At 66.2% G+C, this 55,884-nt stretch carries 57 protein-coding genes and 1 pseudogene (1 of these 58 only partly in view); 36 read left to right on the forward strand and 22 right to left on the reverse strand.

Annotated features, from left to right (window positions below):
* Positions 1-326 precede the first annotated feature (326 nt).
* Genes ABZS43_RS30085 through ABZS43_RS30100 form a run of 4 tightly spaced genes read left to right on the forward strand, consistent with a single transcriptional unit; the run spans position 327 to position 3,438 of the window.
* Positions 327-896, forward strand: a complete 570-nt coding sequence (locus tag ABZS43_RS30085) for a DUF3558 domain-containing protein (protein WP_355039362.1) — start codon at positions 327-329, stop codon at positions 894-896.
* A 42-nt stretch (positions 897-938) separates the two neighbouring features.
* Positions 939-1,436, forward strand: a complete 498-nt coding sequence (locus tag ABZS43_RS30090; RefSeq protein WP_355039363.1) for a hypothetical protein — start codon at positions 939-941, stop codon at positions 1,434-1,436.
* Positions 1,433-2,617, forward strand: coding sequence for a hypothetical protein (locus tag ABZS43_RS30095; protein WP_355039364.1), 1,185 nt, complete (start codon positions 1,433-1,435; stop codon positions 2,615-2,617). The genes ABZS43_RS30090 and ABZS43_RS30095 overlap by 4 nt, the downstream gene beginning before the upstream one ends.
* A gap of 50 nt (positions 2,618-2,667) precedes the next feature.
* Positions 2,668-3,438, forward strand: a complete 771-nt coding sequence (locus ABZS43_RS30100; protein ID WP_355039365.1) for an ESX secretion-associated protein EspG — start codon at positions 2,668-2,670, stop codon at positions 3,436-3,438.
* 256 nt (positions 3,439-3,694) lie between these two features.
* Here the strand turns inward: ABZS43_RS30100 and ABZS43_RS30105 are convergent, their stop codons facing one another.
* The 3 genes from ABZS43_RS30105 to ABZS43_RS30115 all read right to left on the reverse strand — a co-directional run bounded on the left by ABZS43_RS30105 (position 3,695) and on the right by ABZS43_RS30115 (position 8,354).
* Positions 3,695-5,554, reverse strand: coding sequence for an ATP-binding cassette domain-containing protein (locus ABZS43_RS30105; RefSeq protein ID WP_355039366.1), 1,860 nt, complete (start codon positions 5,552-5,554; stop codon positions 3,695-3,697).
* Positions 5,555-5,593: 39 nt separating this feature from the next.
* Positions 5,594-6,706, reverse strand: a complete 1,113-nt coding sequence (locus ABZS43_RS30110) for a 3-oxoacyl-[acyl-carrier-protein] synthase III C-terminal domain-containing protein (RefSeq protein ID WP_355039441.1) — start codon at positions 6,704-6,706, stop codon at positions 5,594-5,596.
* Between the two features lie 184 nt (positions 6,707-6,890).
* Positions 6,891-8,354: a fatty acid desaturase gene (locus ABZS43_RS30115; RefSeq protein WP_355039367.1), complete on the reverse strand. Its 1,464-nt coding sequence runs from the start codon at positions 8,352-8,354 to the stop codon at positions 6,891-6,893.
* Between the two features lie 452 nt (positions 8,355-8,806).
* Here ABZS43_RS30115 and ABZS43_RS30120 point away from each other — a divergent pair, with 452 nt between their 5' ends.
* A complete protein-coding gene (locus ABZS43_RS30120) occupies positions 8,807-9,628 on the forward strand; it encodes an LppX_LprAFG lipoprotein (RefSeq protein WP_355039442.1) in 822 nt (273 codons plus the stop codon).
* Positions 9,629-9,811: 183 nt separating this feature from the next.
* On the opposite strand, the gene ABZS43_RS30125 is transcribed toward ABZS43_RS30120, so the two are convergent.
* The 4 genes from ABZS43_RS30125 to ABZS43_RS30140 form a co-directional block, all read right to left on the reverse strand.
* A complete protein-coding gene (locus ABZS43_RS30125; RefSeq protein ID WP_355039368.1) occupies positions 9,812-11,179 on the reverse strand; it encodes a HAMP domain-containing sensor histidine kinase in 1,368 nt (455 codons plus the stop codon).
* On the reverse strand, positions 11,176-11,883 hold the full coding sequence (locus ABZS43_RS30130) for a response regulator transcription factor (RefSeq protein ID WP_355039369.1): 708 nt from the start codon (positions 11,881-11,883) through the stop codon (positions 11,176-11,178). Before ABZS43_RS30130 ends, ABZS43_RS30125 begins: the two co-directional genes overlap by 4 nt.
* 95 nt (positions 11,884-11,978) lie before the next feature.
* The gene (locus ABZS43_RS30135) at positions 11,979-12,365 is read right to left on the reverse strand and encodes a hemophore-related protein (RefSeq protein WP_355039370.1); all 387 of its coding nucleotides are present in this window, start codon (positions 12,363-12,365) and stop codon (positions 11,979-11,981) included.
* 115 nt (positions 12,366-12,480) lie between these two features.
* Complete coding sequence (locus ABZS43_RS30140) at positions 12,481-14,517, reverse strand: AMP-binding protein (protein ID WP_355039371.1); 2,037 nt, start codon at positions 14,515-14,517, stop codon at positions 12,481-12,483.
* 317 nt (positions 14,518-14,834) lie between these two features.
* On the opposite strand from ABZS43_RS30140, the gene ABZS43_RS30145 reads away from it, so the two are divergent.
* The 11 genes from ABZS43_RS30145 (at position 14,835) to ABZS43_RS30195 (ending at position 27,587) form a co-directional block, all read left to right on the forward strand.
* Positions 14,835-18,446: an ATP-binding protein gene (locus ABZS43_RS30145; protein WP_355039372.1), complete on the forward strand. Its 3,612-nt coding sequence runs from the start codon at positions 14,835-14,837 to the stop codon at positions 18,444-18,446.
* Positions 18,443-18,856, forward strand: coding sequence for a roadblock/LC7 domain-containing protein (locus ABZS43_RS30150; protein ID WP_011207200.1), 414 nt, complete (start codon positions 18,443-18,445; stop codon positions 18,854-18,856). Before ABZS43_RS30145 ends, ABZS43_RS30150 begins: the two co-directional genes overlap by 4 nt.
* Before the next feature lie 7 nt (positions 18,857-18,863).
* Entirely contained in the window at positions 18,864-19,238 is a 375-nt protein-coding gene (locus ABZS43_RS30155) for a DUF742 domain-containing protein (protein ID WP_054816467.1), read from the forward strand.
* Entirely contained in the window at positions 19,219-19,821 is a 603-nt protein-coding gene (locus tag ABZS43_RS30160; RefSeq protein WP_355039373.1) for an ATP/GTP-binding protein, read from the forward strand. The genes ABZS43_RS30155 and ABZS43_RS30160 overlap by 20 nt, the downstream gene beginning before the upstream one ends.
* Positions 19,822-19,924: 103 nt before the next feature.
* Positions 19,925-21,526, forward strand: coding sequence for a carboxyl transferase domain-containing protein (locus tag ABZS43_RS30165; RefSeq protein WP_355039374.1), 1,602 nt, complete (start codon positions 19,925-19,927; stop codon positions 21,524-21,526).
* A 146-nt stretch (positions 21,527-21,672) separates the two neighbouring features.
* Entirely contained in the window at positions 21,673-22,524 is an 852-nt protein-coding gene (locus tag ABZS43_RS30170) for an aldo/keto reductase (RefSeq protein ID WP_355039375.1), read from the forward strand.
* A gap of 213 nt (positions 22,525-22,737) precedes the next feature.
* Complete coding sequence (locus ABZS43_RS30175; RefSeq protein ID WP_355039376.1) at positions 22,738-23,466, forward strand: enoyl-CoA hydratase; 729 nt, start codon at positions 22,738-22,740, stop codon at positions 23,464-23,466.
* Positions 23,467-23,503: 37 nt separating this feature from the next.
* Positions 23,504-24,640: an MBL fold metallo-hydrolase gene (locus ABZS43_RS30180; protein WP_355039443.1), complete on the forward strand. Its 1,137-nt coding sequence runs from the start codon at positions 23,504-23,506 to the stop codon at positions 24,638-24,640.
* A 51-nt stretch (positions 24,641-24,691) separates the two neighbouring features.
* Positions 24,692-24,907, forward strand: a complete 216-nt coding sequence (locus ABZS43_RS30185; protein ID WP_355039377.1) for an antitoxin — start codon at positions 24,692-24,694, stop codon at positions 24,905-24,907.
* Positions 24,908-24,959: 52 nt separating this feature from the next.
* Positions 24,960-27,293, forward strand: a complete 2,334-nt coding sequence (locus tag ABZS43_RS30190; protein WP_355039378.1) for an ATP-dependent DNA ligase — start codon at positions 24,960-24,962, stop codon at positions 27,291-27,293.
* Positions 27,294-27,407: 114 nt separating this feature from the next.
* Positions 27,408-27,587 (forward strand): antitoxin, encoded by a 180-nt coding sequence (locus ABZS43_RS30195; protein ID WP_355039379.1) that lies wholly within the window; start codon positions 27,408-27,410, stop codon positions 27,585-27,587.
* Positions 27,588-27,723: 136 nt separating this feature from the next.
* Here ABZS43_RS30195 and ABZS43_RS30200 read toward each other — a convergent pair whose 3' ends face one another.
* The 4 genes from ABZS43_RS30200 to ABZS43_RS30215 all read right to left on the reverse strand — a co-directional run bounded on the left by ABZS43_RS30200 (position 27,724) and on the right by ABZS43_RS30215 (position 33,041).
* Positions 27,724-28,377: an ammonium transporter gene (locus ABZS43_RS30200; RefSeq protein WP_355039380.1), complete on the reverse strand. Its 654-nt coding sequence runs from the start codon at positions 28,375-28,377 to the stop codon at positions 27,724-27,726.
* Positions 28,378-28,626: 249 nt separating this feature from the next.
* Positions 28,627-29,364, reverse strand: coding sequence for an energy-coupling factor transporter transmembrane protein EcfT (locus ABZS43_RS30205; RefSeq protein ID WP_355039381.1), 738 nt, complete (start codon positions 29,362-29,364; stop codon positions 28,627-28,629).
* Entirely contained in the window at positions 29,361-31,496 is a 2,136-nt protein-coding gene (locus tag ABZS43_RS30210) for an ATP-binding cassette domain-containing protein (protein WP_355039382.1), read from the reverse strand. Before ABZS43_RS30210 ends, ABZS43_RS30205 begins: the two co-directional genes overlap by 4 nt.
* Positions 31,497-31,553: 57 nt before the next feature.
* Positions 31,554-33,041: an NAD(P)/FAD-dependent oxidoreductase gene (locus ABZS43_RS30215; protein WP_355039383.1), complete on the reverse strand. Its 1,488-nt coding sequence runs from the start codon at positions 33,039-33,041 to the stop codon at positions 31,554-31,556.
* 83 nt (positions 33,042-33,124) lie between these two features.
* Between ABZS43_RS30215 and ABZS43_RS30220 the strand changes: the two genes are divergently transcribed.
* A complete protein-coding gene (locus ABZS43_RS30220) occupies positions 33,125-34,186 on the forward strand; it encodes an AraC family transcriptional regulator (RefSeq protein WP_355039384.1) in 1,062 nt (353 codons plus the stop codon).
* 7 nt (positions 34,187-34,193) lie between these two features.
* Here ABZS43_RS30220 and ABZS43_RS30225 read toward each other — a convergent pair whose 3' ends face one another.
* Positions 34,194-34,973, reverse strand: coding sequence for a metallophosphoesterase (locus ABZS43_RS30225; protein WP_355039385.1), 780 nt, complete (start codon positions 34,971-34,973; stop codon positions 34,194-34,196).
* 163 nt (positions 34,974-35,136) lie between these two features.
* Positions 35,137-35,577, reverse strand: a complete 441-nt coding sequence (locus ABZS43_RS30230) for a MarR family transcriptional regulator (protein ID WP_355039386.1) — start codon at positions 35,575-35,577, stop codon at positions 35,137-35,139.
* Positions 35,578-35,676: 99 nt separating this feature from the next.
* Between ABZS43_RS30230 and ABZS43_RS30235 the strand changes: the two genes are divergently transcribed.
* Positions 35,677-36,297 (forward strand): TIGR03086 family metal-binding protein, encoded by a 621-nt coding sequence (locus tag ABZS43_RS30235; RefSeq protein WP_355039387.1) that lies wholly within the window; start codon positions 35,677-35,679, stop codon positions 36,295-36,297.
* Between the two features lie 6 nt (positions 36,298-36,303).
* Here the strand turns inward: ABZS43_RS30235 and ABZS43_RS30240 are convergent, their stop codons facing one another.
* The 3 genes from ABZS43_RS30240 to ABZS43_RS30250 all read right to left on the reverse strand — a co-directional run bounded on the left by ABZS43_RS30240 (position 36,304) and on the right by ABZS43_RS30250 (position 38,660).
* Positions 36,304-37,071: an RNA pseudouridine synthase gene (locus tag ABZS43_RS30240; RefSeq protein ID WP_355039444.1), complete on the reverse strand. Its 768-nt coding sequence runs from the start codon at positions 37,069-37,071 to the stop codon at positions 36,304-36,306.
* 268 nt (positions 37,072-37,339) lie between these two features.
* The gene (locus ABZS43_RS30245; protein WP_355039388.1) at positions 37,340-38,353 is read right to left on the reverse strand and encodes an adenylate/guanylate cyclase domain-containing protein; all 1,014 of its coding nucleotides are present in this window, start codon (positions 38,351-38,353) and stop codon (positions 37,340-37,342) included.
* 109 nt (positions 38,354-38,462) lie between these two features.
* On the reverse strand, positions 38,463-38,660 hold the full coding sequence (locus ABZS43_RS30250) for a hypothetical protein (RefSeq protein WP_355039389.1): 198 nt from the start codon (positions 38,658-38,660) through the stop codon (positions 38,463-38,465).
* 319 nt (positions 38,661-38,979) lie between these two features.
* Here ABZS43_RS30250 and ABZS43_RS30255 point away from each other — a divergent pair, with 319 nt between their 5' ends.
* From ABZS43_RS30255 to ABZS43_RS30315, 13 genes are all read left to right on the forward strand, one after another.
* On the forward strand, positions 38,980-39,546 hold the full coding sequence (locus ABZS43_RS30255) for a sigma-70 family RNA polymerase sigma factor (RefSeq protein WP_355039390.1): 567 nt from the start codon (positions 38,980-38,982) through the stop codon (positions 39,544-39,546).
* Positions 39,543-40,133 carry an Asp23/Gls24 family envelope stress response protein gene (locus ABZS43_RS30260; protein WP_355039391.1) on the forward strand — a complete coding sequence of 197 codons (591 nt, stop codon included), beginning with the start codon at positions 39,543-39,545 and terminating at the stop codon, positions 40,131-40,133. The genes ABZS43_RS30255 and ABZS43_RS30260 overlap by 4 nt, the downstream gene beginning before the upstream one ends.
* Complete coding sequence (locus ABZS43_RS30265; RefSeq protein WP_355039392.1) at positions 40,133-40,510, forward strand: Asp23/Gls24 family envelope stress response protein; 378 nt, start codon at positions 40,133-40,135, stop codon at positions 40,508-40,510. Before ABZS43_RS30260 ends, ABZS43_RS30265 begins: the two co-directional genes overlap by 1 nt.
* Positions 40,507-40,857: a hypothetical protein gene (locus tag ABZS43_RS30270; RefSeq protein WP_355039393.1), complete on the forward strand. Its 351-nt coding sequence runs from the start codon at positions 40,507-40,509 to the stop codon at positions 40,855-40,857. Before ABZS43_RS30265 ends, ABZS43_RS30270 begins: the two co-directional genes overlap by 4 nt.
* 96 nt (positions 40,858-40,953) lie before the next feature.
* Positions 40,954-41,445: an Asp23/Gls24 family envelope stress response protein gene (locus tag ABZS43_RS30275; protein WP_355039394.1), complete on the forward strand. Its 492-nt coding sequence runs from the start codon at positions 40,954-40,956 to the stop codon at positions 41,443-41,445.
* Entirely contained in the window at positions 41,446-41,634 is a 189-nt protein-coding gene (locus tag ABZS43_RS30280; protein WP_355039395.1) for a hypothetical protein, read from the forward strand.
* Positions 41,631-41,951, forward strand: a complete 321-nt coding sequence (locus ABZS43_RS30285; RefSeq protein ID WP_355039396.1) for an Asp23/Gls24 family envelope stress response protein — start codon at positions 41,631-41,633, stop codon at positions 41,949-41,951. The genes ABZS43_RS30280 and ABZS43_RS30285 overlap by 4 nt, the downstream gene beginning before the upstream one ends.
* Before the next feature lie 20 nt (positions 41,952-41,971).
* A complete protein-coding gene (locus ABZS43_RS30290) occupies positions 41,972-42,484 on the forward strand; it encodes a DUF6286 domain-containing protein (RefSeq protein ID WP_355039397.1) in 513 nt (170 codons plus the stop codon).
* Positions 42,481-43,056: an alkaline shock response membrane anchor protein AmaP gene (locus ABZS43_RS30295; RefSeq protein WP_355039398.1), complete on the forward strand. Its 576-nt coding sequence runs from the start codon at positions 42,481-42,483 to the stop codon at positions 43,054-43,056. Before ABZS43_RS30290 ends, ABZS43_RS30295 begins: the two co-directional genes overlap by 4 nt.
* 232 nt (positions 43,057-43,288) lie before the next feature.
* A complete protein-coding gene (locus tag ABZS43_RS30300) occupies positions 43,289-44,137 on the forward strand; it encodes an alpha/beta hydrolase (RefSeq protein ID WP_355039399.1) in 849 nt (282 codons plus the stop codon).
* A 509-nt stretch (positions 44,138-44,646) separates the two neighbouring features.
* Positions 44,647-45,372 (forward strand): ParA family protein, encoded by a 726-nt coding sequence (locus ABZS43_RS30305; protein ID WP_355039400.1) that lies wholly within the window; start codon positions 44,647-44,649, stop codon positions 45,370-45,372.
* Positions 45,372-46,181, forward strand: a complete 810-nt coding sequence (locus ABZS43_RS30310) for a hypothetical protein (protein WP_355039401.1) — start codon at positions 45,372-45,374, stop codon at positions 46,179-46,181. The genes ABZS43_RS30305 and ABZS43_RS30310 overlap by 1 nt, the downstream gene beginning before the upstream one ends.
* A 278-nt stretch (positions 46,182-46,459) precedes the next feature.
* Positions 46,460-48,205, forward strand: a complete 1,746-nt coding sequence (locus ABZS43_RS30315) for an NlpC/P60 family protein (RefSeq protein ID WP_355039402.1) — start codon at positions 46,460-46,462, stop codon at positions 48,203-48,205.
* A 284-nt stretch (positions 48,206-48,489) separates the two neighbouring features.
* Here ABZS43_RS30315 and ABZS43_RS30320 read toward each other — a convergent pair whose 3' ends face one another.
* Positions 48,490-48,873 carry a hypothetical protein gene (locus tag ABZS43_RS30320; RefSeq protein ID WP_355039403.1) on the reverse strand — a complete coding sequence of 128 codons (384 nt, stop codon included), beginning with the start codon at positions 48,871-48,873 and terminating at the stop codon, positions 48,490-48,492.
* Between the two features lie 363 nt (positions 48,874-49,236).
* Between ABZS43_RS30320 and ABZS43_RS30325 the strand changes: the two genes are divergently transcribed.
* Positions 49,237-49,482: a hypothetical protein gene (locus tag ABZS43_RS30325; RefSeq protein ID WP_355039404.1), complete on the forward strand. Its 246-nt coding sequence runs from the start codon at positions 49,237-49,239 to the stop codon at positions 49,480-49,482.
* 294 nt (positions 49,483-49,776) lie between these two features.
* Here ABZS43_RS30325 and ABZS43_RS30330 read toward each other — a convergent pair whose 3' ends face one another.
* The 4 genes from ABZS43_RS30330 to ABZS43_RS30345 form a co-directional block, all read right to left on the reverse strand.
* On the reverse strand, positions 49,777-50,145 hold the full coding sequence (locus tag ABZS43_RS30330) for a hypothetical protein (RefSeq protein WP_355039405.1): 369 nt from the start codon (positions 50,143-50,145) through the stop codon (positions 49,777-49,779).
* Between the two features lie 476 nt (positions 50,146-50,621).
* The gene (locus ABZS43_RS30335; protein WP_355039406.1) at positions 50,622-51,221 is read right to left on the reverse strand and encodes an LppA family lipoprotein; all 600 of its coding nucleotides are present in this window, start codon (positions 51,219-51,221) and stop codon (positions 50,622-50,624) included.
* A 2-nt stretch (positions 51,222-51,223) separates the two neighbouring features.
* A complete protein-coding gene (locus tag ABZS43_RS30340; protein WP_355039407.1) occupies positions 51,224-53,008 on the reverse strand; it encodes an alpha/beta hydrolase in 1,785 nt (594 codons plus the stop codon).
* Between the two features lie 8 nt (positions 53,009-53,016).
* Entirely contained in the window at positions 53,017-53,241 is a 225-nt protein-coding gene (locus ABZS43_RS30345) for a hypothetical protein (protein ID WP_355039408.1), read from the reverse strand.
* A gap of 165 nt (positions 53,242-53,406) precedes the next feature.
* Here ABZS43_RS30345 and ABZS43_RS30350 point away from each other — a divergent pair, with 165 nt between their 5' ends.
* From ABZS43_RS30350 to ABZS43_RS30360, 3 genes are all read left to right on the forward strand, one after another.
* The gene (locus ABZS43_RS30350) at positions 53,407-53,910 is read left to right on the forward strand and encodes a hypothetical protein (RefSeq protein WP_355039409.1); all 504 of its coding nucleotides are present in this window, start codon (positions 53,407-53,409) and stop codon (positions 53,908-53,910) included.
* Between the two features lie 347 nt (positions 53,911-54,257).
* A complete protein-coding gene (locus ABZS43_RS30355; RefSeq protein ID WP_355039410.1) occupies positions 54,258-54,692 on the forward strand; it encodes an ester cyclase in 435 nt (144 codons plus the stop codon).
* Between the two features lie 226 nt (positions 54,693-54,918).
* On the forward strand, positions 54,919-55,188 hold the full coding sequence (locus tag ABZS43_RS30360; protein ID WP_355039446.1) for a hypothetical protein: 270 nt from the start codon (positions 54,919-54,921) through the stop codon (positions 55,186-55,188).
* A 268-nt stretch (positions 55,189-55,456) separates the two neighbouring features.
* Here the strand turns inward: ABZS43_RS30360 and ABZS43_RS30365 are convergent.
* A pseudogene (locus ABZS43_RS30365) lies at positions 55,457-55,654 on the reverse strand (TetR/AcrR family transcriptional regulator); the annotation flags it as partial.
* Positions 55,655-55,850: 196 nt separating this feature from the next.
* Between ABZS43_RS30365 and ABZS43_RS30370 the strand changes: the two are divergent.
* Positions 55,851-55,884, forward strand: partial view of a DoxX family protein gene (locus tag ABZS43_RS30370; protein ID WP_355039411.1) — the 5' end (the start) only. The gene runs 317 nt beyond the window's last position; the window shows 34 of its 351 coding nt (coding positions 1-34); the start codon lies at positions 55,851-55,853; the stop codon falls past the right edge of the window.

A 55,884-nucleotide genomic window follows, 5' to 3' on the forward strand; every position in this document is an offset into this window, starting at 1 on the left:
CAACAGGTCGCCGAACTGTTCCACGTCCTCTGCAAACGACACGGTCGTCGCAACCTCTCAATCGAGAGTGTTGCGACGACCGCATGAACCCGCCGAGTGGAGCACGGGCCGTTTTCGTTTCCGGCTGTGGGGATGTGGGAATCCGGGGAACCAGGATGGGGGTTGGTGCGTCCAAATCTGTATGAGTCGCTATCGGCTCGGACAGGCTGCGCGGTGTCCGCGTCCGCGGGCCGCATCCGGGAGGGGTCGTGCGGTGGTGCGTTTCGATATAGTCGTCGGGGTATGCAGGCCGGGCACGGGAATCGGGGGCGAATATGCGGATGATCGTGGGTGCCGGGCTGGTGGCCGGACTGCTGACAACGGTGCTGTCGGGATGTGGTCCGTCGGGCGGGGATTCGGGGCCGTCGTCGGGGGTGGCCCCGAGTTCGTTGAATAAGCTCGGGCTCGAGGTGGATGTTCCGCAGTCGTATGACCCGTGTACGGATGTGCCGCAGAGTGTGTTGGATTCGGAGAAATTGCATGCTGCGGCCGTGCCGAATACCGAGAATGCTTCAGGGTTGGGTGGGATCATCTGGGAGGGGTGTGGATGGGTTCAGTCCAAGGGGTACGCGGTATCGATCCGCGTGACGAATATGACCCTGGCCTTCGTGCGGAAGAACGCGACCTTCTACAACGAGGGGCAGGAAGTGACCATCGGGGGGCGGCCGGCGATCACCGCTCGTCGTACCACGGAGGCTCCCAGCGAGGTGTGCTCGATCAATGTGGAGATCAAGGGGGGAAGCCTCGAGTTCCATCTTGATAACCCGCCGTCTCGTACTACCGGGAATATCGATACCTGTCAGCTCGGGTTGGCGTTGGCGGAGAAGGTTGTGCCGACGCTGCCCGCCGGTGCCTGATGGGTTTGCGAGAACTGTTCGACAGGGAGGGATTACGGGGATATGGCAGAGGACAACTCGGTCCCGAGTAAGTTGCCGAATCTGATTACCGAGGCTCGGGAGGGCCGGTTGGGGTTGCGGATCGAGCCTGAGGAGTTCGTGTACATCGATCGTGACTGCCAGCGATTCATGGACTTGATCCAGAGAATGCAGCGAGCGGCCCGCGATATCTCCGATATCGACAACGCCCAGTGGGGAATCGGAGCCGACCAGGGGATCCTGACCTCCGCCCGAACCCTGGTAGGCCGGTTCCGGCAGAAAGCCAAGGGGGATGGCAATAGTGTTCACGCTGTTCTCGAGGAGCACTACAAGGTCGTCCAGGACATCCAGACCCTGCACCGCGAGATCCGCCAACGCTACGAGCAGGAAGACAGTGACTTCGCCGCCCGAGTGAACGAACTCCTCGCGCAACTCCCCGAAAACCCCACCCCGATCGACCCGAAACTCAGCACTCCCGATAAAGGCCAACCGGAGCCTCTCACCTCGGGAGCCACGTCATGACCGAATACGAGCCGACCCGCATCACCGGCGGCGGGGAAAACCCCAAGCATCACAAACACGTCGAGATCAGCGGAGCATTCGATCCCCTGACACCCTCCGAGGCAACGGGCATTGCCGCACGCTACAAGGCGATCGCCGAACAGTGGGAGGCGGGCGTCGAGGTCTTCTCCATCAGTATCAAGAAATCGATCGATGGTGCTTGGTCGGGAAATGCCGCCAATAGCGCCAAGGACGCGGTCTCGCGCTACACCACCGCCGCCCACGAATTGACGACCCCGATGAACGAGCTGAGCAACCGGGTGTCGGAGGCCGCCGCGTCCATCGAGGCCACCAAAACCCGCCTACCCGATCCGGTCGAAGAAAAAGCGTGGTGGCACAAGGATTCCTGGCCGTGGGTCGGCAACAATCGAGACGGTCTCATCGAGGACCGGCAAGAAGAAGCCCAGGCCGCGATGAAGGACTACTACGTCGATCGGTTCGTAGGTCTCGACAGTCGGATCCCGGTGTTCCCTGAGCCGGTCGATGTGACCAAACCCCTGGATATCTCGGGTCCGACGAGCAACCAGGACGGAAGCGCCAACGGTTCGGGTAGTGGCAGCGGCGGCTCGGGCAGCGGCTCCGGGAGCAACCCGGCGAACACCCCGTCCTCCAATGCGGATGATCCCAAGAGCGCCGACCCCGAGGAACAGCCCGCCGTCGATCCGGGCGACGGGAACACACACGATTCGGAAAATCCGAGTTCGTCGCCGACCACGCCGAGTGCGGCAAGTCCGTCCGATCCGAGTACGCCCTTCTCGAATGCCCCGACCACACCCTCCGGAACCAACCCCGCCGGCACCGGGACACCGAGTTCGGGAACCCCGGGGAGCGGCACACCTGGTTCTGGCACACCGGGTTCCGGCTCTCCCGGCGCAGGCCGCAGCGTGACCGGCACGCCGGGAACGGCCACGTCGACCCCGACCACGGCCGCGACCGCCGCGTCGTCATCCGGGACCGGCCGCTCCGGAATGGCGGGTATGGGCGGTATGGGCGCGGGTCGAGGTGGCGGCCAATCGGAGCAGGATTCCAGCCACGGCATTCCGGACTACCTGATCACTATGGAGAACACCGAGGAATTGCTCGGCGAGCAGCCGAAAACGGTGCCGGGAGGCGTCATCGGTGGCGATCCGCCTCAGGAGTAGCGGCCTTCGCGGTACCGGTGTCGACCACGCACGATCGAATGGATCCAATAATGCCCGAATGGACCTGGGACAGCGAAGATTTCGCCGCACTCTGGTATGGCGAAGCCAATGACCGGTTCCCTCGCCCGTTGAAGTATCTCAGCCGATTCGCCGTGGAGAACGATTTCCAGCGACACCGCGAGCTGGTGCGTGCCCGCTACGACACCGACGAACTCGAACAGATCATGCTCGCGATGCACACCCTGTCCGAGTCGGATATGCGCATCGAAATCCTCGGCGGCACTCGCAAGCACCGGGACAGCACGGGTGACGTGAAGCAATACCGGATCGTCGGCGCGCGCAATCCCTTCCACGCGGTCGTGGCATTCCAGGCGGTGCGCGGCGAGGACAACGGTCCCATCCGACTACGGACCTGCCGTCCCGAATCGCTCGCCTCCCAGATCACCAAGTCGATTCCGCCCTGTTCGCCGGGGAGTCGGCCACCGGCTACCTTCCACCCCGGCGACCTGCGCTCGTCCCAGGGAACGTATCTGCGGGACAACGCACGTAACACGCCTCGCGAGCAGTATCGTCGCCTGCTTGGCCGCCCCGCGGACGGCGGCGGTTCGGCGGGTCTGCTGGTCGGCCCCCTGCACAGTCGACCCGACGCGTCGAACACCGTGCAGTGGTACGACATCACCGACGACGGCCGCTACACCGAAATCCACGCTCAACACATCACCGTCCGTCCCACCACCCCGGCGGAGCTGACCGCCACCTTCACCACGTGGCTGGCCGACGCCGTCCAACGCGCTCGAGAACTGGAAGACCAGCACTGGTAACCGAATATCGTTCCGGCAGTGGATTACTCGGTCGCCTGCTGTAAACGACGACCGGTTCGAGATCGTCGTTGCTCACCGCGATCATCTGGAATCCGGCCGGATAAGGGCCAGCCGGAAGCGCTCACGCCGTCGTAGGAGGCCCGGCCCCGGCCTCCTCGGACAATCGCGCCCCCGGTTCACCGGAAGCTGGCACGGTCGACACGCGCAGCCACATCGACACCATCACAAGAAACGCCGCGATCCTCGCGGGATCGCATCAGGCAGCGACAACCCGTCCGAAATCCAATTTCACGAGCTGATCCGCGCGGTCGAAATACCGGTCGTCGTGCGTGATGACGATGACGGTCTTTCCGCGCCGCTTCAGATCGGTGAGGATCTCGTCGTAGAACACCTCGCGGAACCGGGGTTCCTGGTCGGCGGCCCACTCGTCGAAGAGGTAGATCTGGCGATCCTCGAGCAATGCGGTCAGCAGTGCCAGCCGTTTCCGTTGGCCCTGCGACAACGCGATCGTGGACAGCCGCCCGTTCTGCACGGTCACCTTGTGCGCGATCTGCAACTCCTCGAGATACCGATGCACCTCGTCATCGATACCGGGCCGGTCGAATCCCAGGTAGTCCTCGAACAGGTGGAAATCGCTGAAGATGGCCGAGCAATTCTGCCGGAACCACTCGATATTCTCGTGATCGATCTTCTCGCCGTTCAGTGCTACCGACCCCGACCTCGGCACATACAGTCCCGTGATCAGTTTCGCCAGCGTGGATTTGCCGCTGCCGTTGCCGCCGACGATGAAGGTGATCTGCCCCGGTTCGAAGACCAGGTCGATCGGGCCGAGCCGGAAGCCGGAATCGTCCACGGTCGCGAGGGCGGCGGGAGCGAGAGCAGGGGGCGCGCCGTGCGGGATCGGGTGGCCGATGTGTGCGCCGTGATCGAGTCGCTTGCGGCCGTTGACATCCGGCCGTCCTCCCGGACCGCCGCCGGGCGGCGGCCCACCGTGATGACCTTTGGGCGGGGGTCCGCCCGGTCGCGCGCCCGGATGTGCGCCCGGTGGGGGTCCGCCGGGCGGCGGGCCACCCGGACCTTCCGGAAACGGCGGGGCCTGTTCGGCCGCGTAGCTGTAACTGACATTGGTCAGCTCCAGTCGCGCCTCGCTCGCGGCGGGGCGGTCGGTGAAGGGCAGCTGTTCCTCGTCGTGCGAGGTCTCCATGGACAGGTTCATGGTGCGGATCTTCGCCAGCGCGACGTCACCGCGCACCAGATCCGGGAGTCGGTGCATGAAGTTCTGCATCGGCATCGCCAGGAAGGTGGTCACCAGGACGTAGCCGACCATCACATTGCGCGGCAGGTCGAGTGAGGCGGCGATCCCGAACAGGATCAGCGCCATCGTGCCGAGTTGCAGCGCCTGTCCCAGACCCTGGGCCACCGAGAATTTGGTGCTGGCCTCGACGTTCTGCTCGCGCAGGGTCTGCGCCGATCCGAGCAGGTGGCGGTCCATGAAATCCCTGCGCCTGCCGCGGTGCAGTTTGAGTTCCTTGATACCGAGCGTCACGGCCTGGAAGGACCGCAGCAGCAGGTCCTCGTTCTCCCGTGCGTGGTGGTAGATGGCGCGCACCCGCTTGAGGAACAGTTCGACGCAGGCGATGCCGACGAGCGTGCCCGCCACCGTGATCGCGAAGATCGGACCGGACAGGATCGCCAGGAAGATGAAGCAGCCGACGATCGTCGCCACGTCGATGCAGATGGCGGGGATCGCGGTCACGGCCTGCGACAGCGCGCGGACATCTTCGGTGAGCGTCGCGATGAGGCGATGCGTCCCGAGGCGTTCCAGGTGTTCGAGCGGGGCCGAGACGACCCCGGTGCTCAGATCCGCCCGCAGCCGGAAGATCGCGTCCTGGGCGAGGCGGATCAGCAGGATCTGGGAAATCAAGCCACTCACCAGAAGGACCAGGCCGGTTAGCGCGAAGCGTTGCAGCAGGTCACCGGGGCGCGGCTCGGGGGAGACGACACTGTTGATGAGTGTCACCAGGTAGGTGTTGGCCGCACCTGCCACGAGACCCGTGGCGATGACGCCCACGATCCGCACCCAGGATATGGAGATCAGGAATCTGATGAGTTGCATTGTTTCTGTGCTTTCTCGCCTATGCCGGTGGGGTGGGATTCACCGGCGGATGATGTCGAAGATCATGCCTTCGAGCGTGACGCCCGGCGCGAAGGAGAAGGCCACACCCGTCGAGATCGGGCCGGTCGACTCGGTCTGCCGAATCATGCGTTCCAGCACGAAGATCAGCGAAACGCTGAGCATGTTGCCGTGCTCGGCGAGGATTTCCCAGCTCAGCGCCGCGGTTTCGGCCGGAAGGCCGAGCGAACGCTCCGACTCCTCGATGATCTTGGGACCGCCAGGGTGGATCGCCCACAGGTCGACATCGGATTTGCGCAATCCATTGGCCCGCAGGATTTCGGTGACCACGGGATCGACCCCGTTGTAGATGTAGTGGGGCAGGTTCTCCGACAGCTCGCAGGTGATGCCGCTGTTGTTGACCCCGAGCACGATGCCGTCCTCGGCGTCGTCGAGCAGGTGGCTGAAACTCTCGCGGATCACGACGCTGCCCGGAGCCAGCGGCTGGTGCACCTGGCTGGCGCCGATGACGACCGCGCCGCATCCGTCGCCGAACAGGCTGTGGGTGATGACATCGTTGACGTCGTCGTCGAAAACGGCGTTGACCGAACTCAACTCGATGCAGATGAGCATCGCCTTCTTGTCCGGATGCGCCCGCACGTAATCCACGGCGGTGCGCATGCCGTTCATCGCGGCGGCGCAGCCCATGAAGTTCACGACGACGCGGCTGACCGACGGTGAGAGGCCGAGCTGTTTCACCACGGCGACGTCGACACCGGGGGCGATGAATCCGGTGCTGGTCACGAAGACCAGCAGGCCGATATCGGTCGGGTCCTCGATGCCGGCGATGGCGCGTCCCGCCACGTCGACGGCCAGCGGAACCGCGTGCTGGTAGAACAGGTTCATGCGCTCCCGGATGGTGCCGGGTTTGCGGCTGTATGCCAGGAATTCGGGATCGAGCGGATCGACCGCGAGATGACGGGTGCCGATTCTGGTCTTCTGATATATCCGGGCGATCCTGGTCCGCTGCTGCTCGTCGCCGAACAGTTCGGCCACCTGCCCGGCGGCTGCGGCCTGGTCGAATACCTGAGCCGGCGAACCGGTCGCGATACTCTCGATCACACCCACCGTGATCGGCGGCGCCGGCGGCATCATCCGCTCGGCGAGGTCGTGCCCTTGTTCCCCATCCGCCAGGTGGCGGGTTGTCCCCAGGCTGCGAACGCTGCCTTCATCGATCGTTATGGACACGACTCTCTACCTTTCGAAAAAATGTGTTGATCTCACCGCCTGCGAGTGGAAATCTTGCGGACGGACTGTGGACGCGAAATCGGGAATGGGGTTATACCGTGCCGATTCCGGTGAACCCCTGAACCGTGTAGACGGCGCAGGTCTTCAAGGCCGAGGGTGAGCAATGCTCGCGGACGAAGCCCCAATTTCGTTCCTTCGCCTCATCGGAGCGCGACAGCAGATAGGTCTGGATCTGCTTCGGGAATCGGTCGGTGAAGAAGCTCTTCGCGGGAATCCACTCCACCCCGAAATTCGCGGCCTCCTCGCGGAGCACGTCTTCGGTGGCGATATTGGCGAATCCGCTGCGCTGGTAGGGCAGGACGTGGTGGACGCGATGGGAGCTCAGACCCGCCGAGAGGAAGCAGTCGACGTAGCGGTTGCCGACGACCTTCAGGTCGTACGCCTGCTCGAGCTGGTTGACGCCCCAGTCCTCGGTATCGGTTTCGAGTTCCTCGGTATCCAACTCGAAGTCGTGGCTCGCGACGACGAGGAAGGTGCTGATCCACAGCGTGAACACGAACTGCAGTGCCCAGGCCAAGAAGTCGCCCGCCAGAATGAACAGCGCCAACTCGGCCACGAGCAGGAAACGCACCCCGAACGATCCGATGAAGTGCGGCAACGCGCCGCCCCACGTCCCGTACATATCCTTGATGCCGACTTTGCGGGTGAGCCTGCAGACGTCGAGCAGTCGGATGGTCATGCCGGTGAGCGCGTGCCCGAACTTGTGGATGGTGTGGATCGGTATCCGATACAGCCGGGGGATCCGCATCATCATCGTGAAGACGTTCTTCTTGATGTCGACTTCGCTCTGGGTGTGCGGGTGGTGCAGCAGCGCGTGGCCGTCCGCGGTGACGAATGCCAGCGCCACGTAGTTGAAGTCGAAGGCATTCGTGTAGATCTTGTTCATGCCCTTCTGGGCGCGGTGGATCGCGTAGTGACCGAAGCCGGCGAGCGAGCTGCGCAGCAGCACCATCGCGATCACGAAGATCGGCAGCGGCATCCAGCCCGGCTGGACCAAGCGCAGTCCCTGTACCGCGAAGTAGGCGACGGCAAGCAGCGCGACCACGACGTTGAAGATCGTGTCCATGCGTTTGATCCGCGCGGCCAGCTCCGGGTCTTTCAGTCGCGCTTTGACTTTGTGGAGCAGGTCTTCCTTGTTGTCGAAGCTGTACTTCGGGGTGTCGCGCCAGCTGTCGAAACCCTCGTTGAACAGGAAGTCGGGAGCGTTGTTCTTGGGATGGATATCCTCGGGAAGCGCGTCGCGGTCCAGCGCGTAACGCTGCAGCATTCGCTCGATCCGCTCGGGATCCTTGTGGTAGGAACCGATGATCGAGGTGATGTCGCGGTTCTTCGTCCGGCCGATGAAGAACTCGCCGCCGGGATGCTTGGAGATCCAGTCGCTGAGGTCGTAGGCTTTCCCGTTGTACACCCACACATTCGAGATCGGGGGTCTGCCCGGAGGGACGGGAGGCCGACGGAAGTCCTGCTCCTCCGTGTCGGGTTGGGTGTTCGTCATCGTGTTCCTTCGTATCTGATCCGCGGTGAGAGGCCGTATCTCATTCGGCCGTGGGCTTGTTCAGGGCGTGCGTCGCGGATACGCGCGGTGCGCGGTACCCGGTCGAGCCGGGGCATTCTCCCAGGTCACGCACACCGTCCGAGTGTTCATGGTCAGTATCGTGCTTGCAACGCCTAACGTCTCACTAAACAATCCCTTAACCCGTATCGCGGTCGCGATGGGTTCGCCCCCGATCTATGCGAGAAGACCGATCACAGGGTAACGTCGGCGCCCGCAGCAGTTCCAGATCGTGGTTCGGCCAAGGGTCGGCCGCATGGACCCGGTCAAATGGGACAGCTTCACCGCTAGGAGAAGTGCTGCATACTACGACTCAGCCGGCAGCAGCAGCTGTCGACTTCAACCCGGTCGATGGACCATGCACTCTCTGGGGGCAGAACATGAGTGACTTGTCAATGCGCACTTCAACATCTCTCCGACCTCGAATCGGTCGACTCTCGCCGGTCCGTTTCGGCACCGTCGCGGTGGCGGCATCGCTGTTCGCGGCGATCGTGACCGGCTGCGGTTCAGACGATTCGAGCACAACCTCCACCGCGGCGACGGCGACCGGCCCACTGCCCGACGCCGCGCAGATTGTGCAGGAATCAGCCAAGACCACCCAGACCCTGCAGGCGGTGCACCTGAACCTCACCGTCACGAGCATCCCGAATCTCCCGGTAGAGAGCGTTTCCGCCGATGTGACCAACCAGCCGCAGGGCGCCGGTGCGGCGCAGGGCGAGGCGAAGGTCCGCACCAAGCCGGACGCCCCGTTCATCAAGGCCAAGTTCGTTGTCGTCGACAAGTCCATGTGGGCGCAGCTCGAGGACGGCAAATATGCCGATCTCGGTCCCTCGGAGAAGATCTACGATCCGGGCGTCATCCTCGACAAGGACAAGGGCCTGGCCAACGTCATCGCCCAGGTGAAGAACCCGAAGGTCGAAGGGCGCGAATCCGTTGAGGGCGTTGCCGTCGTCAAGGTGAGCGGAACCATCGACTCCTCGGTGATCGATCCGATCGTGCCCAAGTCCGGCGACGGCGGCGGCTCGTTCCCGATCACGCTGTACATCGCCGATGTCGCCCCGCCCAGCGGTTCGGCCTCGGCCCTTCCCTCGGCCGCCCCCTCGACCGGAACGGGCCCGAACCTGGTCCGCGCCGTCATCAAGAAGGGCGACGGCTCCATCAACGTGACGCTGTCGGATTGGGCCAAGCCGGTCACCGTCACCAAGCCCCAGGGATAGTTGCGCACGAGTAACTCTCGGCTTCGGAACCGGTCGGGGAGTGCGGATCGGCGGCAATCGCCGTCCCCGCGCATCCCCGGCCGGTTCCGTCGTTTCCGGGTACCGGCGAATCGGATTCGCCGGGGCCCGCGAGAGCGGTGCGGGACAGCTCGCCGACTCGGTGGCCGTGGCCCGCGAGCCGCGCTAGAAGTTCGTACCGCGCTGTGGCAGTTCGAGAACGAGTCGCGCTCCGCCCAGTGGGCTGTCGGCGAAATAGGCGTGGCCGCCGTGTAGTTGGGCCTGCTGGGCCACCAAGGCGAGGCCGAGTCCCGATCCGCCCTTGCTGGCCTGGCTGCCGCGGTAGAACCGTGCGAAGACGGCCTCGCGTTCGTCGGCGGGGATCCCGCGACCGTTGTCGTCGACGGTGATGAGGATCTGGCCGGGCCCGGTGCGATGCGCCGAGACGAGGGCATGGGTGGCGCGGCCGTGTTTGACGGAATTGGCCAGCGCGTTGTCGACGGCCAGGCGCAGCCCGGCGGGCAGGCCGTAGATCACCAATTCGGCGTCGGTGTCGATATCGACGGTGAGACCGGGGAAGTGGCGCATGGCGTCGTGGGCGGCCTGATCGCAGATATCGCCGACATCGGTGGCGACGTGGTCGCGGGCATTGGTGAGATCGCCGGTCGCCAGTCGCTCCAGCGCGGCCAGCGTCGTCTCGACGCGCTCCTGGCCGCGTTGCAGATCGCCGAGGATTTCGGTGCGCTGTGCCTCGTCCAGGTCGAGGGTGCGCAGTACCTCCAGATCGGTCCGCATGGCGGTGAGCGGTGTCCGTAATTCGTGCGCGGAGACGGCCGCGAAATCACGCGCGGTTTCCAGGGCGGCGGCGGTTTCGGACTGCGCCTGATCGACGCGCGCGAGCATGGTGTTGACGGCCTCGGCGAGTTTCTCGGCCTCCCGCACACCCGAGCCGTCCACCGGCGGGCGGGGATCATCGGGATCGGGAAAGGCGCTGCGGGCGCTGACCTGCCGGGTGAGGTCGACGATGGGACGCACCGCGCGACCGGCCAGCAACCAGCCGAGGACAGCCGTCGCGGCGATGGCGGCCAGCGCGCCCGCGAGGACGAAACGCTGTTGCTCCTCGGTAGCCCTTGCCGCGTCCTCGGCGGGGATCCCGAGTGCGACAGTGCGGCCCTGCGGCTGGTTCTCGGTGGTGGTGAGGATGCGATAGGAGGTGCCGTCCACTTGGGCGGTATGCGAACCGGTGGGCAGATCGGGCAACTCGGTCGGACTACTGGCGAGCACGGAACCGTTCTCGCGCACCGTCACCGCGATCTGGTTGTTCAGTCCGGTGAGACCGACCAGACCGACCGCGATGACCGGTTCGATCAGGACCAGGCGTGAGGCGAGGGCGAGCTGCTGATCGCTCTGTTGCAGATTGTTGCGTTCGATCGCGCGGATACTGATCAGGCTGAGCAGGGTCACGATGATCACCGCGCCCATCGCGGCGGCCCCGGCAACCCTGGTGCGCAGTGAGAAGGTGCGGCGCCGACGGGGTTTCGGAGCCGAGGTCATTTGGGCGCCCGGAGCACGAACCCCACTCCGCGAATGGTGTGCAGCAGCCGCGGCGTGTCCGCGATCTCGAGTTTGCGTCGCAGGTAGCCGACGAAGACGTCGACCACATTGGTGTCGGCCGCGAAGTCGTAACCCCAGACCAGCTCCAGCAGCCGCTCCCGGCTCAGGACCACGCCCGCGTTGCGCGCCAGTGTCGACAACAGCTCGAATTCGCGTTTGGTGAGTTCGATTTCGTTGCCGTGCAGCAGCGCCCGATAGCCGTCGACGTCGATCTCGAGCGGACCGACCGTGATCGCGCCGGGGGTCGGTGTCGCCGGGGTATCCGAGCGCCGCCGCAGCAGCGCCCGGATCCGTGCGACCAGTTCGGCGAGTACGAACGGTTTGACCAGGTAATCGTCGGCGCCGGACTCCAATCCCGAGATGCGGTCGTCGACCGAGGCACGGGCGCTGAGCACGCAGATCGGCACATCGTTGCCGAGGGCGCGCAACGCGGTCACCACGCCCGCGCCGTCGAGTACCGGCATGTTCATATCGAGCACGATCGCGTCGGGCGCGTGCTCGTTCACGCTGCGCAACGCCGCGGCCCCGTCTCGGGCGACGAGCACGGTGAATCCGGAAAGCCTGAGTCCACGCTCGACCGAGGCGAGCACGTCCTCGTCGTCATCGACGACGAGGACGGTCGGGGTCGTAGTCACCTCGGGCATATGCGCCTCTCCGCGTCGGCCGGGCAATGGGTGTCATCAAGAGTCTCGCGCCGGGCCTGTGGTTGGGCGGATGGCTGGATTCCTGGCGTGCCCGATCAGTAGTTGTGGCAGACCGCGGCGACGGTGGCGATCGTGTCGCGCAGTTCGGCCGAGCGGGGATCGTTCTGGGCCTGCTGGGCCGCCTGCGGATTCTCATCGATCGCGCGCTGCAATTCGGCGCGACGCTGTTCGACGGGCTGGTCGAATTTGCGTTGCAGTTCGGCCTTCTGGGTGGGATTCGCGTCGAGTACCGAGGCCAGCCGTGGCGCCTCGGCGTGCAGCGCGGCGTCGACCTGGGCGAAGGAACAGTCGCTGTTGAGCAGTGGTGCGGCCAGTTCCATCGGTCCCGCGGCGGCGATCGACGGGCTCAGCAGAACCGCCACGCTCGCGACGCCGCCCGCGGCGAGGGCGGTGACGGCGGTACGAGTGCGGAAACGCTTCATGGTGCCTCCAGATAGTGGTTCGGGTATCCGAAATATCACGGACCGCCTTCGACGCTATTGCGTTGCGCTGGCACGCGTGTGAACCAACCCTGAGAGATCTCTGAGACCGCCGGAATCAGGCAGGGGTGACCGGATCATCCGTATCGGAGAGGTCGGTGATCGGCGCGATCGGTGTCCTACCGGAAAGAATCTGATCCGCCAGTGCGACGAGCACCGCGGGGTCCTCGATAGTCGAGGGGATCTCGTATTCGTTACCGGCGGAGATCTGCCGGATGGTCTTGCGCAGGATCTTGCCGGATCGGGTCTTGGGCAAGGCCGAGACGATGATCGCGTCGTGCAGGGTCGCGATCGCGCCGATCTGCTCGCGTACCCGGGAGATCAACTCCGCGCGTAGTCGCGCGGGCTCGATCTCGACCCCCTCCTTGAGCGCCACGTAGGCGATGGGGCGCTGGCCCTTGAGTTCGTCGGCGAGGCCGACGACCGCGCATTCGGCGACGGCGGGGTGGCCCGCGATGGCGGCCTCGATACTGCCCGCCGAGAGCCGGTGCCCGGCCATATTGATCACGTCATCGCTGCGGCCGAGGACGTAGAGGTAGCCGTCGTCGTCGAAGTAGCCGGAGTCGCCGGTGAGGTAGTGGCCGGGGAAGGCCGACATGTAGGAACGGACGAAACGTGATTCGTCGTGCCATAGGCCGGTGAGTGTGCCGGGGGGCAGTGGGAGGCCGATGACGATATTGCCCTCGGTATTGGGCGGCACCGGATTCCCCTCGGCGTCGAGCACACGCAACCGGTAGCCGGGCACCGGCACCGATGACGAGCCCGGTTTGATCGGCAGTGGTTGCAGCCCCAGCGGATTCGCGCAGATCGGCCAGCCCGTTTCGGTCTGCCACCAGTGGTCGACCACCGGGCAGTCCGGCCGGTCGGCCAGCAGCGTCTCGGTCGCCCATTCGAAGGTGGCCGGATCGAGCCGTTCGCCCGCGCAGAACAGGGCACGCAACGAGGACAGATCGTGCTGGGAGGCGAGTTCGGCGTCGGGGTCGGCCTTGCGGATGGCGCGCAGCGCGGTCGGCGCGGTGAAAAGCACCCGCACCTTGTGCTCGGCGACGACACGCCAATAGGCGCCCGCGTCCGGGGTGCCGACCGGTTTGCCCTCGTAGAGCAGGGTGGTCGCCCCGACGAGCAGCGGCGCGTAGACGATGTAGGAGTGGCCGACGACCCAGCCGACATCGGAGGCGGCCCACATGACCTGGCCGGGGCCGACGTCGTAGATATTGCGCATGGACCAGGCGAGGGCCACGGCGTGACCGCCGTTGTCACGAATAACGCCCTTGGGCTTACCCGTCGTCCCCGAGGTGTAGAGGATGTAGAGCGGATCGGTGGCGGCCACGCTCACCGGATCGGCCGGTTCGGCGTCGTGTACCGCGTCCTCCCAATCCAGCCACCGCGCCGCGACGGTCGCGCTCGAACTCGGTAGAGATTCCGTCGCATCCTGCGGAGCCGAGAATTTGATGGTCTGGAACTGCTTGCGCTGTTTGACGATCACGGCGCGCGGCGCGTTCGTCTCCGCGATTTCCAATGCCTGCAACACAATCGGCGGGTATTCGATTTTGCGATTGGGTTCGAGGCCGCCGGAGGCGGTGACGATCAATACCGGTTCGGCGTCATCGATACGGGCCGCGAGTTCCGGAGCGGCGAAGCCGCCGAACACCACCGAATGCACCGCGCCGATTCGGGCGCAGGCGAGCATGGCGATGACTGCTTCGGGAATCATCGGCAGATAGATCACGACACGATCGCCGACGCCGACGCCGAGTCGGACCATGGCCCCCGCGAATATCGAGACCTCGCGGAGAAGTTCGGCGTAGGTGTAAACACCCCTGGCGCCGGTCATAGCGGAGTCGTATATCAGAGCGGGTTGTTCGGCCCGGCTGCCCGCGCCGTCGGCGTCGCCGTGCACGTGGCGGTCGAGGGCGTTGAACGAGGTGTTGAGGCGAGCATCCGGAAACCACCGGGCGACGGGACGGGCGCCGGCGTCGACGATCTGGGTGGGTGGAACGTCCCAATCGATGGCCTCAGCAGCACTTGTCCAGAACTCGGCAGGGTCGACCAAGCTGGTCTGATAGACCGGTCGGTACTCGTGCTTCACGCTCAAAACCGTGACTCCCTAGCCTCGCCTCGATGCCCGCCTCGATAGATCTGCATGATTGTGGCAGACTTCACGCGACGCCCGGGCGGGTGCTGCGACCTTTGGTTTTGTCTGGAAAATGCAGGTCAAGACCCGTAGCCTTACCGGATGTCATCCAAGCTGTTACTGATCCGTTAGAATCTGATGTCACTTATTTGGGCCGTCGTAGACGCAATTTCTCGGCCAGCCGCAGTTCTCGGCCAGCTCCAACCGTCGAGCCAGCATGCGATTGTGGAGGCTCGCTGATGGCGCGGGTTGGGGCCAGTTTGGAAAGTGAGTGGGAGATGCGTGACGCCGCAAGGCCCGGCAGAAAGCGCTGGGCGCTCGGCAATTGGGATCTGCGCTGGAAGGTTACGGCTGTTCTCGCCGTGCCGCTCGCGGTCGCGGTCGGCCTCGGCGTGTCGAGGATCACCGCCGAGTTCTCGAACGCGCAGCGGCTCGAAACCGTTGCCGAGAACATCGAGGCGATACCGGCCGTTACCGGGCTGAGTGCTGCCTCGGCGACGGTCGCGGGCTCGCAGTTGGTCTCACTGAACGGCCAGACCGTGGTGACCGACAAAGACTTGAGCGAGCTCGACGACGCCATCGCCAAGGCTCAGGTCGCCACCGGCAAGTTGAAGAGTCAACCCGCCTCGCGCGCGATGCTCGAGAACATGATCGCCGAGGCGACCGCGGTTCGGAGCAAGGGCAAGACGGCGGCCGCGGTCGCGTCGGAATCCCTCGACGCGATCGACCGGATCCGCAACTTCAGCGTCCGGATCGTGGAGACCACCGTCTCGCAGGTCAGTGATCCCGCCACGGACGCGGCCCGGCTGCGACTGGTCGACGCGCTCAATACGCGCGCCACCATCGTCGGTGAGCTGGCGGCCTTCAGCGACGTGCTCAAGCGGCTGCCCGACGCGCTGCAGGGCTTCCTCACCGCGACCAACACCGAACGCCAGATGCTGAACGTGCTCGCGCATCGGTTCCCCGACGGGGATACGGCGATCGCCGACCTGCGCGCGGGCGTCCAAACCCGGGTAGACCTCCTGACGAGTCCGGAGGCGCAGGCGGGCCGGATCCCGCTCGGTGAGTCGAAGAACTCGATGACCGGCAGCGTCGACGTCTACGAGCGGGTGGTCGCCAAGGCGACCAAGGACATCGAAACCTCGATGAACTCGCTCGCGACCAAGGCGAACACCGACGCGTGGACCTACACCGCGGTCGTCATCGTCACCATTCTCGCCGCGCTCCTGCTCGCGGTATTCGTGGCGCGGTCGATGATCGTGCCGCTGCACCGGCTCCGCCTCGCCGCGTTGCGCGTCGCCGAGAGTGATCTGCCGCACGAGGTCGCCCAGCTGCGTACCGGCGCGTCGCCGGAGGACGTTCCGCTGGAGCCGATGCCGGTGCGCAGCACCGAGGAGATCGGCCAGTTGGCCCGCGCCGTCGACGATATCCACGGCCAGGCGCTGCGCCTGGCCAGCGATCAGGCGCAGATGCGTTCGCAGGTCAACGACATGTTCGAAACCCTGGCACGGCGCTCCAAATCCCTCGTCGACCACCAGTTGAGCCTCATCGAGGCCATGGAGTACGACGAGAAGGATCCGCGCCTGCTGGAGAATCTCTTCCGGCTGGACCACCTCGCCGCGCGCATGCGCCGAAACGGCGACAACCTGCTGATCCTCGCCGGCACCAAACAGCGTCGCGCGAAATCCGCCCCGGTCGAGATCGCCGACGTGCTGCGCGCCGCGATCTCCGAGGTCGAGGACTACGAGCGGGTCAAGCTGGGCGCGACCCCGCGCGGTTCGCTCAAAGAACCCGCCGCCTCCGATCTCGCGCACCTGTTCGCCGAGTTGCTCGACAACGCGCTGCGAGCCTCTCCGCCCGAGACCGACGTGAAATTCACCTTCGCGCAGGGGCACGACCAGGGCCTGCTGATCGAGGTGGCCGACCGGGGTATCGGTATGCCGCCCGCCGAGATGGCCGATATCAACCGCAGGCTGGAACAGACCGCGGAGCCCGGCCCCGATACCGCCCGCCACATGGGTCTTTTCGTGGTCGGCAGGCTCGCCGAGCGCCACGGCCTGACCGTGCGGCTGCGTCCGACCTTCGATACCGCGCGCGATCCCGGTGTCACGGTGACCGTGCACGTGCCGATCGGTTTGATCGTCGCGGGCCAGCCGGTGGCCAAGCAGCAGACCGGCGCCGCGCCGGGTCCGGCCAAGCAGACGCCGCAGTCCGCCGGGTTGCAGCGTCCGTCGACCGGGCCGTCCATGCAGACGCGCGCGGTCACGCGCACGCCGGGCGGCAACATGATGGTTACCGTCGACCCCGGGGTCAGCGGTCCGATTCCGATCAGCAAGCCAGCGCGCCCCGGTGCGCCCACCCCCTCGGCGGCCGGTGGCCTGCCGCAGCGGCAGCCGGGTTCGGCCATGTCGCAGAGTCAGGATCAGGCCCAGTCCGGCCCGACCCTGCGCCCCGCACCGGGACAGACGCCGCCGCCCGGCCCGCAGCGCGGCAAACTCGCCGCCGCGAATATGCCCAAGCGCACGCTCGGCCCCGGCGGTCCGCAGCGTCCGGCGGGTGGACCGGGTGGACCGGGTGGACCGGGTGGACCGGGTGGACCGGGTGGACCGGGTGGACCCAGTGTGATCGGGCCCGCACCGTCCGGTGGCGCGAAGCCGCCGCCGCGCGATCCGAGTTCGGGTGAACTACCCCAGCGCCAGCCCGGCGCCAACGGGGTACCGCAGCCGACCGCGGGTGGGCTGCCGCAACGTCAACCCGGCGCCAACGGAGCCCCGCCGCGCGAGGCCGCGCCTGGCGGTCTCCCGCAGCGTCCGATGAACGGCATGCCGCCGCGCGACCCGAATGCCGGTGGTCTTCCCACCAGGGAACCCGGTGCCAGTGGCCTGCCTACCCGTGAGCCCGGCGCGCAGACCCCGACGGGTCTGCCGCAGCGTCAGCCGGCGGCGAATCAGCCGAAGGACGCCTTGCCGAGCGGTGGCCTGCCGACCCGCGAACCGCTCGGGAACGCTCTACACCGTGATCCGGGTGCGAGCGGACTGCCAACCAGGTCGCCCGGCGCCAACGGAGCTCCGGCGCGCGACGGAGCGCCCGGTGGCCTGCCGCAGCGTCAGCCGGGTGGCCTGCCGCAGCAGGAGCCGACCGCGGGTGGGCTGCCCACCCGTGAGCCCGGCGCGCAGACCCCGACGGGTCTGCCGCAGCGTCAGCCCGCGGCGAATCAGCGCCCCGACAGCGGGCCCACCGGTCTGCCGACCCGTGAACCGCTCGGGAACGGTCTGTCGCAGCGTCAGCCCGGCGCGCAGACCCCGACAGGTCTGCCGCAGCGCTCGCCCGGCGCGAACGGCCCGCGGCGCGAGGTCGTGCCGCCCGGAGTCGGTCTGTCGCAGTCGGACCGCGCGCTGTCGCAACCCGTCGGAGATGCCTCCGACGCCGGAGACGAGGGCCAGGCGGGCGGACGCGATCCCGGCAAGCACAGTTTCCGTTCCAACCCGGCGAAGGCGGCGTCGTTCTTCCAGACTCGACTGCAACCCGCCGTCGAAACCGGGACGTCGATGGACAGTCCGATCTTCGCCGAGATGATGTCGGCGTGGCTCTCGGATCCGAACCCGGACCGGTCCCAGGTGGCCGCTGCCTTCGAATCACCCGGTGACGAAGGCTGGCAGGCCGCACGGCGGGCCAGCGAAGCACAAGCCGAAACAAAAACTGCCGCCGGGTTGCCGCAACGCAATCCGGGCGGGAGGCTGGTCCCCGGTGCCGTCAACGGCGCTGTGGATCGGGCGCCGCGCCGAGATCCGGAATCGATCAGGTCGAGCTTGAGTCGTCACCAACAAGGCGTCCGGGACGGCCGCGCAATGAAAGCACCGAACCTAACCGGAGATAAAGGAGACCGATGAACCCCGATCTAGGTGGTACGAATCGTCAGCTGGATTGGCTGGTTTCGAACTTCGCCAACGAGGTTCCTGGCGTAGCTCATGCCGTCCTGGTCTCGGCTGACGGACTACTCATGGCCGCGAGTGCGCAGCTTCCCGTCGATCGCGCCGAGCAACTCTCGGCCGTGACAGCGGGTCTTGCCAGCCTCTCGGTCGGCGTCTCGAATCTGTTCGAGGGCGGCACCGTCCTGCAGTCGGTCGTGGAAATGGAACACGGCTACCTGCTGTTGATGGCTGTCGGCGACGGCTCCTACCTCGCTGTCCTGACCAATACGTCCTGCGATATCGGACAGGTCGGATACGAGATGGCGTTGTTGGTCGAACGTGTGGGTCAAACGGTGCAGGCCACCCCACGCGTCACGATGGGTTCCTGATGGTGGGATGGACATAGAAGATCACCGCATGGGAAGCGCCGAGCCCAGTCTCGTTCGTCCCTACTCGCTGACTGCGGGCCGTACCAGGCCCGCGGTCGAGTTGGCGCTCGAGGCTCTCGTCGCATCGCATCCGGTCGCCCTGGAGCGGCAGTTCGAACTGACCAACATCGAGACGTCAATCGTGGAGTTGTGCAGAGAATCGCCGTCCGTTGCCGAAGTAGCGGCACGCCTCGGAATTCCGATAGGTGTGGCACGAGTACTCGTGGCCGACCTCATCGAAGCCGGGCATGTACGCGTTTCGGCAACTTTGAAAGACGATTCCAGCGACGATGAACGTCGCGAGCTGATCGAAAGGGTTCTCAGTGGACTCCGGCGTATATGATTCGACGGCGCAGGTCGACACCCGCACCAGCAAGCCGACCTCGGCGAAGATCGTGGTCGCGGGTGGGTTCGGTGTCGGCAAGACCACAATGGTCGGTGCTGTCTCGGAGATCGTTCCGCTGCGCACCGAAGCATTGGTAACCAATGCGAGTACCGGCATCGACAACCTGACCGGCATTCCGATGAAGTCGACCACCACGGTGGCGATGGACTTCGGCCGTATCAGCCTGGCCGACGACCTGGTGCTCTACCTCTTCGGCACACCGGGGCAGTACCGGTTCTGGTTCATGTGGGACGACCTGATCCGCGGCGCCATCGGCGCGGTGGTGCTGGTCGACACCCGCAGGCTCGAGGACAGCTTCGCGGCTGTCGACTACTTCGAAGCGCGCAATCTGCCGTTCCTGGTGGCGCTCAACGAATTCGATGACGCGCCGCGGTACCCGATCGAGGATATTCGGCAGGCGCTCGCTGTACCCGCCGATGTGCCGATCCTGTCCATCGATGCCAGGCGTCGCGAACCCGCCAAGCAGGCGCTCGTCTCGCTCACCGAATACGCCCTGCGCAAGGTTATGCAGGGCTACTGATATTCGATCCCGACGTGGCGGCAGGCCGTGGCGTCGGGATCGGGTGCGGTGGTCGAACGCGTCCGCCCCCGCCAGCTTCCGCATCGCCCGATATGCTCGCGCGATGCGGATTTCGGCGCGGGAGTTACTCGGGCAGTTGCTCGACGCGGAATCGTTCGTGAGTTGGGACCGGCCGCCCTTGGCGGTGGCCGCGTCGGACCAGTATCACGAGGATCTGCGCAAGGCGACGGTCGCGGCGGGTACCGATGAAGCGGTGTTGACCGGTGCGGGGCTGCTGCGTGGACGGCGCGTGGCCGTCATCGCGTGCGAATTCGGATTTCTTGCCGGTTCGATCGGGGTCGCCGCCGCCGAGCGGATCGTCGCCGCGGTCGAGCGCGCCACCGAACTCGGCCTACCGCTGGTCGCCTCGCCGACATCCGGCGGTACCAGGATGCAGGAGGGCACGGTTGCCTTCGTGCAGATGGTCAAGATCGCGGGGGCGGTCGCCGAACACAAGGCGGCGGGATATCCGTACGTGGTCTACCTGCGTAACCCGACCATGGGCGGGGTCTTCGCGTCCTGGGGTTCGCTCGGCCACATCACCTTCGCCGAACCCGGTGCGCTCATCGGTTTTCTCGGTCCCCGCGTCTACAAGGCGTTGTACGACGCGGATTTTCCCGAGGGTGTGCAGACCGCCGAGAATCTCTACCGCAGCGGCGTGATCGACGGCGTGGTCCCGGTATCGGTCTTCCGGCGTATCGCCCATCGTGCGCTGAGTGTGTTCAGTGGCGTGACCATCGCGGATACTGCTGTGCCGCAGCATGTTTCCGGTGTGACAGGGAAACACGTTGTGGTGCGGGAAGATTCGGTCGCACCGCGGGATTCCGATTCGGCGGCGACCGGTCTTCGTGTGCCACCGGAGTCGGTCGGGGAAGATGTGCGCGCCGAAAACTCCGCGTGGCGATCGGTTTTGATCTCACGCAGATCGGATCGTCCCGGAATCCGCGACCTTCTCCGCCATGTGACGCAACGAGTTCCGCTCAGCGGCACCGGCCAGGGGGAGACCGACCGGACCGTAGTACTCGCGCTGGCCCGGTTCCGTGGCAGGCCGTGCGTGGTGTTCGGCCACGACCGCTCCGGGCAGCAGGACGAGAACACCATGGGCCCGGCGGCGCTGCGTGAGGCCCGCCGCAGCATGGCACTCGCCGAGGAACTGCGACTACCGCTGGTCCTGGTCATCGACACGGTGGGCGCGGCATTGTCGAAAGAAGCCGAGGAGCGCGGCCTCGCCCCCGAAATAGCCCGCTGCATAGCGGATCTGGTGACCCTGGAAACCCCGACGGTCTCGGTTCTACTCGGTCAGGGCACCGGTGGCGGCGCGCTGGCGCTGCTGCCCGCCGACCGCGTTCTCGCGGCCACGCACGCTTGGCTCGCCCCGCTGCCCCCGGAGGGTGCGAGCGCCATCGTCTACCGCGATACCGGCCACGCCCCGCAGTTGGCCGCCGCGCAGCGTATCGGCGCGCAGGAACTGCGCGCCGACGGAATCGTCGACAGGATTGTTCCCGAAATGCCGGACGCCGCCGACGAACCGCACGATTTCGCACACCGCATGGTCACCGCTATCGCCGAGGAACTGACGGCCCTCGCCGCGACCGACCCGGCGCGACTGCGGCGCTCGCGCGGCACGAGGTATCGCCGCCTCGGTCTGCCCGCCGCACCGCGCTGAACACGGTCCGCGCCACCTCGATCCGGTTCGAATACCGCGTGGCGGGGTATGGGCCCTCGAGCAGGCCCGATGGTATGGAAAACGCCCCGGCCAACACACCCGCTCGTTCGTTGACGGTTCGCGCCGGCACTTCTACGGTCGATCGGGTGACCTTCCGTAGCGAGACCTCCGCCGTGCCACCGATCGTGCTCAACGACGGGAACGTGATCCCGCAGCTCGGTTTCGGTGTGTTCCAAGTTCCGTCCGACGAGGCGTTCCCGGTGGTGAAGGCCGCGCTGGGGGCGGGCTACCGCAGCATCGATACCGCCGCTATCTACGGAAACGAGGAGGGCACCGGCCGTGCCGTCCGCGAATCCGGGCTACCGCGTGACGAGGTCTTCGTCACCACCAAGCTGTGGAATTCCGACCAGGGTTACGACTCGACGCTACGCGCGTTCGACGCCAGCCTCGAGCGGCTCGGGTTGGACTACCTGGATCTGTATCTCATCCATTGGCCGGTCGCGGTGGCGGACAGATTCGTCGACACCTTCCGTGCCTTCCAGGTATTGAAGAAGGACGGCAGGGTCGGCTCGATCGGCGTGTCCAATTTCACGGTCGCGAATCTGCAACGGGTCATCGGCGAGACCGGCGAGATCCCCGCGGTCAACCAGATCGAGTTGCATCCACGTCTGGCCCAGCGTGAGCTGCGTGATTTCCACGCGAACAACGGCATAGCCACCGAGGCGTGGAGCCCGTTGGGACAGGGCACACTGCTGGATGATCCGACGATCACCTCCATCGCCGAGGCCGTCGGGCGCACCCCGGCCCAGGTCATCATCCGATGGCATCTGCAACTCGGGAATGTGGTCATCCCGAAGTCGGTCACCCCGTCGCGGATCAGCGCCAACTTCGACGTCTTCGGTTTCGAGCTGACCGGCGATCAGATGACGGCGATCAACGCTCTCGACAGCGGCGGTCGCATCGGTCCCGACCCGGACGAATTCACCGCGGGCGCCTGACACGGGGCCGCTGCGGCGCGAGATGACCCAGTGCGCCGCGGTCGCTCGCGACCCCCAACCGGTCCGGCCGACAGCCAGGCCCGAACCAGCACCGATCACCAGGATGCCGAAATCTGTCGGCACCGCCGGGGGTGATATCGCTGGCAACGTCCCCCCTCCCCGACTGTGGCACAGTGAAGGTAACCAAACGACACGGTGAGTTGGGGAGGATGCATGCTCGGAGTCAGCCGCGATGGTGACGTCGTCACCATCGAAATGCGACGCGAGGAACGCCGCAACGCGCTCAACCACGAATTGGTGACGTTGCTGCGCGAGGCCGTGCTGGCCGCCGTCCGAGACCAGGCGCGGGTGATCGTGCTCACCGGGCGCGGTCCGATCTTCAGCGCGGGCGCGGATCTGTCGGGGGTCTATTCCGACGAGTTCCTGCAGGGATTACAGGACATGCTGCACACCATCGAGTCCGTGCCGATTCCGGTGATCGCCGCCATCAACGGCGGGGCGCTCGGCGCGGGGGTGCAGTTGGCGCTCGCGTCCGACCTGCGGGTGATCGCCCCCGATGCCTACATCGCGATCCCCGCCGCCAAACTGGGTATTTCGGTGGACCGCTGGACGGTGCGCAGATTGTCTTCGCTGATCGGCGGGGGTCCGGCGCGCACCATCCTGCTCGGCGCCGAGACGGTGACGGCCGCCGACGCCTATGCGTTCGGGTTCGCCAACCGGCTCGGCACCCTCGCCGACGCACAGGAGTGGGCGAAATCCATCGCGGAACTCGCGCCGCTGTCACTTCGCCACCTCAAGCTGGTGTTCAATGACGACGGAACGCGCGAACCCGGCACTGTCGCGCAGCGCGAGGCGTTGGAAGCGGCGTGGACAAGCGCCGACGCCGAGGAAGGGCGTCTGGCCAGGCAGGAGAAGCGCACAGCGAAATTCGTCGGCCGATGACGGTCGGCGCGAGGACAGGTGGGGCGCGATGACGAGCATGCGCAAGATCTTCGGTTTCGCCGCGGGCGCCCTCGGCGTCACGTGGGTGGTGCGGGCGGCGTGGGATATCCCCTCGGCGATCGGTGCGTCGATTTCGGCGATCCAGCCGTACGCGATCGGTGCGGCCACCTACCGCAACCGGCAGTTCCACAACACCGAGCCGAGCAGTCAGATGGTCGCGGGTTCGGTTCCCGGGTTGCTGCTCTCGGCGCTGACCAAACGCAATGTGGGTCGTCCGCGTCGCCCGATTCCGTTGCGGGCCAGTGAATTACCCGCGCAGGCCGCAGACCTGGCCGTCACCTGGTACGGCCACGCGACCGCGCTGATCGAGGTGGACGGCTATCGAATTCTCGCCGATCCGGTATGGAGCGAACGGGTTTCGCCCTCCGCGCTGGTCGGGCCCGCACGCCTGCACCCGGTGCCAGCGCCGTTGTCGCGGTTGCCGGAAGTGGACGCGGTGATCATTTCCCACGATCACTACGACCATCTGGACAAGGCGACGCTCAAGGCGCTGGTCGTGGGTCAGTCGACTCCGTTCCTCGTTCCGCTCGGTATCGGCGCCCACCTGCGACATTGGGGTGTTCCGGAACACCGGATCATCGAATTGGATTGGGGCGCTTCGGTATCCCTTGCCGCGCTCGGGCGCGAGCGCGACGGCACCGACCTGGTGCTCACCTGTACCGAGGCGCGACATTTCTCCGGCCGCGGACTGGTCCGCAATACGACCCTGTGGGCGTCGTGGTCCCTCGTCGGGCCGACCCGTCGCGTCTACTTCGGCGGCGACTCCGGGTACACGAAGGCGTTCGCCGAGGCGGGCGTGGCGCTCGGCCCCTTCGACCTGACACTGCTGCCGATCGGCGCCTACGACGAGCGCTGGTCGGACGTGCACATGAATCCGGAGGAGGCGGTTCGCTCGCACGCCGACCTCTGCGTCGGCGATCCCGGACACGGCATTCTGGTGCCCATTCACTGGGCGACCTTCAATCTGGCCTTCCACGAATGGTCGGAGCCGGTGCGGCGACTGGTCGAGGCCGCGCGGGCGGCCGGTACCGCGGTGGCGGTGCCGATGCCGGGCCAGCGCATCGATCCCAATGATCTCCCGCCACGTGACACATGGTGGGAAGATATGGGGTAACACCCATTGTTCGACTCGAGTCCGGTTCGGCGATACGAAAGGAACGACGGCATGAGTCTGGCGGATACATTGAAGGGCCTGGTCGGCAAGGGCAAGGATGCCGCGGCCAAGAACGCCCCCAAAATCAACGAAGCGGTCGACAAGGCAGGCACCTTCATCGATCAGAAGACCCACGGCAAGTACACCGACAAGATCGAGAAGGGCAAGGAGGCCGCCAGGAAGGTGGTCCCGCCCCAGCAGCCGGGACAGCCCGGCCCGCACGCCTGACAGGTGGCGGGGATCGGTGTAGTCCGGTCCCCACCGCAGGAAGCGAAATACGGTGTCGCGCCGGGCATTCGACGGTGGCCCCGGCGATCCGCGGATCGAAGTCGAGCTGAGCAATCTCGACAAGGTGCTGTATCCGGAGACCGGGACGACCAAAGGTGAGGTGATCGCCTACTACTCGGCCATAGCCCCCGCTATGTTGCCCCATATCGCGGGCAGGCCGGTGACGAGAAAACGGTGGCCGAACGGTGTAGATGAACCGTCTTTCTTCGAGAAGAATCTGCCCTCGCACGCGCCGTCCTGGATCGAACGGCACACTGTCGAACATTCCGATCGCCGGGTGCGGTATCCGGTGATCGATTCCGAAGCCGGTCTGGCCTGGCTCGGGCAGCAGGCCGCGCTGGAAGTCCATGTGCCGCAATGGCGTTTCGACGGCGAAGCGATCGGAGCGGCGACCAGACTCGTTTTCGATCTCGATCCGGGACCGGACGCGGGGCTCGCCGAATGCGCGCGGGTGGCGCTGCTGGTGCGGGAGTTGATCGACGGCATCGGTCTGCGCGCCTTCCCGGTGACCAGCGGCAGCAAGGGGATTCACCTCTACGTCCCGCTGGCTCGGGTGCTGAGCCCAGGCGGCGCGTCGACGGTCGCCAAACAGGTCGCCACCAACCTCGAGAAACTGCATCCCGGTTTGGTGACCGCGACAATGGCGAAATCGGTACGGCGCGGAAAAGTCTTCGTGGACTGGAGTCAGAACAATCCGTCCAAAACCACCATCGCGCCCTATTCGATGCGTGGCCGCGGCCACCCCGATGCCGCCGCGCCGCGCACCTGGGACGAGATCGAGGATTGTCAGCGTCTGCGGCAATTGCGTTTCGATGAGGTCCTCGCCCGCTTCCGCGATGACGGCGATCTCCTGGCCGATCTCGATCCACCGGTCACCGCGACGCGCTCGGGCGCGACGCCCGCCGACGCGCTCTCCACGTACCGCTCCATGCGCGACCCGCGACGCACCCCCGAACCGGTGCCCGCGACGGTGCCCGACGACGGCTCGGGCGACCGGTTCGTGGTGCAGGAGCATCACGCGCGGCGGTTGCACTGGGATGTGCGGCTCGAACGCGACGGTGTGCTGGTCTCCTGGGCGGTGCCCAAGGGCCCGCCCACCTCGTCGGATCAGAACCGGCTCGCCGTGCATACCGAGGACCATCCGCTGGAGTACCTGGACTTCCACGGGGAGATTCCCAAGGGCGAATACGGTGCGGGCGAGATGACGATCTGGGATTCGGGCACCTACGACACCGAGAAATGGCGCGAGGACGAGGTCATCGTCGAATTCCACGGCACGCGACTGACCGGCCGCTACGCGCTGATCCGGACCAACGGCAACCAGTGGCTGATGCATCTGATGCGTGAGCGGTCCACCGACGGCGCACCGGCGGACAGCGTTTCCGAGCCGCAGTCGAGCCGGGTCTTCACCGTCGCTCCCGCGCGTAAACCCGTGCCGCTCCCGCGCGGTCTCGCGCCGATGCTGGCGACATCCGGCGCCATCGACGAATTGGGTTCCGACGAGTGGTGCTTCGAGACGAAATGGGACGGCTTCCGGCTCATCGCCGAAATAGATTCCGGTGCGATGACTCTGCGCAGTCGCGCGGGCAAGGTGGTGACAGGGCGATATCCGGGGCTGGCCTCGATCGCGACCGAATTGGCCGGGCACAGTGTGGTTCTCGATGGCGAGGCGGTGGTCTTCGACGATCACGGAATCGCCAATCTCGGCCTGTTGCAGGCCGATGCGGCGCGGGCGGTCTTCGTCGCATTCGATGTGCTCTACCTGGACGGAACCTCGCTGCTTCGCAAACGATATTCCGACCGGCGGCGGGTGCTCGAGGCGTTGGCCGCGAGCGCGCCGTCCATCCTCGTGCCGCCGCGCCTGGACGGGCCGGGTTCCGCCGCACTGGATCACAGCGCGCGACAGGGTGCGGAGGGGGTGGTCGCCAAGCGCAAGGATTCGGTCTACCTGCCGGGCAAACGCGGCCATTCCTGGGTGAAGGAGCGTAATTGGCGCACCCAGCGGGTGGTGGTCGGCGGCTGGCGGCGCAGCGACGCGCGAAATTTCAAATCGCTGCTCGTCGGAATTCCGCACGGGGGAAGGCTGTACTACGTGGGCCGGGTCGGCACCGGTTTCAGCGACTCCGATATGCGTGAGCTGGCTCGGCGTCTCCGCGGGTCGACACGCAAGACCAGTCCCTTCGACAACGATCTCACCGCCGACGAACAACGGGACGCGGTGTGGGTGACCCCGGAGATCACCGGCACGGTGCGTTTCATGAACTGGACCGAGACGGGCAGACTGTGGCATCCGGCCTGGCTCGGTGCGGCGGAGGCGACCGAATAGGTCCGCCCGCGAAGGTGAATGGCAGTCGCCGATGGTTTGCCGGTCTGGCCGAAGTGGCGCTGCTGGGTATCTTTGTTCCGCAGTTGTCTCGGCTCGAGAAATCAGGAGAACACGGTGGACTTCAAGAACCTGGCGAATAAGGCGATGGACTTGGCCCAGCAGAACGCGGACAAGGTCGACACGGTGATCGACAAGGCGGGCGACCTGGTCGACCAGAAAACCGAAGGCAAATTCGCCGACAAGGTCGACACCGCGCAGGATGCCGCGAAGAAGGCCATCCGCCAGGAGGGCTGAACGGTCCGTTCCGGTGCGATCGCGGTGGTTTCGGTGGCGTCCCTTCCCCCGAAACCACCGAGATCGGCTCTCGGATCGCCAGCGCCCGGCTCACTTTCGCCCCGGCCGACGCCGTTGGCGGACGACCGGTCCCCGGCTACCTCTGCTTCGGCTGCGCGAACTTGGAGGCTCCAGGCGGGGCGGTGAGGGTGTTGATCATATCGATCCCCGCGATGATCAAGGCCGGACCGCCGACGACCAGCGTGCCGACGATGCCGCCGATGGCCGCGCCGGTGGCTACCGTGCCGATGCCGAGGCCGCCGCCGAGGAATCCGATCAGTCCGATACCCGCCCCGATCACCGTGCCGACGAAAGTCCCGACGGCCGTGGCGATTCCGAACTGCGTCTCGAATGCGTCCTGGGCGCGCAGGTTCTCGATCGCGGAGGCCACCGGCGTCACCGCTACCGGGCGGGCGTGTTCGCGATCCTGGATCACGGTGAGTTCGAGAACGGTGGCGTCATCGCGTACGACGTGCGGCAGCGGGAATTCCAGACCGCCGAGCCGGAACGACAGCGGCATGGTGGTGACAGGGCGGCCCGCCGCGTCCTCGATGGTCACCGAATCCCCTGTGACGTCGAATGTTCCGCCGGTGAGGGTGGTGACGACGGTGTTGCCGACCAGACGTGTGTGGTACCCGATGTCGGGCACCTTCGCCTCCACTGGCTGGGCATGCGACGCCCCCGCGCCGACGCCGACGGCGATCGCGGCGGCGAGCGGCACGGAGGCCGCGGTGATCTTACGGAGAATCATTTCCGGGTTGTCCAATCTTCATCAGGTCGCTCGGCTCAACGCACGCTCCAACACTCCGAACCCTCCCCGTGAAGTCTTGTGGAGCCTTGATGTTTCAGATTGCTGGTAAGGAGAATTTACCGTGCGAATGTCCGTACAGACCCCGAAACCGGGGGCATTGCTCTAAGATTTTTGCCGCGAATCTTGTTATAGCGCAACGCTATAGAAATGGGTCGGTTTCGCCCCGTCCGCCGTTCGCGTGGACCGTGGTCAGATCAGCAGGTCGAGCACGACCGAACCCACACAGACCAGGACGACCAACCCGAGCGCGACCGCGTCGCGACGGGTGGGGGAACTCGGATGCGCGGTGAGCCTGCCGGTGCCGCCCCGCGCGGTGATGGCTTCGCCGAGTTCGGTGGCGCGCCGGGTCGCCACCGCCATGGCCGCGGTGAGGATATCGATGAGCGGATTGTCGGCGGCTCGGTCGACCAGGGAGTCCTTCGGGCGCAGTTTGCGCGCGGCCCGCAGCACCCGGATCTCCTCCAGTAGCAGCGGCAGGCCGCGTAGCGTCAGCGCGACGACGACGGCCCACTCGTCCACCGGCACCCGGAACCCGCGCAGCGGTGCGCCGAGTTTCGCCAGCGCCGGGGCGATATCGCCCATCGGGGTCGTCCAGGCGATGAGGAAGGACGCGGCCACCAGGATCAAGCCGAACAGGATGACCTGGGCATAGCGCAGGACGGCGGCGCCGCCCACCGGCAGGTTCAACAACGCGCCGGCGGACAGCGCGGCCCAGAACCACCAGGGCAGCCGGGGCAGGGTGCCGAGCGGCAACCGGGCCACCACGCCGATCGCCACGAGGAACACCACCATGGCCCCGAGCACTGTCCACGACGGCCAGAACATCAGCAGCACGCTGATCAGGAAGGCCGCGATCATCTTGGTGCCCGCCCAGAGGCTGTGGACCGGGCTGGAAACCGGTACCTGGCGCAGCAGCACGGTACTCATGGATGTCCTCCGTTATCGATGCGCCACGCGGCGTCGCCCGGATGCGCGATCGGTGCGGGCCGACCGTGTTGTCCCGCCCTCGTACCGATGGCCGAGGCGGTATCGGCGACCGCCGCGCCCTCCGGGATGCGCCCGGCCTCCAGGTGCACGGTGCGGTCGCAGACGGCCGCCATATCCGCCACATCGTGTGAGATCACGATCAGGGTGAGTCCGGAATCCCGCAGCCGGGCAAGCAATTCCACGATATCGGCGCGCCCTTCCGGATCCAGTCCGGCCAGCGGCTCATCGAGCACGACTACCTGGGGGCGGCTGGCGACGATCGCCGCGAGCACGACACGCTTCGCCTGCCCGCCGCTGAGTTCTTCGATCGAACGCGCCGCCAGCGCGCGATCGAGCCCGACGGCGTCCAGCGCCCGACCGACCGCGCCCGACCCGGTGGCGCTGCCGCCCCAGTTCGCGATCTCCTCGCCGACGGTCTGCTTCTGCAACTGCAACCGGGAGTGCTGGAAGGCCAGCGCGACGCTGCCGATCTGGCCGGTGACGGGTTTGCCCGCGAGTTCACAGCGTCCCGAACTCGGCCGGATCAGCCCGGCGACGATCCAGGCCAGCGTCGATTTACCCGAGCCGTTACCGCCGACGACGAGTAGCGCCTCACCCCGCCGGACCGCGAGATCGACCCCGTGCAGCGCCGGGGCCTCCCACGGGGTGCCGCGGTTGTAGGTATGGCGGATATCGCGCAATTCCAGAATGGTCTGGCCCATCGGACGACGACGGTTGTCGCGCACCGGCCGGGGCCAGGCGGGCAGCCGATCCACGGCACGGCCGTGGGCGAGGTGCACCACGCGGTCCGCCGCCGCGGCGTCGGCCTCGTGGTGGGTCACCAGCACGACCGCCATCGGGTGACGTACTGGGAGATCGGCGAGCAGCGTGACCAGTTCGCGCCTGCCGTCCGGATCGATCATCGAGGTGGCTTCGTCGGCGATGAGCAGGGCGGGTCTGCGCGCGAGCGCGGCGGCCACCGCGAGCCGCTGCTGCTGGCCGCCGGACAGGGTCGCGGTCTCCCGATCGCCCATCCCCGCGAGCCCGACCTCGCCGAGCAATGCCTCGACGTCGACCTGCTCGGCCGTGTCGGCGGGCAAGCCCCACACCACGTCGTCGGCGACGAGAACACCCAGCGTCTGGCTCTCCGGACGTTGCAGCACCAGGGCGGTGCCGCCACGGTGCCCGAGTCCGGCCGAACCGGGCCGCGACACCTCGCCCGAGGTCGGGGGAAGCCCGGCGAGCAGTCTGGTCAGCGTCGATTTGCCGGAGCCGTTGTGGCCGACGACGGCGACGAATTCACCGACCCGCACGGTCAGGTCGATATCGCGCAGCGCCTCGGTGGACGCGCCCGGATAGCGGAATCCGGCCGATCGCAGCGTGACAGGGAGGGGGGCGATGGGACGGTCGTCCGGCGGCGCGTCGAGCCGGTCGTGATTGGGCAGCCAGGCGAGCCGGTCGAGCACAGAGCCGAGCACCCACCAGGAGACCAGCGCGCTGACGATGACGCCGAGTGCGACACCGCCGCCCACCCAGGCCCACCACCAGTTCAGCACCGAATCGGTGAGTTCGGCCACCGCCTTGCCGAGCGGCTCCAGTTGGCGCTGGCGCGCCGCGAGTTCCTGCATGCCGGCCGCGGTGTTGCGGACGGTCTCGAAGAACAGTTCCCTGGTCTTCGAGAACACCAGCAGCGATCCGACCGAGAATCCGGCCCAGACCAGTCCGGCCAGCGCCGACAGTCCGATCACCGTGAACAGGCCGCGTCCGTGCCGTTTCACCCCGCCGATGATGCCGCCGATGGTCGCCGTGCCGACGACGCCGAGGGCGGGCATGACGCCCGCGGCGACGAAGGTGACCAGGGTGGCCGCGACGGTCGCGGTGACGAGGGCACGCGCCCGGTAGCGATGTGCCAGCATGCCCATGGGCACCGCGGCGACGAGTTGGAGGGCGGCGGCGAAGGGGATCACCGATCCGACGGTGATCAGCCCCACCGTGACGCCGCCGAGTACCGCTCCGGTGGCCAGCTCGATCGGGCGCAGTGGCCCGCGCACGTCGAGGCCGGTCCGGTTCACGGCACTGGGCAGTTCGCTCACGGGTCAAGTCTGCCAGTCCGGAGCCGCCGACCTCCGCGATCGCCGGTCGCGGGGTGCTCAGGCCGCCGGAGTCAGGGTGTAATCGTCCGGCTTCAGCCGCCGAGTGCGGCGTCGATAGCTGGTCACGGTCCCCGGCCAGTTGTTCGTGATGCGGCCGGAGGCGGTGCGGTACCAGCTGGTGCAGAAATTCCACGGGGTGCGGACGAGGCGTTTCTGCACAGCGGCATTGAATTGCCGTTCCGGTTCCGCGCGCACCTCGAGGTAGTGGCCGGGGCGTTCGGCGAGCAACTGGACGGCCTGGCGGATGTAGCGGGACTGGGATTCGATCATGTAGATGATGGAGCCGACGCCCAGATTGGTGTTCGGGCCGTAGACCATGAACATATTCGGGAAATCCGGCACGGTGATGCCGTAGTAGGCGTGTGCGCCACCAGCCCAGGCATCGGCGAGTCTGCGCCCGCCGCGTCCGCGAATCTCCATGGGCCAGAGGAATTCGGTGCCCTTGAAACCCGTGCCGTAGATGATCACATCGGCCGGGTGCAGGACGCCGTCGGCCGTGCGCACGCCCTCGGCGGTGATCTCGGTCGCGGCGGTCTCGACCCGCACATTGGGCTGGGTCAGTGCGGGGTAGTAGTCGTTGGAGAACAGCCCGCGTTTGCAGCCGATCGGATAGTCCGGCGTGAGAATGGCGCGCAGTTGGGGATCTTCGACCTGTTTACGCAGGTGCCGGTCGGCGATCCGGGCGACCAGACGCGTGATCACCGGAAATTCGACCAGCCCCAGCGAGATGAACTCCGCGATCGACCACCATCCGAGACGCTCGAGCCCCAGCATCCCCGGCACCCGCGCGAACAATCGGTGCTGGACGGGGGAGTAGTCGGTGTCGAATTTGGGGACGACCCAGGCGGGGGTGCGCTGGAACAGCGTCAGCGCGGCGACCTCGGGCTGGATCTCCGGAATGAATTGGATCGCGCTCGCCCCGGTACCGACGCAGGCCACCCGCTTACCGGTCAGGTCGACGCTGTGGTCCCATTCGGCGGAGTGGAAGGCCGGGCCCGCGAAGGTGTCGATTCCGGCGATGTCGGGAAACGCGGGACGCGAGAGTTGGCCGACCGCGGGGATCAGCACATCGGCGGTTCTGCTCGCCCCGTCCGCGGTGCGCACATGCCAGCGCCCGGTGTGTTCGTCGAATGCGGCGTCGGTCACCTCGGCGCCGAATTCGATGGCATCGAAGAGGTCGTGCCTGCGTGCGACACCGGACAGGTACTCGTGGATGGCGGCCTGTCCCGAGTACCGCTGCGGCCAGTCCGGCTTGGGTTCGTAGGAGTAGGAGTACAGCGGCGAGGGCACATCGCAGGCCGCGCCCGGATAGGTGTTGTCGCGCCATACGCCGCCGAGGTCGGCGGCTCGTTCCAGAATAGTGATGTTCCGGAAACCATTGCGCCGCAGTTCGATCGCGACGCCGATACCGCCGAAGCCCGCGCCGATGACCAATACCGAAGGTCCGGAGCCGGTAGAGGCCGCAGGGCCAGGGACTATTTCCATGTGATTCTCCCCACATGTGTCGGCTGATTCCACTGTAGGGGGTGCTGTGCGGAGTGATAGAGAATTTCGGCCATAATGGCCGGGTGAGGCAGGTGGTGGATCCGGGAATTCGCGACTGGGACTTTCCGCGTGGAATCGCCAGCGTGGCGCTGATGGTCGGCTACGCGGGCGAATACGGGGTGCCCGTCGCGCGAATGCTGGCCGGGACCGGTCTCGCCGAACCGATGCTGCACGACCCGGACGGCCAGATCGACGCCCACACCGAACTGGCGGTCATCCGCAACCTGGTTCGTGAACTCGGCGACCGCAGGCCCGCGCTCGGCATCGAGGTCGGCCGCCGCTACCGCATCACCACGTTCGGCATCTTCGGATTCGCCTGCGTCAGCAGTCCCACTCTCAGCGAGGCGATCGCCTTCGCGCTGCGCTACCTCGACCTGAGTTTCACGTTCTGCCTGCCGGTGGCCGAATGGGCCGACGGGGAATTCGTCGCGTGGGTGCACGACGAATCGGTACCCGCCGACGTGCGGCAGTTCCTGGTGGAACGCGACGTGACGGCGATGAACCAGGTGATGAGCGATCTGCTCGGCAGGCCGCTGCCGCTGACGCGGGCCGAATTCGCCTTCGACGAGCCTGCCCACGCCGACCGGATCGCCGAAGTGACCGTGGTCGCGCCGCGATTCGGTATGGGGCACAACCTGTTCGCCATCGACCCCGCGATCCTCGACCAGCCGCTGCCGCAGGCGAACGAGCACACCTGGGCGATGTGCCTTTCGCAATGCCGGGATCTGGTCGATCGCAGGCGAGCCCGCACCGGCATCGCGGCTGAGGTGCGCAAACTGCTCGTCCCGGGCGGCGCGGACGGATTCGCCGCCCCGGCCGGAATCGACACCGTGGCACGCGAACTGAATATGAGCACGAGGACCCTGCGCCGTCACCTCGATGCCGCGGGCACCAGCTATCGGGCGCTGCTGGACGAGGTGCGTCGCGCCTTGGCCGAGGAAATGCTGACCGCGACACCGCTTTCGGTGAGTGATGTGGCGATCCGGCTCGGATACGCGGAATCGTCGACGTTCATCTACGCGTTCAAGCGGTGGACCGGTGTGACGCCCGCCGCGTATCGCCGCGAGCGCGCGTCACGGCGGTGACGCGCACTCAGTTCGGCTGCACGCCGACCCGGCCGCCCATCGGCACCGAGCGGAAATGCGTTGTCAGGCGGTGATTCTCGTCGATGACGTGCAGCGCGATCGCGGGGTCGGGCGCGTAGTCCATCACGTGGTGCGGTAAGTCCAGTTCCCATTCCGCGCCGAGGACCGACGCGGTGCTCGGTCCGACGAGCAGGGGGCGGCCCGCGAACGTGGTCGCGGCGGAGGTATGCGCGTGCCCGGTGAGTATGCCGACGATGCGTTCGTCGCCCGCCACCAGCGCGGCGAGCGGGCCGGGATCGACCAGGGAGATCTCGTCCACCACCGGGCTGAACAGGTGTGCGGGCGGGTGGTGCAGCGCGAGCAGGATGGGGCCGTCGGCCGCCGCGTCGTCGAGCGTGTCGCGCAACCACGCGTAGGTCTCGTCGGACAACCGCCCCGCCGCTTCGCCGGGAACGCTCGAATCCAGCAGTACGACAGTCGATCGGCCGATTCGGTGCACCTGGTTGAAGGGTTCGTCGGAGGCGGGCAGACCGAGGAACGCGGTGCGGAAATTGGCGCGGTCGTCGTGATTGCCCGGGATGGCGTGGACGGGAATATCGGTGTGGAACGCGGCGCGGGCGTCGCTGTACTGTTCGGCTTTACCGGAATCGGTGATGTCCCCGGTGAGGAGGATGGCGTCGGGGCGGTGGCGTAGGCCGGTGAGAAATCTCATCACCCGTTCGACGCGTTCGGTGTTTCTGGCACCGAGATCGAAGTGTGTATCGCTGACCTGAGCCACCAGGATCATCGGCGTTCGCTTTCTCTGGGGGATCGCTTCATTGCGTCAGAGTGTGCCCACGTCGCATTCGAGGCACCTATCCAGGCTAAATGACCTCGGTATTACGCGTCGCCATGAGGCTCGCCACCGTGGTCCGCAGTGTTGTTGATCAATGATGCCGATCACATCTGTGTCATAGGCCACGCTCGGTGAGAATCGTGGTGTATAGCGTTCGCAGGGCCCGCAGGAAGACCTTCCTGTCCGATGCGGACAGTGCGGCGAGCATCGACTCCTCCTGTGCCTGGATTTCGCGTTGCGCCTGGTCGCGGATGGTGCGGCCGGCTTCGGTGATCGAGATCAGATTGACCCGGCGGTCGGCGGGATCGGGTTCGCGCCGGATGAGGCCGCGTCGCTGGAGTTCATCGAGGACGCCGATGACGCGGGTCTTGTCCGCGCCGATCGCCTTGGCCAGCGCCGCCTGGGTGTACACGGGTTCCCCGCCGAGGCCGAGCAGCACCGCGTAGCCCCACATCGTCAGCTCGTGCCGTTCGAGCACCGGCAGTTCCGCGGCCATCAGGGCGCGCCCGAGGGGCGCGATCATCGCGGCGAGGTCGGGGCGTCGGACTTCGGACATATCTAGAAAATAGCGGTTGGAATATCATAGGCGTGAGCTTACGATAAGCGTACACATACTATTTCGCCACGGCCGATGCCGAACCGAGGAGGGAAACCGATGACCACCGAAACCGAGACCGCCCGTGCGGTCGCCTCCGACCTGCTCTCGCACCACGAGGCCGCGGTCCGTACGAGTATCGAACTGGTGGACCGGGTCACCGGCGCCGACCTGCGCAAGCCGACCCCGTGCGCCGACTGGACGCTGCACGGCCTGCTCACCCATATGATCGCCCAGCACTACGGGTTCGCCGCGGCATCGCGCGGGGTGGGTGATCATGACCCGTGGAAACCACGTCGGCTGGGCGAGGATCCGGCCGCGGACTACCGGGCCGCCGCCGAACACGTCCTCGCGGCGTTCGCGGAACCCGGTGTACTGGAACGGAAGTTCCCGCTACCCGAGTTCAGTCCCACCCACCTGTTCCCCGGCGCGCAGGCCGTCGGCTTCCATTTCATCGACTACGTGGTGCATTCCTGGGATGTCGCGAAGACGCTCGGGGTCGCTGTGGTATTCGACGCCGAGGTGCTCGACGCCGCGCGCCCGGTGGCCGCCGCGGTGCCGGGCGGATCGATCAGGACCGCGCCGGGAGCCGCGTTCGCCCCGGAGGTGCCGTGGTCGGGATCGGCGGCGCTCGACGAGATCGTCGCGCTGCTCGGCCGCGCCCCGGACTGGACGAACTGATCGGATTCAGCCGTCGCCGAGCAGTTCGTTCGCCCGGCGCAGCAGGCCGGTCGGATCGGCGGCGGCCTCGGGCGCGGGCTGCCAGAAATCCGAGTCCGGTGTCGCCTCCAGATCGAGTTCGGGCGGTGTTCGCCACGATGCCGTCAGCCCGAGCCGCCACGAATGCAGGTGGGCCCGTCGGTGCGCGCCGGTCTTGTCGAACAGCGGATCGCCGACGATCGGATGACCTATCCACGCCAGGTGCACCCGGATCTGGTGGCGTCTGCCGGTGATCGGACGCAGGGCGAGGACGGCGCGTCCACCGGTGCGCGCGACCGTCGCGAAATGGGTGACGGACGGATAGCGCTTGGTGTCGAGCAGTTCGTCCTCGTCGACATACCAACGGCCCGAACCTGATTCGCGGATCGCCTCGCGGGGCGCGGCGATCCGCACCCGGTTCTTGCGCCCGACGCTCAGCGGCAGATCGATGATCCCCCGATCCGGCAGTCCTGGGTCCTCCACGATCGCGAGGTAGGCCTTGCGGGCGGTCTGCTTGTTGAACTGTCGGGTCAGCTCGCCGTGCGCGGTCAGATCCGAGGCCAGCAGCACCAGCCCCGACGTCGCCTTGTCTATCCGGTGCACCGGGTAGAGCGTCTGCCCCGCCGCCGCGGCGAGTTGGACGATATCGGTGTCGTGTCGCTCGCCTGTCACCGAAATTCCCGCGGGCTTATTCAGCGCGAGCACCGCGTCATCGGCGGTGACGAGGTAGCGCTCACGTAACTGCGGCCAGTTCATCTGCACCGGGAGGAGCCTAATCGGGGCGTTCGAGCCGAGTCCGACATATTCTGGGACTTGCCCGCTCTTCCGAATTCCGAGACCACGTCTCGGCTGCGAGTAGGAGAAACCAGTGAGCACACATGGCACCGAAGCGGGGGAGAACCAGGGCGGCGCGTCGCGGCCGTCGACATCCGAGAAGGCCGGTCCCAAGGCGTCCGGCTCAGGTCGAAGCGGCACCGGCGGGCGACCGACACCGAGTGTCATGCCGCGGAAAAAGCCGGTCTGATCAGGCATCCTTCGGGCGCAGAAGGTGCGGCCGCAAGCGGTTGAAGCCGCGGACGCGGACGCTGCGCAGATTTTTGAGATCGAATTCCGGATCACCCGCGAGCGCGGCCGCCGCACCGTCATCGATCAGGATGGTGCCCGGCCGTGCCACACCGGTGAGCCGGGACGCCATATTCACCACCGAGCCGTACAGATCGCCGAAACGTAGCAGCACCTGGCCGTAGGCGAGGGCGACCCGCAGTTCCGGGGTGCCGCCGACCATCATGGTCGATTCCTGGATCGCCAGGGCGATGCGCGCCCCCTCGGCCGCGGTCTCGGCGGCGAACATCACCTCGTCGCCGACATTCTTGATCACCCAGCCGCCGTTCTCCGTGATCGCCGCCGTCGTGGTCGATTCGAACGCCTCCAGCAGCATGGACAACTCGTCCGGGTGCAGATGCCTGGTCAGGCGGGTGTAGCCGACCATATCGGCGAAACCGACCGCGAGTTCCCTCGTGGAATCCTCGGCGGTGCCGCCATCGATCGAACGGGCCAGCGCCGCGGCCAGATGTCGCCGCCACGCGTAGGTCTGCAATTCCTCCAGCGCCGAGACCGTCTCCTCGGTGGCGGTCCTGGCGATCTTGGCGAGTTCCTCGGGGTCGGTCACCGCGCCGTCGGTGGTGGCCGCCTCGACGCGGCTGGCGATTTCGGCGAGCACCAGATCCGACTGCCATTCCGCGAGGCGCGCCATACCCTGGCCGAGGGTCCGCGCGGCCGCGGCCTGCTGGCGAAGTCCGGATTCGGCGACCACATTCAGGCCGCGGAAAACGCGGACGGCCGACACGTCGGCGTCGGTGTAGTCGACGGCGTCGTCGGCGTTGACGGGGAAGCCGAGCGCCGTCCAGAGTTTGCGGGACACCTGCTCGGACACACCGGAACGCCCGGCGACTTCGGCGCGGTTGTACCGGCGTTCGCCGTCGAGCAGATACGACTCGACGACGGACTGGACGAGCTTGGAGATCTCGGTCGCCACCATATTTCGTACCTTACGGCTCCGATCGGCCCGGCGGCGGCGATGAGCGGGGAGTTGGCCTACCTCACAGCGGGCGGCCGGGTTTCAGTTCTCTTCACCGGGATTCGCCGCCCTATCGCGTACTCGGGAGGATTATCAACGCCAGCACGACGCCGAGCGCGATACTCGACCCGGCCAGGATCGTGATCACGGTCGACTGTGTGAGCACCGCTATGGCGATCGTGAACGCGAGACAGGTCATCGCGGCCAGGACGGCGGTCCCCACTTCCACACCGGCGATTCGGGTTGGTCGCTCATCCGTCACTGTCATACCTCGCTGATTACCCAGATGCTGTCGTTACGAAACCGTGATCAGCGATTCCACTCCCACTTCCGTGTAGGTGAACCGCCGATCATGTTGCATGCCAAGAGTTTTCGGTGTTCTCGTCCCGTATAGCGCCCCGCCGGTATGTCGAAGAATCCGAGTGATCCGAATCTTCGCGCGTTTTCCGATCGACCGCGACACCTTTTAGAGACGCGAGTGCATCCTTTTCGTCACGCAGCAACCACTGAGACAAGCATCACGCAATAATGGGAAGTGACGATTCCCCGTCTCCGGTGTCTACGCGGTGCGCGGCGGAGGAGGTGCTGTGACCACGACAGAAGCGGTTCCCGACATCGCACTCGATGACGCGACGCTGGTGAGCAGGGCACGTGACGGCGACGCGAGAGCCTATGAACAGCTAGTTATCCGCTATCAAACGCGAATGTTCCGTCTCGCGATCAAAATGCTCGCTGATCGGGCCGACGCCGAGGATGTCGTGCAAGAGGTGTTCCTGACGGCCTGGCGACGGCTCCCGCAACTCGCGGTGGACGCCGCATTCGTCGGCTGGCTGTATCGCATGACGACGAATCGGTGCCTGAACGTGATCCGGGCGCGCCGCCCACGGGTCGACATCGACCCGGACGCCACCGAATCGCCGCGCTCGGACGCGCAACCCGAGCACGCCGCGCAGGTGAGCGGCCAGTTGGCCGCGTTGAACGAGGCGCTGGACGCCCTGACCCCCGGACAGCGGGCGTGCTGGTTGCTGAGGGAATTGGACGGACTGTCCTACGAGGAGATCGGAGAGATCGTGGGCGCGAACACCACCGCGGTGCGCGGCCGTATAGCACGGGCGCGGGCCCAGCTGGCCGAGGTGATGACGCCGTGGCGATGAACAGCACGACCGAGGACAAGGAATACCGACTGCCCTGCGGCCGCGAACTGGAACAGGTCTGGGATCGCCTCGACGTCGTCGAGGCCGGATTCGGCGATGAGCACGAGATCACATGCCCGTATTGCGCGGCCGCCCGCGACAGCTTGCGCGCATTGCGTGCGGCGACCGCGGAACTGATCGAGGAACCCGAGCAGACGCCCCCCGATCTGTTCGGGCGCATCATGTCCGCGGTCCGCGCGGACGCGCGTCGCGGCCGTGCGCTGGACTTGCCGACGCCCGCGCCGGGCAAGGTCGAGGTGAGCGAGCAGGCCGTCGCCGCGGTCCTGCGCTATGCCGCCGACACCGTGCCCGGGGTCAGCGCCAGGCATTGCCGGGTGCGCGGTGTCGCCACGGCATCCAGCGGCGCGCACCGCGTCGAGGTGGAGCTGTCGGTCGCGATCGGTATCGGTCGGACGACCGTCGGCGCGGCGCTGCCCCTGGTCCGCGAACGGGTCGCCGCCGCGCTGAGCACCAGGGTCGGTCTGGTGCTCGACCGGCTGGACCTGGAGGTCGCCGACGTCATCGATGAGGAGGGGAGTATCCGATGATGACCCCCGGATCGCCCTCCGAGATCGTGATCGAACCGGCGGTCGTGGCCGCGGTGTCGGCGCGGGCGGCGCTGGCCACGCCCGGCGTGGTCCGGCTCGAACCCGGTATCCGCGGGCTGGTGTCGACCCTGGTGCGGGTGGGTAGACAGCGCTGGGCGGGTGCGGACCCGGTGCCGGCCGAGGGGGTCGTGGTGCGACGCGATGAGGACGGCGCCCTGCACGTCGGGATGAACGTCGTGCTCTCGGGCGATCGTCAGGTTGCGGCGGTCGGTTACGCGGTGCAACGGGAGGTCACGCGGGTGGTGTCGGAGCAGACCGGGGTCGTCGTGGCCGATGTATCGGTGTCCGTCCTCGATATCGAACCGGATTCGGCGTGACCTCCACGAATACCGCCGCCGATACCGCCGCCGCTGTCGGTGCCGTCATCGCCGCGCTGGAGACGCTGACGGGTATGCGCCCGTCGATGCCGCTCGGCGCGGAAACGCCGCGCTGGTGGCCGTGGGACGCCAGGGGCGGCGCCGTCGACCTTTCGCCCGGACGGGTCGAGGTGCGGGTGATCGCCGCCGCGCTGCCGTTGCCGCCGCTACTGGAGGAGACCATCGCCGCACTGCGCGCCGCGCTCACAGGCACCGCGTGGTCGGGAGCACGGTTGCGCGTGGTGGTGACCGAACTCGATGCCGCGGCTTTCGCCACGACGCCCGCTTCCGGCGAAGGAGTCACCTAGTTGACAGCGCGCGGACCGTGACGATCGGGCGCGGTCGGTGTCGTTTCGAACGAAATCCGATCAACCGCTGAATCCGAATGTCGACCAGGAGGAATCATGAACGCGACCACCACCGAGAATTCGGCCACCGATAAGGCCGCCGTCGAGCAGCAGACGAAGACGTCCTCCGGCGCGGCTGCTCCCGGCAGCGGGCTGGTGAGCGAGCAGGGAAACACGACCATCGCCGATATCGTCGTGCAGAAGGTCGCCGGTCTCGCCGCGCGCGAGGTGCGCGGAGTCCACGAACTCGGCGGGGGCGCTGCGCGGGCGTTCGGGATGATCCGCGATCGCATTCCTGGTGCGTCCGCCAGTATCGGGCAGGGCGTCTCGGTCGAGGTGGGGGAGACGCAGACGGCCGTCGACCTGGAGATCGTCGTCGAATACGGCGTGGCCATCGCGGAATTGGCGCGTGCGGTACGCCGCAACGTGATCAACGCGATCGAGCAGATGACCGGACTCACCGTCGTCGAAGTCAATATCAACGTCAACGATGTCTACATCCCGGGTGATGACGACGAGGAACCCGTCCGCACCGCCCGGGTGCAGTAGATGAGCCCGACGACGATCTGCCTGGCGGTCGGGCTCGCGCTCGGATTCGCCGCCGCCTTCGGCGGATTCGGCGCGTTCACGATGGTGCTGCTGTTCGGTCTGGTCGGGCTGCTGGTCGGGCGGTGGCTCGACGGTGAGCTCGACGTCGGCGGAATCATCCGGTCCGCGCAGCGCCGGGGTAGGCGATGACCGCCGCCGCGGGGGAACTGCCCGGACGCACCACGGTATCGCCTCGAGTTGTCCGGCGCATCGCCGCCCGGGCGGCCCGCGAGGTCGCGGGGGTCAGCGGTGATGTCGCCATCGAGGCCGAGATCAACGGCGGCCGAACATCATTGGATGTGCGCCTGCCCATCGGATACCCGCAGCCGATCACCCGCGTCACCGAGGCGTGCCGCGAACATGTGTCTCGCCGGACCGCGGAGTTGACCGGGCTCACGGTCACCGGTGTCGATATCGTCATCGCCGAGTTGACCACGGAAACAGTTGTCGGAAGGCAGATTCGGTGATTCGTCGATCTCGGCGAGTAATGCCCGCGGTCATCCTCGCGGTACTGTTGCTCGCCCTCTGCGTCGCGGTGGGGGTGTCGTTGGTCCAGCGTCTGCTGGGTGTGCGCGAATATCTGTCCTACGACACCGTCGCCACCGCACTGTATGAACACCACTGGAACGACTTGCCCGTATTGATCGTCGGCATCATCGCCGTCGTGTTCGGCGCTGTTCTGCTGGCCTCGGCGCTGTGGCCGGGAAAGCCTGTAGTGCTACCGATTTCGGATTCCCCGCAGCTGCGCGCCGGAGTCTCCCGCGCCGGTCTCCGGTCAACGCTGCGCAGTGCCGCCGGCACTGTGGAAGGCGTCGAACATCCTCGAATTCGACTGCGCGGCAATACAGTCACCGTTTACGGACAGGCTGAGCGCAGCAATACCGATGGTATCGCCGAGGAGGTCTGCGCCACCCTCACCCGCCGCGTCCAGGAAATCGGTGTGCCCGTGCGACGGGTGCGAGCCCGGTTACGCGGCCCGAGATCGAAAGGCCTCGCATGAGCGAGATCAATCGTCCTGCCCTGCTCAACCGGATTCTGCTCGGGACGGCGGGTCTGCTGCTGATCGTCGCTGGGGTCGCGCTCATCGCCGCCCATGACGGCCGCCTGCCTCGGGTCGACGCCGATTCGACCCTGGTCCCCGGCGACGAAGCGCCGCCCACCTGGGTCTTCTGGGCGGTGCTCGCGGGTGCGGTAGTACTCGGCCTGCTGTGCCTGCGCTGGCTGCTCGCCCAGTTGTTCCGCATGCCGAAATCGCGGACGTGGCGTACCCGCGGCGCCGAACGGGCGGGCACGACCTTCCTCGAATCGGCCACCGCCGCCGCCCCCGTCGCCACCGATATCGAGGCATACGACGACGTTCGCTCGGCCTCGGCCTGGCTCAGCGGCACCCGCGCCGCGCCCCAACTGCATCTGGTCGTGACCGCGCAACCGTCCGCCGATATCCCGGCATTGCGTCGACGCATCCTCGATCACGCGGTGGCCCGGATGCGTCAGGCGCTGGAGGTCGAGGTCATCCCGGTCACCCTGGAGTTGCGGTTCGAACAGGACCGTCGTCCCGCGCGGGTGCAATAAGCCGATCGCGGGCACGGTGTGTCTGTCGGACGCGGATGCCGGGTGCTCTCTGCCGACGGTGATCCATCCGGCCTGTACGGACATTCCCGCGGCATACGGTCGGGTTCCTGTCGGCAAGAGCCGCCGATGTCCGCCCAGACCGGTTGCGGACCCGTCAGTCGACGGCCTTGCCCCACCGTTTGCACCCCCGGCGGCATCATGGGCCCATGAGCGTCTTCCTACGGGGTGACCGGTGACCCGGCCGACCGATACGATGTCATCTGCCGACGGCGGTGCCGTGCACCTGCGCGTCGAAGGCCCGCACGACGCCGCTCCGGTATTGCTGGTGCACGGTTTCAGCGGCTCCCTGCACTGGTTCGACGATCTCGCGCGACTGCTGTGCACCGACCACAGAGTGATCCGCGTCGACCTGCGGGGACACGGCCGCACCGGCGGCGATACCGGCCTCGACCCGGAATCACAGTCGCGAGCGATCGCGTCCGTGCTCGAATCACTCGATGTCGACGGTGTGCTCGCGGTCGGCCATTCCTACGGGGCGGATGTGTCGCTCGCGCTGGCACGACGATCCGACCGGGTGCGCGCGGCGGCGATCATCGGACAGGCTCCCGATTACAGCCACGCGAACCTGCCGCGCGGTGGGGTGATCATGACACTGCCTGTAATCGGCGCGCTGCTGCATCGACTCAGCCCGCCCGCAGTCGTCCGCCTCGGGATGCGCACCGGTTTCGCACCGGGATTCCCGCCCGATAACGCCTTCGACGATCCGGACCGCCCGATCCGCGACCATCGCGCGATGAGCCCCGCCATGTATCGCGTCGTCCTCGCCGAGCGCCGGAGCCGTCTGGCCGCCGACCCGCTCGACGCCCAGGTACGCGCGCTCGGCAAACCGTGCCTGGTGATCCACGGCGACCGTGACCAGTTGTACGACCCCGTGCGCACCGCCGCCCGCTACGCCGCGGCGGGTGCGACGGTCGAAATCGTCTCCGGTGCAGGACATTCACCGAATATCGAACGGCCGCACGACGTCGCACGCATCATCGGGGCCTACCTCGAGCGTGAGGAGAAGGTGCTGTCTCCGTGAGCCGATCGCGAGGTGAACTGTTGTCCCGCAGGTCCTCTCGGGCGGTTCAGTGCCCGGCGATAGCGTTTCCGGGATCCGGTCGGGGGAGTCGTCCGCCGCGTCCGACCGCGGAAGTCGTCCTCCAACGTTGCCCGGGACGACAGGCGCGTGCGCGCTGTCCGCGGCCGCCTCGGTTCCCGTAGGCGCGAGGACTCCTCCGGGGCGATTCGCTCGGCCTGGATATCAGCAGCATTGGAAACGATCACGTTTCAGTTCTGTTCCACCCCGCCGCCGCCCTCGATTCCCCGGTCGCCCATGCGGGCCGACACCGGGCGGCTGTGTCCAATTGGACACAGCAGGCTCCGTGACCTGTCATCGCGACGGCGAGAAGCGGCGGGCGTGCCGGGCGAACGATCGCGGCGCGCCGCTGTATCGGCGGTGCGTCGGCGAATCAACGGAAGTGTGCGATACCCGTGCCAGACTGGGTTCCGCACAGTTCCAGCACACTCCTCATAACCGGAGGACTGTTCATGACGAATTCTGTTGCGCCACTCGATCTGCCCGAACCCCTCGTAATCACGCTGGGGAATCTCAAGGGCGGTGTCGGCAAGACCACCTCGGCCTTCTTCCTGGCCTCCTATTTCGCGCTCGTCCACGAACAGCGCGTTCTGGTGATCGATGCCGACCCGCTCAGTCAGACCGGCTACTCCTGGTATCGACGTCTCACCAGGGGGGAAATCCCGGTTCCCTTCGAACTCATCGCCTTCCCGTCGCGGCATGTCGATGACTGCGTCGCCGACAATGCCAAGGCATTCGACGTCATCATCGTCGACGCGGGCGGTGAATCGGCCGAGATTTTCAAGGCCGCGATTCCGGTGAGTGATGAACTCATTCTCCTGACCAGTGTCAGCCCGTCGGAGGTGAAACGAGTGCCGAGCACCTATCGCGCCGCCGAAGAGGCCGCCGCGGGCAGCGGACGCGAGATCCGTGTCCGCGTCCTGATGACGAAAGTGCCGGTGACCATGAAGAAAGGCGTGAACGTATCCACCGAATACCGCACGCAGCGCCGAAATCTGGAGGACGCCGGATACGAGGTATTCAGCTCCTATCTCAGTTCCTGGAAGTGGTATCGCGAGGCGGCCGATGGGGAAGTCGGTGACGGCGCCGAGAACCCGATCGAGGATCTGGCCGAATACCGGCAGGTCGGCGACGAGTTGGTCAGCCCGTATCGGGCCGTCGTGGAGGTGCCCGCCTGATGCCTCCGCAGCGTAGGAAGGGCACGATCGGCGGCGGTTCGGCGAATCCCCTGGCGGATACCGCTGAACACACCCCGCCGGTATCCCCGCTGCGCGACGCGCAGTGGCGACGCGTCGAATCGGCGCAACCGGTGGAACCGGCGAATGTACTGACCATGCCCCTGCCGGAAGCCGAGGGAGACGGACCGCTCAGCGATCGCGAACAGCAGCAGCTGAACGCGTGCGAATCCTCCATCGACAGCCTGCGGATCGCGTTCTGGGCGGCGGGCAGGGCGCTGCAAATCGTGCGCGACGGGCGGTTGTATCGCAGCGAGCACGCGACGTTCGACGATTACGTCGAGCAGCGCTGGGATATGCAGCGCTCATACGCACACAAACTCATTCGCGCCTGGCCGCTGGCCGCGCGGCTGCACCCCGTCGCGCCTGCCATCAACGAAGGTCAGGTCCGCGAGCTGCTGACCGTGGCGGCCGAGCACGGTGAGGACGCGGCGGTCGCCGTGTACACCACATTGGCCGACGCGCCTGAGGTCAAGGTCACCGCGGGCAAGTTGCGCGAGGCGGTGGCGGTACTGCCCGCGCACTGCGGAGAGGCCGAGGTGAAACTGCGTTTGCAGGCCTGGCTGCGCGGTGAAGTGGGGTCGGAGACCGACGGGCCCGCCATCGATCTGTTCTCCACCATGGAAACGCGGCTGGCCGCGCTGACCCGCCGGGTGGTCAAGGGATCCGGCGAAGATCCGGTCGCCGCGCGCGAATTCGCCGCGCGCCTGCGCTCCCTCGCCGAACAGATCGAGGAGCAGATCACCGCCTGAACGGTCCTACGGGAATGCCCCGCGGTGCGTTGAACAACGCCGCGGGGCATTTATGTATAGAAACCATTAATGCGAATATCGTTACGATTCTTTATTTGTTCGTTATCTATTTATTGCGTGTTTGTCTTTGACCTATACGTGATCTGCCGAAAGATGGACGTTCGGATCCGCTGGACCGGGATCAGATCACCGTGATGTTTTTCGAATCAATTCGAAGGCCGTGGTGAACACCGCAAGTCCGCCATCGGCCGACGATGTGAGCATCGGAGGACCGAATCATGGCATCACCCGAAGACGTCCGATATTCTCGCTGGCTGCGCCGCGCGATCATGCTGGTCATCGGCGCCGCAGCCGCCGCCCTGGGAACCCTTCTGCTGACCGCCGCCCCGGCGTCGGCGCGGTCGGTGACCATCCCGGGAGTCGGCACAATCGACATTCCGGATCAAATTTCGGCACCAGCGATAGAGGCTCCTCGGTTCGAAATAGCACCTGAGAAAATGGAAATCACGCCGACCGGTACTCCTTCGGATGCGCCGGTTATCGCCGAAATGGAGTTCGGTGCGCAGCCCGCGATGGCCCGGCGTGCGCTGCTCGGGGGTGAGCCAAGGAACCAGCAGGTCATCGAGTTCGACGTGCTGCCGGAGGTCGAGCGACTTCTGCCGTTCGCCTTCCCCGGCCTGGATTTCGACACCTCCGGCGGTGAACCGGCCGCATCGGCTCCCGACCAGCTGACCAGCGCGCCCGCCCCTCGTATCGAATTCGGCGCTTACCCGGGCACCGATCTGTCCGGGGAAATCATCGAGCTCGGCGCGCTGCCCGGTGCCGCCGACTTCCCGCCCTTCGCGGAGACACGAATCGGTGCGAGCGCCCCGGCCGCGGCACAGCCCTCCCGCATCGCCGATACGGGATTCGATATCACCGCCTCGACCGGAGGCCGACAGTTCCGTCCGGCGACCACGCCCGGTTTCGGAGTCGGCTCGCTGCCCGGCGTCACAGAGCTCGCTGGTCTCGCCCGCACCGCGTTGGGCACGCTGCCCAGCACCGACCGGTCTTCGATACTCGGCGGGATCGGAATCGGCGCGACCCCCGCGCCCGGCGCCGGACAGTTCTCGCCATTCGCGGGGTTCGATATCAGCAGCCTGCCCGGTGTCATGCCGTCCCCCGCTGTCACTCGCGGCACCTCGGCGGGCGTGACCACCCTGCCCGCCGCGGCCCGGCTCGATGTCGGCAGCCCGGGTGCAGCGCCGTTCCCGGCGGTGGCCGGGATCGATGTCGCCGCCCTGCCTGTAATCGGGCCGCTCGCCGATCTCGCCGGAACCCGAACCGGATTCGGCGCCATGCCCTGGTTCGGAGGTCCCGAGATCTCGGTCGACACCGACACGCGGCCCGCGATCGCGCAGTACCCGTCGACCGATGACGAGTCGCTGACATCGGGATTCGCCGAACAGCTCGCGCCTCGTGCGGCAACCCGCGCCGAAATCGCCGCGAGCCCGGCCCAAGGCACAACCCTCGGCGAAGCGCTGTCGGGCCTGCCGTTCGCCGAAGCGCTGCCCAGCATGCCGTTCGGTGAATTGCTCGAATTCGCCATGCCCACAGAACTTTTCGGCTTCCCGCTGCCGTCCCTCGGGGATGTGCTCGACGGCCGACCACAGGTGCCCGCTCCGTACGTCGCACCAGAAAAGTCCTCCGGCGAACTCGCCGTCGAGGCCGCGCGCGGCAAGCTCGGCACGAACTACGGCATGGGCGGAACCGGTCCCGACACCTTCGACTGCTCGGGCCTGGTGCAGTGGTCCTACGCGGAAGCCGGCGTCGCCACGCCGCGCACCAGCTACGACCAATTGGCCGCCGGTACCCCCGTCTCCCGTGAGGACCTTCAGCCCGGCGACCTGGTCTCCTACTACGGAGGCGGCCACTCCGCGCTCTACGAAGGCGACGGCAAGGTGATCCACGCCTCCACCTACGGCGTCGGTGTCACCGAATCACCCGTCGATTCCATGCCTTTCGCCGGTGCTCGCCGTTTCTGAGCGTTCCCCCCGTCCGCCGGAAAACATTCATCGACCGACCTCGACGGGCCCGATCCCGCATGACGGATCGTGCCCGTCGGATTCAGCGCCCGGAGCGCCGGGCACCTGGTTGCCATAGACAACGCACGCCTCGGCGTCGGCGTCGGAGTCGGAGTCGGAGTCGGCGGGGATAGCACGGAATCGCTGAAACCAACTGGTGCAAAAAAGATTTCACTATGCGAAAAGGTTTTCGACCGGCCGGGCGCGGCATCCGATAGTTCAGCGCTGAGTAATCGTGTCGGATGTCAGTAGTTACACAGTTTCACCCACTCATCGTCGCTGTCCCTGTTGTCGCGGACGAACAGACCCGCATCATCGATGTAGGGGACAGCGATATCGAAATCACCGCTGCGGTAGACCATCCACTTGTTCTTCCTGCCCTCGAGGAATCTCGCATCGCCCGCGCCTTCGAGGAATCCGTCGAAGTCGAAGTCGTGGTCCTCGTCCTCGATTGTATTGTTCGAGATGTACGCGTACTGATAGGTGTAGGCGTAGAAGTAGCCCCAACCTTTGATCGTTCCCGAGCAACTCCCCGAGTTCGACGACGAAAAAGACTTCGCCTGAGCGGTTCCCGCGCCGATGGTCATGGCCAGAGCCAATACCGACAATGCCAACAGTATTCGTTTCATGGATCCCCACCCTCGTCTCGACGGGCCGGATGCTCGTCGATCGTTGCCGCGAAGGTATCCGTCCCCGGCAAGTGAATTCTTAACGGAAAGTTACAGCGCACCGAGCGCGCGGCCCGGAGCCCCGGACCAATTTCCCATGTTCGATGTGCCCGACAGGGCACCGGCGGATCGCATCTGACCTGGGGCTTCTCGATATGGTCAGCAGGTCGTCCAGCAGTGCCTGCTGCTCGTTGATCTTTGATGGATGCCGAGGGCGCCTTCGTAGGCATGCTTCAGCGGGCCGGGACCGAGCGCTGGAGACGAAACCGGTTCTGCTGATCCTCATTCGCTCTGACCTGTTGATGATGGAGACGCTGAACAACTATGGACGCCCGTTCCACCAGCACGGGGCGGGAAATGGTGCTGGGTCCGCTCAACCCTGCGGAAGTAGGCGAGATGCTGGGCCTCGATCCCGCGCGGCCGGTGGATCGGAGCGACCCCGCTGCGGCGGTCGCCGGGGATCCGGTGAAGTGGTTGGAGAATTCTCCGTTCGAACGGCACGATCTCGCGGCGCTGCACCGGCGCCGCGATGGCCCCCGGCCCCGTGCCGGTGACGGCTGTCGCGCGTAGCGGGACCGACTGTGCAGGGCTCCACGCTGCGTACGGTCCGGCGGATCTTCTTGCGGCGTGGTCTTCCTGATTCCGGCCGCGCCGGGCCCGGTGTCCCCGGCGGCCGGACGACCCGGCAGTAACGGGTCGATCACTGCTCACAACTCGTCGTCCACGATCTGCGGTGCCTCCACGACGAAAAAGACCGCACCGCAACAACAGTCAAGTCCGTGGCGTGCTGCGGTCCTACCCGGTCGGGGAGCCGAAGTCGGCGCTGTTCGGGCGGCAAGCAGCGGAATTGTCAACCAAGTCATATTACGCCGCGATGGTCGCTACTACGAAGGCGGCAAGCGGAAAATAGATAACCTCCGATATAATACCCGCAATAGCCTCCTTTTTGGAGTAGTTCGGCATGAATGTCTGACCTATTTCTGTAAATGCAAACATTACGAACCAGGTGAAGCCGTATAGAAGCCAGTGGTCGGCAATATTATCTTTGCCGAGATAGAACAAACTAGTAAAGCCTATTGTGGTGCCGATTTTTTGGAGCAGCACACCAGCAAAAAAGCTGAGCTTTTTCTCTGGTTCCTTCAGGCCAAAAAGTGCTGTAAATATTGCATAGATCAGAATCGGCACGATAAAGATGATGGCGAGAGTCGATGTGAAGCTCAACAGTATACTCACGCGCCCATGGTACAGCAGAAAGGCTGAACCGGATCTAGCGTTAGAAAACTGCCTTGCTTCCGGATTGTTTATGGGTCGTAATGGTGCGGCAACAGTAGCTCATGAACGCGCAGTGCTGCGCCGAATATCTTGTCGTAGTAGTGCTTTCGTCATATCGCAGACTCGAATATCATCATCGAGTGGTGTTCTCTTGGTGAATTATGCAAACATTACACGCCGATAATGCGACTGAGCTAGAAAAGCGGCAGTTGAAACTGAATGACCGGCTCGAGTTGCCGACAAGCGGCAATGATCGGTCCCGGGTAACGGCCGCTTATCTGTGGGGCTTGGCTCGACGTGTTGAACAGTATTAAAGAGGGATGGCGGCTCGCGACAGGAATTGCTGAAATATACCCACTTATGACGGCGGCTTACTCGCCGATAGGTAGGTTGCTCGCATCTTGTTCGTCCGCACGAATGGGTGGCGTGCCGCGGTCCTACCGGATCGGGGAGCCGAAGTCGGCACTGTTCAGGCGGCAACCGGTCGAACCAGTGATAACCGTCGCGCGCTTACTGGCGACTTTGATGATCACACCGTCCGCGCTGGTGAACCACACATCGTGCACGGCAGGGCGGTCACCGTCGGCGGGCGCATTCGCCAGCACCTGGACCGCGGTCGCACCGGCGGTCGCCGCTATCACGCGGGCACGCTCGAGGAAGACGTTCCACGACGCCTCCGGCACCGGACCATCCGCGTAGAAATCTTGCAGGATATGGTTTCGCCCCTTGGTCCGGTCGAAGGGAGCGGCACAGTCCAGAGTCGAACTGGAACGGACATATTCGAACACGAGACGTGGATCGATCTGATTACCCGCTGCGGCGATCTGCTCGACCACCGAACGGACCTGCTCTATCGAAGTCTCCATCGTCGGCCTCGTGAGCAGGGTTTCGGCGGCCCGCGCGGTTTCCGTCGGGCCGGATGGCTCACTCGAATTGTCACTCGACACATACACTCCCACGATAGTCAGCAATGCCAGCAGTGGCGCGATCGCGATCGCAGCCAGAGCCGACAGGGTTGCTCTCGTCTTTTTCGTCATCGTCAGCCGTTGGGACTGATGGCATTGCTCGGAATACCCGCGACAACGGCTGCCAGGTTGTAGCCGGATCGGTGCAACGCACCGGTCGACGGGTCGGTTCGTGGGTATTCCGAATGGCCGGTGGCGCCGGTGTATTCGGTGCCGTCGACCGTTATCTCCTCGGTGCTGAGATGGGTGACCCAGGGCATCCGGTTCGGGCTGCGTCCGAATGCGTTGGCACTGGCCACGCCGTCGTTGCGTTCGCTCATCTCGTAGACGTGGCCGGACTGTAGTCCGAGATCCGCCGCGGAGCCGACCTCGTCGTTGATTCCGGTGGCATTGGACAACCAGCCCAGCGGCTGTGACAACTGCATGGGTACCGGCAGGTCGGCGCCGAGGCCCGGGGAGCCGTAGAAGACGACGTCGTCGACGGCGTTGCCGCTCTCTTGCAGCGCCTGACTGGTGGCCAGGGAGCCGTACGAATGGCCGAGAGCGGTGATGTGCGGGTCGTTCTTGTTGCTCGCGGTGTCGAGTCCTTCGTAGAAGTTCGCCAACGGCTTCGCGGCTTCGTCGGCGCGTCCCTCGAACGCGACATTGCCGATGTCGAGCGCGTTTTTCTGCGGCGGGTCGTAGCCGATCCAGGCGACCGCGGCAACGGACTCGTTCCCCTTCTCCTGCAATTGCAGCTGGCGCTCGGCCTCGCGCTGCAATGTTTCCGCCTCACCCACCATGCCGCCGAGGGATTCGCGGGCGTTGGTGCTCAACCCTGGCGTCGCGACCGATATATGGTCCGCGTTGTCCGGATCACCGACCGCGACGGCGGCGCGGACCTGACGCCCGCTCTGCGTGTCCAACATCAGCAGTTTTCGCGGTGTTTGCGGACTACCGCCGGAGTTCGCGGGCGGATTGATCGCGGACTGCACGGCTTTGACATCCGCGAGACGCTGTTGGCGATCCTCCAGTCGCTGTGCCAGGCCGTCCGCCTTGGGGTTCGCGTTGACCTGCGAGGTGAGTGTGTCGACGTCGCGCTGCAATCGCGCCTGCTCGGTGCGCAGCACTTCCCGGTTGGCCCGATCCCGGACGTCGGCGGGCAGGCCGTCGAGATTGCCGATGGCGGCGGGCTGTGTGCTGAGCACGAGGGCTTTCTCCTCGTTGGTCAGCGAATCCCAGTACTTTCGGTTCTCCTCGGCGGTGCCGCTCCTCGGCGGTGTTTTCACCGTGGGTGTCGCGGTGTGGGAACCGTTGCCGAACGCCGCTCCGTCGGGCAGGTTCGCGAAGGCGGTCTCGATACTCTTGGTGGTGGCGGTATCGGCGTCGGCCGCCGTGTTCAGCGCCTGTTTCAGCGCTGCGGTCTGGGCGTCGGCGTCGAGGATCAGTGCGGCGATGGCCGTGCTGTAGCGGTTCGCGTCGCCATCGACCGAGGAGTAGATCCGCTGCTTGACCGTCTCGGGGATCTCGCAGGTGCCATCGTCCTTCACGGCCAACGACTTGCTCTCGGCGGTGGCTTTCACCGACTCCACGCGTGAACGCGCCGAGGCGAAGGCGAACTGGCCGAGCCGGGCCGCGTCGCACGCGATCTCCTGAGCCTCGACGACCTTCAGCGTCTGGGTGCGCACCTGCTCGAATCGGGTGCGCATGGCCTCGCCCGCCGCGCCCTTCCAACTGTCGTAGGATCCGTCGACCGCACGCCACTGGGTATCGAGGGCGGTGCGCAGTTCGGCGGCCTGCCGCTCCCATTCGGTGGCTTGCGCGCCGAGCGCTTCCGGCCGCCACGCCAGTACCTGCGGCACGGTCGCATTCTTGCTCACCGGGGGGCCTAGCCCTGGTTCGAGATGGCCTGACCGCTCGCCGAATCACGTTGCTGGAAGGCGATGATCGCGGCGACCGCCGATCCGCCCAACTCCATGAGCGCGGTGCCGGCCGAGCCCATCGCCTTGTCGGCCGAGCGCGCGCCGTACCTACACGCCCCACCCACATCGGCGCCGGGAAAACCGTCCGAGATCCCATCGGCGACCGCGCCGCCGCGGCCGATGACGGTCACGCACTGGCCGCTCGTGCCCAGTCCATCTGCCAACGCCCGCACAGAATCCGGGTCCAGAACGAGATCGTCATACCCACCCACACCTGCTCCCTCAGGTCGACTGGATCACGCCGTCGCGGCAACTATAGACTGCCTCGAATCAGGCACGAAGGGGGAATTCGCCGCATGTCCGATATCGACCCGCTCTTCGGACAGATCGACCGGTTGCAGGAAGCGCTGCGCGACACGAGCAGCCGGTCCGAGAACTATTACGCCCGAATAGAAGTCGGCGGCGACAGCGCGCTGCGCGCGATCCGCCTGACCGACCGGGGGCGCGAGCTCGATCCCGACGTGCTGTGCGCGGAGATCGTGCGCCTGCACGCGGAGGCCGTCGAGGCGTCTCGCACGGCGATATCCGCGGCCATCGCCCACATCGAGAACGACCCTCGCCTACGCACGCTCACTGAGCTCCGCACCGACGCCCTGAACAGCGGATATCCCGGCCCGGCCGATTCCGTGGGCCCCGATTCCTTCTGCGCCGGGTCGCCGGAACAGGAGACGGCGTTCAGCCGGTTCGCGCGCGAGACGCTCTCGACTGTCCCGTCCGAGCCGGACTCACGCCACCGCGAGCCGACGCTGGACGAGGAGGAGATGGACCGGTACTACCAGCGAAAGAGTTGGCTGGAGTAGCGGCACGGCGACTGACGCAGCACGGGCAGCGGTATCGGGGGACCCCGACTGTGAGGTTCCCCCGCTTTCTCGGAGGGCTTACCTTACGCACGAAAAAGGCGCACAATGATTTGCGTACACCGGCTTCAAGGTTTGTGATCGGTGGGTAGTTGGATGCCCGCCGACAACATTCGGACGGGCATCCTCCGTGATGACAGCGTCCCTACACCGGGCCGTGGCCCTGGCTTCACCGTCGGCAGCGCGGCCCGCGCGCCACGCCATACTCAACGCCGGGCACCGCGAATGCTGCCTGCAGCGACTCCGAGCCGCCTTCGCCAGTTCGGTACTACCAATAGATAGGAAACGCCATGTCAGAGCAGAACAAGGCCGCCGCCAAGCGCGTCTTCGACGCTTGGAACATGCGAGACCTCGACGCATTCGAGGAGGTAGTCGCGGTCGACTACATCGACCACGATCCACAGAATCCGTTCGCCGATACCCACGGCCCCGACGGTGTCAAACAGCTCGCGCAGATGTACCTCGCCGCGTTCTCGGATCTACGGTTCCTTGTCAACGAACAGATCGCCGAAGGTGACTTTGTCACTACCCGATGGACGGCTACCGGAACCAATGACGGCGAGATGATGGGTATGCACGCGACAGGCAAATCGTCTGTCGTTCAAGGAATTACGATTAGTCGCTTCCGGGACGGCAAGGCCGTCGAAGGCTGGGTATGCTGGGATGCGCTCGGGATGATGCAGCAGCTCGGCGTCGTCCAGCCGGCGCGCTCTGCGGCAACCTGAGTTGTGACGTCGGCCGCGCACTACCTCGAGCGCTGGTCGTCGTTGGGTTCGTGGAAGTCGCCCCGTGGGTAGCATGAGCCAATGGTCGTGCCGAGCACGTCGCGCGCTGAGCGCCCCGACCTTCCTGAGTCCATGACGTGGGAAGAGCTCGAGAAGCTGCCTGACTCACGAAATCGAACGCTGTGCTCGTGACGAGATGTCGTCGCATCCGCAACAATGCTGGCGGGTGAACCTCGAGACCGATGTCTTTTTCGGGTATGCGGGCAAGTCCGACTTCGTGACACCGGACTTCATGATGCGCCGTTGTCTTCCGCCGGGGGCCGATGTTCGCGCAGCGGACACGGTCCTGGTCGGCGAGGTGCTCTCACCGTCGAATACCCCAGCCGACATCGAAGCGAATTTCCTTGGTCGGCGCTGGATTTCTGATAATCAACATTGCCGCGCGGGTGCTGGCCGCACTGTTGCATGGCAGGTGGATTGCTTCGGCCAGTCCTGAATCCCGGTGAGTTGCCGTCCCGGTTGCCCATGTTCTGTATCTCGTATCGGCTGGCTTGCGGATTCGGACATGCCGAAACAATGGGTGGCCCAGTCCACCGAGACATCGTCGCGCGGCGCCCCGCCGCCATGCGGCCGCTGGGCCAGGTAAGCCACGCCGCCGCGACAGCATCCCGCAGATGCTCGCGGGCATCAGCGGCGGTGACAGCCGCAGTCAGTTCGGATAGGCCGTTCCGTGCGGACAAGTCTGCGACGAACGCGTCGAAAAGACCTGCCCGGGAACCGAAATCGGCATAGGCCGTCGAGCGTGACACTTGGGCCGACCGCGCGACTTTGTCCAAGCTCAACGGTTCGGTCGGCGCCTGTCGCAACTGGTCGGCCACCGTGTCGAGGATGCGGCGTCGCGTCCGCTCGGCTGCCTCGGCGCGGGCGCGCTGGTCGTACTCGCGCTTTGTCGGACCTGCCATCTTCCCATATTCGCTTGACAACCTGTCCGGCTAAAGCGCAGTCTTTCATCTGACAGGTTGTATTGCGAAATGGAGTGGAGATGACGGATCGTGTCCGGCGGCCGAACGGCCGGGTGCTGGTGGTGCTGTGGCCCGCCGCCCTTGGTGCCGCGCTCCTCGCGGCGCCGAAAACCTCTGATGCACTACAGGAGTCGAAATGAACATCGCAACGCTGGCTGTCACCGGTCTGC

The organism is Nocardia sp. NPDC005366 (genome assembly GCF_040606855.1).
In the GTDB taxonomy this organism is placed as follows: domain Bacteria; phylum Actinomycetota; class Actinomycetes; order Mycobacteriales; family Mycobacteriaceae; genus Nocardia.

Excerpts from the sequence above, each read along its gene's own strand:
- ABZS43_RS30165 (WP_355039374.1), top strand. The coding sequence starts at position 19,925 with ATGCGGATTTCGGCGCGGGAGTTACTCGGGCAGTTGCTCGACGCGGAA.
- ABZS43_RS30320 (WP_355039403.1), bottom strand. The coding sequence starts at position 48,873 with ATGAAACGAATACTGTTGGCATTGTCGGTATTGGCTCTGGCCATGACC.
- ABZS43_RS30185 (WP_355039377.1), top strand. The coding sequence starts at position 24,692 with ATGAGTCTGGCGGATACATTGAAGGGCCTGGTCGGCAAGGGCAAGGAT.
- ABZS43_RS30215 (WP_355039383.1), bottom strand. The coding sequence starts at position 33,041 with ATGGAAATAGTCCCTGGCCCTGCGGCCTCTACCGGCTCCGGACCTTCG.
- ABZS43_RS30355 (WP_355039410.1), top strand. The coding sequence starts at position 54,258 with ATGTCAGAGCAGAACAAGGCCGCCGCCAAGCGCGTCTTCGACGCTTGG.
- ABZS43_RS30115 (WP_355039367.1), bottom strand. The coding sequence starts at position 8,354 with ATGACGAACACCCAACCCGACACGGAGGAGCAGGACTTCCGTCGGCCT.
- ABZS43_RS30130 (WP_355039369.1), bottom strand. The coding sequence starts at position 11,883 with ATGCCCGAGGTGACTACGACCCCGACCGTCCTCGTCGTCGATGACGAC.
- ABZS43_RS30105 (WP_355039366.1), bottom strand. The coding sequence starts at position 5,554 with ATGCAACTCATCAGATTCCTGATCTCCATATCCTGGGTGCGGATCGTG.
- ABZS43_RS30230 (WP_355039386.1), bottom strand. The coding sequence starts at position 35,577 with ATGTCCGAAGTCCGACGCCCCGACCTCGCCGCGATGATCGCGCCCCTC.
- ABZS43_RS30155 (WP_054816467.1), top strand. The coding sequence starts at position 18,864 with ATGGACATAGAAGATCACCGCATGGGAAGCGCCGAGCCCAGTCTCGTT.
- ABZS43_RS30225 (WP_355039385.1), bottom strand. The coding sequence starts at position 34,973 with ATGATCCTGGTGGCTCAGGTCAGCGATACACACTTCGATCTCGGTGCC.
- ABZS43_RS30265 (WP_355039392.1), top strand. The coding sequence starts at position 40,133 with ATGACCCCCGGATCGCCCTCCGAGATCGTGATCGAACCGGCGGTCGTG.
- ABZS43_RS30135 (WP_355039370.1), bottom strand. The coding sequence starts at position 12,365 with ATGAAGCGTTTCCGCACTCGTACCGCCGTCACCGCCCTCGCCGCGGGC.
- ABZS43_RS30150 (WP_011207200.1), top strand. The coding sequence starts at position 18,443 with ATGAACCCCGATCTAGGTGGTACGAATCGTCAGCTGGATTGGCTGGTT.
- ABZS43_RS30145 (WP_355039372.1), top strand. The coding sequence starts at position 14,835 with ATGCGTGACGCCGCAAGGCCCGGCAGAAAGCGCTGGGCGCTCGGCAAT.
- ABZS43_RS30280 (WP_355039395.1), top strand. The coding sequence starts at position 41,446 with ATGAGCCCGACGACGATCTGCCTGGCGGTCGGGCTCGCGCTCGGATTC.
- ABZS43_RS30240 (WP_355039444.1), bottom strand. The coding sequence starts at position 37,071 with ATGAACTGGCCGCAGTTACGTGAGCGCTACCTCGTCACCGCCGATGAC.
- ABZS43_RS30180 (WP_355039443.1), top strand. The coding sequence starts at position 23,504 with ATGCGCAAGATCTTCGGTTTCGCCGCGGGCGCCCTCGGCGTCACGTGG.
- ABZS43_RS30250 (WP_355039389.1), bottom strand. The coding sequence starts at position 38,660 with ATGACAGTGACGGATGAGCGACCAACCCGAATCGCCGGTGTGGAAGTG.
- ABZS43_RS30335 (WP_355039406.1), bottom strand. The coding sequence starts at position 51,221 with ATGACGAAAAAGACGAGAGCAACCCTGTCGGCTCTGGCTGCGATCGCG.
- ABZS43_RS30310 (WP_355039401.1), top strand. The coding sequence starts at position 45,372 with ATGCCTCCGCAGCGTAGGAAGGGCACGATCGGCGGCGGTTCGGCGAAT.
- ABZS43_RS30200 (WP_355039380.1), bottom strand. The coding sequence starts at position 28,377 with ATGATTCTCCGTAAGATCACCGCGGCCTCCGTGCCGCTCGCCGCCGCG.
- ABZS43_RS30325 (WP_355039404.1), top strand. The coding sequence starts at position 49,237 with ATGGACGCCCGTTCCACCAGCACGGGGCGGGAAATGGTGCTGGGTCCG.
- ABZS43_RS30260 (WP_355039391.1), top strand. The coding sequence starts at position 39,543 with ATGAACAGCACGACCGAGGACAAGGAATACCGACTGCCCTGCGGCCGC.
- ABZS43_RS30275 (WP_355039394.1), top strand. The coding sequence starts at position 40,954 with ATGAACGCGACCACCACCGAGAATTCGGCCACCGATAAGGCCGCCGTC.
- ABZS43_RS30090 (WP_355039363.1), top strand. The coding sequence starts at position 939 with ATGGCAGAGGACAACTCGGTCCCGAGTAAGTTGCCGAATCTGATTACC.
- ABZS43_RS30100 (WP_355039365.1), top strand. The coding sequence starts at position 2,668 with ATGCCCGAATGGACCTGGGACAGCGAAGATTTCGCCGCACTCTGGTAT.
- ABZS43_RS30350 (WP_355039409.1), top strand. The coding sequence starts at position 53,407 with ATGTCCGATATCGACCCGCTCTTCGGACAGATCGACCGGTTGCAGGAA.
- ABZS43_RS30305 (WP_355039400.1), top strand. The coding sequence starts at position 44,647 with ATGACGAATTCTGTTGCGCCACTCGATCTGCCCGAACCCCTCGTAATC.
- ABZS43_RS30125 (WP_355039368.1), bottom strand. The coding sequence starts at position 11,179 with ATGACCTCGGCTCCGAAACCCCGTCGGCGCCGCACCTTCTCACTGCGC.
- ABZS43_RS30095 (WP_355039364.1), top strand. The coding sequence starts at position 1,433 with ATGACCGAATACGAGCCGACCCGCATCACCGGCGGCGGGGAAAACCCC.
- ABZS43_RS30235 (WP_355039387.1), top strand. The coding sequence starts at position 35,677 with ATGACCACCGAAACCGAGACCGCCCGTGCGGTCGCCTCCGACCTGCTC.
- ABZS43_RS30205 (WP_355039381.1), bottom strand. The coding sequence starts at position 29,364 with ATGAGTACCGTGCTGCTGCGCCAGGTACCGGTTTCCAGCCCGGTCCAC.
- ABZS43_RS30120 (WP_355039442.1), top strand. The coding sequence starts at position 8,807 with ATGCGCACTTCAACATCTCTCCGACCTCGAATCGGTCGACTCTCGCCG.
- ABZS43_RS30175 (WP_355039376.1), top strand. The coding sequence starts at position 22,738 with ATGCTCGGAGTCAGCCGCGATGGTGACGTCGTCACCATCGAAATGCGA.
- ABZS43_RS30285 (WP_355039396.1), top strand. The coding sequence starts at position 41,631 with ATGACCGCCGCCGCGGGGGAACTGCCCGGACGCACCACGGTATCGCCT.
- ABZS43_RS30295 (WP_355039398.1), top strand. The coding sequence starts at position 42,481 with ATGAGCGAGATCAATCGTCCTGCCCTGCTCAACCGGATTCTGCTCGGG.
- ABZS43_RS30290 (WP_355039397.1), top strand. The coding sequence starts at position 41,972 with ATGCCCGCGGTCATCCTCGCGGTACTGTTGCTCGCCCTCTGCGTCGCG.
- ABZS43_RS30110 (WP_355039441.1), bottom strand. The coding sequence starts at position 6,706 with ATGATGCCGCCGGCGCCGCCGATCACGGTGGGTGTGATCGAGAGTATC.
- ABZS43_RS30315 (WP_355039402.1), top strand. The coding sequence starts at position 46,460 with ATGGCATCACCCGAAGACGTCCGATATTCTCGCTGGCTGCGCCGCGCG.
- ABZS43_RS30245 (WP_355039388.1), bottom strand. The coding sequence starts at position 38,353 with ATGGTGGCGACCGAGATCTCCAAGCTCGTCCAGTCCGTCGTCGAGTCG.